Genomic DNA, 47,815 nt, shown 5'->3' on the forward strand with positions numbered 1-47,815 from the left:
GTCCAGGGCCGAGGGGGCGGGCACGCCCTCGGGGTCGGGGATCACCGCATGGTCCCGCATGCGGACGCCGACGATACGGTGCCTGACGATGCCCTCGGGGTCGTGGAGGCCCACGGTGACCACGCGGTCGACGGTGCCGTCCGGGTTGGTGACGTCGGCGAGCGGGGGCATCGGCCGGTACGCGGTGACGCGGCCGGAGGCGAGGACGGACCCGAACGTACCGTGGCCGCGCAGCGCCTCGACGGCCCGCGCGAACTCCTCGGCACCGGGCACGGGCCGGAACCGCACGAAGCGCGCCCGCGCGCCCGCCAGGTCGTCGAGTCGGCCGGTGACCTCCAGGGAGCGGTAGGCGTCCGGGTCGTGGACCAGGGCCCGGAAGGGGGAGCCGGGGGACGGCTCCTTCTCCAGGACCTGGAAGTCGGCGACGCCAAGCCGGGGGCCGGTGAGGTGTTCGCGGACGGCCGGCAGGCCGGTGAGGTCCCCGGCGAGGGACGCTGCCGCCCCTCTCCCGCCGTGGAAAGGTTCGATCTCGACGGTGACCGGATCTGGCACGGATGTCCCCCTTGAGCCGCCACCACGGGAGTGGTGAGCCCAGGGTGCACGGGGCCGGTCGGGCGGGACACCGCCCGGCGAGGGGCGCAGTGGGTATGTACGGGGCGCATCACGGCACAGGCCACCGGGTGTTCGGCCTTTCACGCGGGAGCTGCGATCCATGTGACCGGGGAGTCCTGGGCGGCTGTCCGGCAAGTCCCCGTCCGTTCGTGGCTTGTTCACGCTGTTTCCACGGAGGTGTGTGGGAGGAACTTCCGCCGGGCGGTTACCATCACGGCATGGTCACCGCCCGGTCGCCTTTCGGCATACGACGCGTCGCCCGTGCTCGCGGGTCCGTGTCGCGTCTGCTGTGGCTGGGGGCCCTTCTGTTCGCGTTGTTCTCCACGCACGGGCTCGGCATGGAAAGCGGTTCGGGACATGTCACCGCGAGCATGATGGTGTCATCCTCGGCTACGGCCGCGGCCGCGACGTCCGACGGCGACAGGGCCGAGGCCCCGCATGATGCCGACGCCTCCGGGTCGCATCCCGAGCAGGGCGACGACGCCCATCCCGGTGGCGAGTGTCTGTCCGGCAAGCCGCAGGACGATCCGCTGGTCGATGAGCCGACCGCTGTGGGGCACAGCGTCCTGACGGCGGATGTCGGGCAGTTCCCGGCCGCGCCGTGCTCGGCCGCCGCCACGGTGAACGCCCGTGCCACGGAGTATCCGCACCAGGCAGCGAATCTGCGGATCTAGAAACCGGCCGGTCTCCCCCGCCGGCCGCCGATACCCCCTGGTTCCGAGGGCACTTGCCCGCGTCTTCGCGCGCGTCCGTACCTCCGTAGCCTCCGTACCTCCGCGCGTCGGTACCTCCGCGCCTCCGTGCCGTACGCGCCTTCCCGGGGATTCTCGACGGCTTGTCTCTCCCGCCCGTTTCCGGTGACCGCTGCCGCGTGGCAGCCGAGCGGAGTTCGCCTTGCCGTCCTTCCTTGACCACCGCCCGTCCGGCCGGCTCGCCCACTGGAGCCTGTGGAGCGTCGTCCTCGTCCTGGGCGCCCTGCTCCTGCCGGTCCTGGGCTGCGCAGGGCATCCGGCCCCTGTCGCGTCCCCCGGTGCCGGCTCACCCATCGCGGCCGTGTCTTCGCAGATGCAGGACCTGCCGCAGGCCCCGCATCCCTGCCATGAGCGGAAGAGCGAGGCAGGTGCCAGTACCGCCCGCCCTTCCGCCCGTCACGTTCCGCAGGGACCGGGCCCGGAGCCGGTCCCGCGGACCGCGGCCGTGCGCCACCCGCGGGGTGACGTACAGCCCACCGGTGCGCGCATATCCGAGCCCAGGGCCGTGCTCTCCGTCAGCTGTCGGTGGCGTTTGTAGGAGCTCGCCTCCCCACGAGCCTCACATGCGCCAATCACCGACAGGAGTGACAGAGATGAACTCGTCGATCACCGACGACCACGCGATACCCGGCCGGTCCTCTCTCACAGGACTCACAGGGCTGGTCGGCAACACCCCCGTGCTGCGCGTCAGCGAACCGCTCACGCCCTCCGGCCGCGGCTTCTGGGCCAAGCTGGAGGGCTTCAACCCCGGCGGGATCAAGGACCGGCCCGGCCTGCACATGGTGGAACGGGCCCGTGCCCGGGGCGACCTGCGTCCCGGTGGCCGGATCGTCGAATCGACCAGCGGAACCCTCGGCCTGGGCCTGGCCCTCGCCGGCATGGTCTACGGACACCCCGTCACCCTGGTCACCGACCCCGGCCTCGAACCGTCGATGAACCGGCTGCTGGCCGCCTACGGCGCCCGGGTCGACATCGTCACCGACGCCCACCCCACGGGCGGGTGGCAGCAGGCCCGGCGCGACCGCGTGACCGAACTCCTCGCGCACCACGCGGACTCCTGGTGCCCGGACCAGTACGGCAACCCGGACAACATCACCGCGTACACCCCGCTCGCCCTCGAACTCGCCGCCCAGCTGGGCCACATCGACGTCCTGGTGTGCAGCGTCGGCACCGGAGGCCATTCCGCGGGCGTCTCGCGCGTCCTGCGCCAGCTCCACCCGCGGCTGCGGGTCGTGGGCGTGGACACCATCGGTTCGACGATCTTCGGCCAGCCCGCCCGCCCCCGTCTGATGCGCGGTCTCGGTTCGAGCATCCACCCCCGCAACGTGGCGTATGAAACGTTCGACGAGGTGCACTGGGTGGCCCCTGCCGAAGCGGTGTGGGCCTGCCGTCTGCTCGCGTCCTCCCACTACGCGACCGGCGGCTGGAGCGTCGGCGCGGTCGCGCTCGTCGCCGGCTGGCTGGCCCGTACGCTTCCGGCCGCCACCAGGATCGCGGCGGTCTTCCCCGACGGGCCGCAGCGCTACCTCGGCACGGTCTACGACGACGAGTACTGCGCGGCCCACGGCCTGCTGGAATCGCCTCCTGCCCAGGAGCCGGACGAGATCGCCCGCCCCGACGACAAGGAGGTGACGCGCTGGACGCGGTGCACCGAGGTCGTCGACCCGCTGGCCCTCGACGCGGAGCGTGCGCAGCGCGAGGTGACCGGGTGAAGGCCGCGCTCGCGCAGGTCCGTTCGTACGAACGGAGTGTCCAGCTGTTGATGGTGAACCAGTTCACCATCAACCTCGGCTTCTACATGCTGATGCCCTATCTGGCCGCACACCTGTCCGGGACGCTCGGCCTTGCGGGCTGGACGGTCGGGCTCGTCCTGGGCATACGCAACTTCAGCCAGCAGGGCATGTTCCTGGTCGGTGGCGCGCTCGCCGACCGCTTCGGCTACAAGCCTCTGATCGTCGCCGGGTGCGTCCTGCGCACCGTCGGCTTCGCCGCTCTCGGGCTCGTGGACTCGCTGCCCGCGCTCCTGGCCGCGTCCGCCGCGACGGGGCTGGCAGGAGCGCTGTTCAATCCGGCGGTGCGGGCCTACCTGGCCGCCGACGCGGGAGAGCGCCGGGTGGAGGCGTTCGCGCTCTTCAACGTCTTCTACCAGGCCGGTATCCTCACCGGTCCTCTGGTGGGCATGGTGCTCACCGGCGTGGACTTCCGTGTCACCTGCCTGGTGGCGGCCGGGATCTTCGCGCTGCTGAGCGCCGTGCAGATACGGGCGTTGCCCGCCCGCCGGGCCGAAGCCGCGGACGGGCACGGCCCGGACGGGCACGGCGCCGCGGGCGGGAACGGCGCGGACCGGCCCGAGCGGCGGCCGCGGGAACAGTGGCGCGGCATCGTGGCCAACCGGCCGTTCCTGCTCTTCTCCGCCGCCATGATCGGTTCGTATGTGCTGTCCTTCCAGGTCTATCTCGCCCTGCCTCTGGAGGTGCGGCGCCTGGGCGGTGACGGGAACTTCGGCACCGTGGCCGTGGCGGGGCTCTTCGCCGTCTCCGGGCTGGGCACCATCGTCCTGCAGACCAGGGTCACCGCTTGGTGCAAGGCCCGCATGGAACCGGGCCGGGCTCTCGGGCTGGGGCTGCTGACGATGGCGGTGGCGTTCGTCCCGCTGCTCGTCGCGACAGCCGTTCCGGTGCCGGGCGGTGGGATCGGGCTGTGGCTGCTGGCGGCCGTGCCGCCGACGCTGTCCGCGCTGCTGCTGGCCCTGGGCACGATGATCGCGTACCCCTTCGAGATGGACACCATCGTCCGGCTCTCCGGCAACCGCCTCGTCGCCACCCACTACGGCCTCTACAACACCATCTGCGGCATCGGTATCACCCTCGGCAACCTCCTCACAGGCGCAGCCCTCGACGCCTCCCGCGCCGCCGGGCTGTCCGCCCTGCCCTGGCTCGCCCTGCTCATGCTCGGGCTGGCCTGCGCGGCGGCTCTGTACGGGCTACACCGCACCGGCCGGCTCACCGCCGCGCCCGGGCCCCGTCCCGTCACCGCGTAGTCCATCGCGTCGCACGGCCGAGGGGCAGGCAGCCGCAAAGCCGCTGCCCCTCGGCCCGCCGCGCCCCCGCTCGCGCCGTTCTCCGGCGGACAGCGGCCCTGGTCGCGTGCGGCACGAGGCTTCTCGTCGTCGCGCGACCCCCTACGACCGTGACGGCCAGACCAGTGCCTGGGCGACGATGACGTTCTCACCGTTGAAGGTGGCGGCGGGGCCTTCATGCAGTTCGTAGCCAAGAGCAAGCGCTTCGCTCACACGCCGGCAGAACGTGGCGTTGTCCGGTCCGGTCAGGACTCGATAGACGGGCAGTCCGTCTGGTGGTGTGCTCATGGGGAGAAGGATTCCAGACGCACTCACTGACCGAGTCGGCGGGATCGGTGGGCCGAAGCCCATCGTTCTCAAGATCGTAAGCCGAACGGGTGGGCTCGCCCCGCAGGCAGGGGCACTGATCCAGCACGGCTGGGCGGAAGATGCCCGCGTCCTCCCGGAGCCGCCCTGCGAGCCGGCCGTGGTGGACAACCGTTGGGCCCTGCTGCCGCTGTCCGCCGACGCCAAGTTGCAGGGTGTCATGCTCATTCGCTCCTCCCTTTTGCCGGCACCCAGGCGGCGCGTGCGGGGCCGCTGTGCGGCGGGCGTGGCGACCGCGCATGCCGGGGGCGATGTGTCAGCCGCCCGGCACCATCCAGTCCAGGACCGGCGTGGACTGGAGCAGGGCGACGAGGCAGAGCACGACGAGCAGGCCGAGGCTCCAGCCGATGACCTTGCGGAGGATCTCCCCTTCGCGGCCGGAAAGGCCCAGCGCGCCGGCCGCGATGACGAGGTTCTGCATGGCGGCGGCCTTGCCCAGGACGCCCGCGCTGCTGTTCGTGGCTGCCATCAGCAGCGGGGAGAGTCCCGAGTGCCGGGCGGCGGAGACCTGCATGGCCCCGAAGAGCGCGTTGGAGGAGGTGTCCGAACCGGTCAGCGCCACACCGAACCAGCCGAGGAAACCGGAGAGCAGCGCGAACGCGCTCCCGATCCCGGCCAGCCAGGTGCCCAGGGAGACGGCCATCCCGGAGAGGTTCATGACGTAGGAGAGGGCGAGGACGCAGGCGATGGTGAGGGCCGCCGGGCGCAGTTGCCGCAGTGCCTGCCCGTAGCAGCGCACGGCCTGCCGGAGCGGCACGCGCAGCAGCCACGATGTCAGGACGCCGGTCGTCAGCAGCAGGGTGCCCGCCGCGCCGAGCCAGCCGAAGTCGAAGTCGGCGATGGACACCGGGCGGCCCGAGGCGCCGGCCACGTGCAGCCCGGGCCAGGCGAACCTCGTGTCGAAGGACCGGACGAACCGTTCGACGGGCCCGTGCAGCGACACGAGCGCGAAGAGCACGGTGAGGATGGCGTAAGGGGAGAAGGCCCGCACGGCCTCGGACCGCCCGTCCGGCCGCCATGCGGGGCCGGTGACCGTTCCGGCCACCGCTTCCGCGGCAGGAGCGGGTGCGGGTGCGGGCACGAGCGGCGCGCCCGCCGCGACAGCGGGCCCGCCCAAGGCGTTCACGGTGGCAGTCGGCACGGCAGAAGCGCTCACCCCGCCCCCTCCTTCGCCCTCGGCCGCCGTCCGGCGCCGTGGCGTCCACACGCGCAGGAGCAGCACGAGCGCGACGGTGGAGGCCACGGCGGCCCCGACGTCCGTGAGCTGGTAGACGAGGTAGTTCGCGCACAGGAACTGACCGGCGCCGAATCCCGCCCCTGCCACGGCCGCGGCGGGCCACACCTCGCGCAGCCCCCGCCGCCCGTCCAGCATCAGCAGCAGGGCGAAGGGGACGAGGAAGGCGACGACCGGGGACTGCCGCCCGACCATGGCCCCGAGGTCGTGGGTGGAGTAGGAGGTGACTTTGGCCAGTGCCTGGATGGGGTTGCCGACCGAACCGAAGGCCGCGGGCGCGGTGTTGGCGAAGGTGGCGACCGCGGCGGCCTTGAGCGGTTCGAGTCCGAGCGCGAGCAGCAGCAGCGAGGTGATCGCTATGGGGGTGCCGAAGCCCGAGAGCGACTCGATCATGGCGCCGAAGCAGTAGGCGATCAGGAGTGCCTGGACGCGGGTGTCGTCCGACAGGGAGGAGAAGACCTTCCCGATGGTGTCGAAGTGCCCGGACGCGCGCTGGAGTTTGTTGATCCATACGGCGTTGAGCACGATCCAGACGATGGGGAACAGTCCGAAGGCCGCCCCTTCGGCCGCGCCGTCCGCCACTTGGAGCACGGGCATGCGGTAGCAGGCGATGGCGACGAGGGCGGCGGTCGCGAGGCCGCCGAGGGCCGCGGTGTGGGACTTGGTCCGCACGACCCCGAGGAGGAACAGGAGGACCAGCAGGGGCAGGGCGGCGAGCAGCGCGGTGAGGGCGGGGTGCCCCAGCGGATCGGTCACCTGACGGTACACGGATGCGTCTCGCTTTCTCCGGCCGGTGGGGACCGGGAGGCCAAGCGCTCCATCCGTCCGCGACAGGACACGGCAGATCCCGCACCGGGCACGGCGAAGGCCATGCCGGACACGGCGAGGGGCTGTGCAGAAGCGGAACAGGCGGACGAGGCGGACCAGGCGGGCAAGGACACGCGACTTCCGCTATACGGAACTTCGCTCCCGAGTGCCGTCAGCATGGAGGCCCTCCCCCGCGCCGTCAAGGGGTCCGGTGCCGTGCCGTGTCACGGTCCGGCGCCCGGCGACGGGCGAGCACGTCGCCGAGCGTCTTCGCGGCGGCGGCGACCAGGGCGCCGAACGCCGAGCGTGACGCGTCGGTCATCCGGCTGGTCGGCACATTGACGCTGACGCTCGCCACGGGCAGGCCGTCACGGTCGGCGCCCCCGACGACGGCGGCCGCGACGGCGGAGACGTCCGCGCGCCATTCGCCCCGGTTGGCCGCGTAGCCCCGGGCCCGGATGCCGGCGAGTTCGGTACGCAGCCGCCCCGGGTCGGTGATGGTGGTGCCGGTGAAGCCGGGCAGCCCTTCGGCGATGTACCGCTCGACGACCTCGTCGGGGCTCGCGGCGAGCACGGCCTTGCCGTTCGAGGACGCGTGCAGGGGGAGGATCTGCCCCAGCGGCAGCACGATGCGCACCGGCTGCGCGGTCTCCAGCCGTTCTATCAGCACGACCTTGCCGCCCTCCGGCACCGCCAGATGGACCGTCTCGTCGGTGCGCCGGCGCAGCTCCTCCATCACCGGCACGGCGGCGTCGCGCAGCCCGAGTTCACCGGCGGCGCGGCGGCCCACGTGGAGCGCCTTGGTGGTGACGGCCCAGCGGGTGGGGGTGTCCCCGGCGGGCTGGATCCACTCGGCGGTGTGCAGGGTGACCAGGGCGCGTTGCACGGAGCTCTTGGGAAGTCCCATGGCACGCGCGAGGTCCGTGACGCCGACCGGCTGCCGGTCGGCGACCTCCTCCAGGACCCGAAGGGCGTTGAGAACGTTCTGCACGCATTGACTCCCTCCGCGAACAGAGCCTACGCTCCAGCGTGCCACCTCACGATACGCCGTGCCGTGAAACGGCACAAGGGTCAAGGGAGTTGATCGCATGACCTCCCGCACCGGACGCCATTTCCTCCAGATCCCCGGCCCCACCAACGTCCCCGACCGCGTGCTGCGCGCCATGTCCGCCCCGACGATCGACCACCGGGGACCGGAGTTCGCCGAGCTGACGCTCCGTCTGCTCGGCGCCCTCAAGCCGGTGTTCGACACCGAGGGGCCGGTCGTGATCTACCCGTCCTCCGGTACCGGCGCCTGGGAGGCCGCCCTGGTCAACACCCTCAGCCCGGGCGACCGCGTGCTCTGCTTCGAGACGGGGCACTTCGCCACGCTCTGGCAGCGCATGGCGCGGGACCTGGGGCTCCGGGTCACCCTCGTCCCGGGCGACTGGCGGCACGGCGTGGACCCCCACGACGTGCGCCGCGAACTCGACGCGGACCCGGGCGGGTCGATCAAGGCCGTATGCGTCGTGCACAACGAGACCTCGACGGGCGTCACCAGCCCGGTCCCGGAGGTCCGCCGGGCCATGGACGCCGCCGGGCACCCGGCCCTGCTGCTCGTGGATGTGATCTCCTCGCTCGGCTCGATCGACTACCACCACGACGCGTGGGGGGTCGACGTCACCGTGGCCGGCTCGCAGAAGGGTCTGATGCTGCCCCCGGGGCTGGGCTTCAACGCCCTCGGCGCCAAGGCCCTCGCGGCCTCCCGCACCGCCCGGCTGCCGAAGTCCTTCTGGCACTGGGGGCCGGTCGTCGAGGCCAACCGGCACGGCTTCTTCCCGTACACCCCGGCCACCAATCTGCTCCTCGGCCTGGACGAGGCCCTGCGCATGCTCGCCGAGGAAGGGCTCCCCCAGGTCTTCGCCCGGCACACCCGGCACGCCGCCGCCACCCGTGCCGCCGTGCGCGGCTGGGGACTCGACGTGCTGTGCGCCGACGAACGCGCGTACTCGTCCTCGCTCACGGGCGTCCTCCTGCCCGACGGACACGACGCCGACCGGGTCCGCCGGATCGTCCTGGACCGGTTCGACATGTCCCTTGGGGCGGGCCTGGGCAGGCTCGCGGGCCGGGTCCTGCGCATCGGCCACCTCGGACACCTCGGCGACCTCACGCTCGCCGGCACCCTCGCCGGTGTGAAGCTGGGCCTGACGCTCGCGGGCGTGCCCGTACGACCGGGCGGCCTGGACGCGGCCCTGGAACTGCTGCGCGCCCCGTGACCGGCGCCACCGCCCGCTTCCCCCCTCGTCTTCGCCCCCGGCATCAGGGAGACACGGACATGACGGCAACCGACCCGGGCGCTGACGCCCCTCAGGACTCCCCCGCCCCCGACCTGGCCGAACGCCTGCGGCGCGACCTCGGTGGCGAGGTCCGCTTCGACTCCTACACCCGCCATCTGTACGCGCGCGACGCGAGCATGTACGCGATCACCCCGCTGGGCGTGGCCTTCCCCCGCGACGCCGACGACGTCCAAGCGGCGGTCGCCGCCGCGGCCGAGCACGGCGTCTCCGTACTGCCGCGCGGCGCGGGGACCAGCCTCGCCGGCCAGACCGTGGGCCCCGGCCTCGTGCTGGACCTGTCCCGTCACATGGACCGCGTCGTCGCGCTCGACCCCGAGGCGCGTACGGCGGTGGTCGAGCCCGGGGTCGTGCAGGACCGGCTCAACCGGGCGGCGGCGGTGCACGGCCTGATGTTCGGCCCCGACACCTCCACCAGCAACCGGGCCACCATCGGCGGCATGGTCGGCAACAACTCGGCGGGCAGCGGATCGCTGCGGTACGGCATGACCATCGACCACGTACGGGCGCTCGACGTCGTGTTCTCCGACGCGACGCGGGCGCGGCTCGCGCCGGTCACCGAGGCCGAGCGCGCGCGCCGCGCCGCCCTGCCGACGCTGGAGGGCCGCGTCCACCGCACGCTGCCGGGCATCGTGCGCGCCAACGCGACGGCCATCGCCGAGGACTACCCCGCCCACTGGCGCCGTGCCGGGGGCTACCGCCTCGACCGCCTCGCGGCCGAGGGCGCCCCCTTCGACCCGGCGAAGTTCGTCGTCGGCTCCGAGGGCACCCTCGTCGTCGCCACCCTGGCCGAGGTCGGCCTGGTGCCCAGGCCCGCCCGTACCGTCCACGCCGTGGGGCACTTCGCCTCCGTCGCGCAGGCGGTGGCGGCCACCGAGGACGCCCTCTCCTGCGGCCCGGCCACCGTGGAGCTGCTGGACCGCACCATCCTCGAACTGTCCCGCCGCAAGCCCGCGTACGCCGCGCTCGGCAGCCGGCTCCACGGCGATCCCGGCGCGCTGCTCCTCGTCGGGTTCACCGGGGACGACGAGCGGGAACTGCTGGGGCGCCTGTCCACGCTCGGCGCGCTGTGGGACCGCCACGGCCACGGCTACCACACGCTGCACGCCGTCACCCCCGACCAGCAGTCCGCCCTGCTCACGGTGCGCAAGGCCGGTCTGGGGCTGCTGATGGCCGCGGGCGAGGGCACACGGCGTCCGCTGGCGTTCGTCGAGGACACCGCCGTCGACCCCGCCCACCTCGCCGAGTACACTCGGCGCTTCCAGGCTGTCCTCGACCGGCACGGGCTGACGGCCGGGTTCTACGGGCACTGCTCGGTCGGCTGCCTGCACATCCGCCCCTTCGTCGACCTCCGCGACCCCGGGCAGGTGCGCGCGATGCGGGCCGTCGCCGAGAAGGTCAAGGACCTCGTGACCGAGTACGGCGGCGTCAACTCCAGCGAGCACGGCGACGGTCTGGCACGCAGCGAGTTCAACCGGGAGCTCTTCGGGCCCCGGCTGTACGAGGCCATGCGCGAGGTCAAGCGCCTCTTCGACCCCGACGGCCGGCTGAACCCCGGCAAGATCGTGGACGCCCCGCCCATGACCGACCACCTGCGCGACCGGGACCTCGCCCCCGCGGTCCCGCTGCGCACCCGGCTGGACTTCGAGGTGGTCGGCGGCATGCGCGCGGCGGCCGACCGGTGCATGAACATCGGCCAGTGCCGCAAGAGCGCCACGGGCACCATGTGCCCGTCCTACATGGCCACCCGTGACGAGCAGGACTCCACGCGCGGCCGGGCGGGTGCCCTGGTCAAGGCGCTCTCCGAGCCGGACCCTCGGCGCGCCCTGGGCGACGAGCGCCTGCACGCGATCCTCGACCCGTGCCTGATGTGCAAGGCGTGCAAGAGCGAGTGCCCTCTCGGGGTGGACATGGCGGCGCTCAAGGCCGAGGCCCTCTCCCACCACCACGACCTGCACGGCGTCCCCGCCCGGTCCCGCGTCTTCGCCTCGGTCCGCGCGCTGAACCGGCTGGGGTCGGCGACCGCGCCGCTCTCGAATCTCCCCGGTCGCCTCCGCCCGGTGCGGCTGCTCATGGACCGTTTCCTGGGCATCACCGCGGCCCGGCCCCTGCCGGTCTTCGCCCGCGAGGACCTCGTGCGGTGGTTCCGCCGACGCGTGCCCGGGGCGCCGTCCGAGCCTCGTGGCACCGTGACGTTCCTCGCGGACTCCTTCACCACCTTCACGGAACCGGGCGTCGGCCGCGCGGCCGTGGAACTGCTGGAGCTGTGCGGCTGGCGGGTCCGGCTGGAGAGCGGTGGCTGCTGCGGCAGGGCCGCCCTGTCCAAGGGCCTGGTGGACGACGCCAAGGCCAGGAGTCTCGCCCTCGCCCGGTCCATCGCGCGCGCAGGCGAGCCCGGTTCACCGGTCGTCGGCTGCGAGCCCTCGTGCCTGATGACGCTGCGGGACGAGTTCCGGTCCCTGCACCCGGGCGACCCCGTGGTCGAGGACCTCGCCGGGCGGGTGCGCCAGATCGAGGAACTGCTCACGGAGGCCGTGGACGAGGGGCGGCTGCGGTTGCGCGAGGACTCCTGGCCGGCCGGGCGCAGGCTCCTCTTCCACGGCCACTGCCACCAGAAGGCGGAGGTCGGCACACAGGCCACGGTCGAGCTGCTGCGGCGCCTCCCCGGTGCCGAGGTCGTCGAGCTGGACGCCGGCTGCTGCGGCATGGCCGGGTCGTTCGGCTTCGAGTCCGAGCACTACGACCTGTCCATGACCGTGGGCGACGACCGCCTGTTCCCCGCGATCCGCGCCGAGGCCGACGAGACCGTGCTCGTCGCGACCGGCGTCTCCTGCCGCCAGCAGATCCGCCACGGAACGGGACGCAGGGCCTGGCACCCCGTCGAGCTCATCCGCGAGGCGCTGCGGCCGGGTCCCGCCGCCGACCGGACCGGCCTCAGCCCCGCGCACCCATAGCGCCGAGCAACAGCGGCAGCGAGCGGTGCAGTTCACGCTGCCAGTACGGCCATTCGTGCGTGCCGTGGCCGTAGAAGTCGGTGACCAGACGGTGGTTGCCGAGCGCGTGCAGCCGGTCGGCCACATGACGGCTCTCGGCCAGGAAGAGGGTCTCGTACGCGCTGGTCGCGCCCGGCGGATCGAACGGGCCCGCGGTGCCGTCCCCGCAGGACAGGAAGACCGGCAGCCGCCGCAACGCCCCGGCCAGCACGTACGGATCGTGCTCCGCCCAGATCCTCCGGTCGGCCACCGGATCGCCCCACAGCGCGTACGGGTCGGCGCCCTGGCCGCGCACGATGGCCAGCACGTTGGCCGGACCGCCCTGCTGGTAGAGCGGATCGGCGACCCCGCTGTAGGAGGCGGCGGCGCGGAACATGCCCGGGTGCCGGGCGGCGTAGGACAGTGCCCCGAAACCGCCCATCGACAGCCCGGCGACCGCCCGGCCGGGCCCCGCGCCGTAGGAACGCTCCAGCAGCCGCCGCAGCTCGGTGAGATGGAAGGTCTCCCAGCGCGGCGCGCCGCGGGCTCCGTGGTTCCGCCAGTCGCTGTAGAAGCCGGCCGTGCCCCCTTCGGGCATCACCACCAGCACCCGGCGCAGCTCCGGGATGCCCGCCAGGTCGGTGTTCGCGGTCCAGCTGGTGTAGTCGTCGCAGCATCCGTGCAGCAGCCACAGTACGGGCCAGCTGCGGTGCGGCCGGGACCGCCAGCCGTCGGGGGTGAGCAGCCGGACCCCGGCGGTGCGGCCGAGCGCGGGAGAGGAGACGGTCAGATCGAGCTGCCGTGCGGTGACCCGCCGCTCGGCCACCACCCGGGCCGCATCGCCCTGGGCCCGCGCGGGCACGGCGGACAGTGCGAGTACGGCGATGACGCCCAGCAGCGGCAGTGCTGGAAGCAGTCGTCTCATCGTCGGCATCCGCCCCCCGACCCGAAGCCCACCGGTTCTCCGCCACTCGACGGATGATGGTAGTACCGGTCGCCGCGCTCCGGCGTGACTTCGGTCAGCCGGCACGCCCGGCTCCCCGCCTCCCGGTGTCCGAGTCCGGGTGGTCCGAGTCGGCTTCGACCGTCGGCAGCGGGAGTGGCAACCGCTCGCCGAGCCTCCGTCCAGGAGTGTGGTGGCGGTGCGCGGCGTGTGAGGAGCCACGCGCACCTGCGGTGCGCAACCGCACCACCGGCCCGAGCCCGCAGACAATCACCAAGCTGGCTGGATATCGTCATTGGTGGCCGGTAATCGCCGGTGCGACGGGGACTCCCGGGGTACGGCGCCGACGCTCCGGGACACCGCCCGGGGCTCGCCGTACCCGCCTGCAGGAGTTCGACGGAGAGGTGCCATGTCCCTTGCGAGGAGCGGGAAGCGGACCACGGGCTCCCCCACGGCCCGAGCCACCGACCGGAGCGGGGGATTCCGTGCGGACGTTCTCGGCTGCTTCGCCCAGGACGCGTCCGGCCTGCCGTCCCCCGACCGGCTGCTGGCGGTGTTACGTGAAGCGGGCATCCTGCCCGACGACCCCCGGATCGCCGGAACCATCGCCCACCTGGAGCGAACCCGGCCCACGCGGCCGACGACCGGTCCGTTGCTGCTGACCGAGGAGGAGTTCGCCACCGCGATCCGGCACAACCGGGGCATCATCGAGCGGGCTGCCTGCGGGGAGCTCGCGGTTCCCGACTTCCCCTCGCTGGTGGGCGACCTCCGACGCATCCATCAGGAGGTCCGTGCCGACCGGAGCGGCACCGCCGCCACGTACATCCCCCAGCTCGCGCGGGTGGACGCGGACCAGTTCGCGATCTCGGTCTGCACGGTGGACGGACAGCGCTTCTCCGTCGGCGACGCGGAGGTGAACTTCTGCCTGCAGTCGGTTTCCAAGCCCGTCAATTACTGCCTCACCCTGGAGGAACACGGCCCCGACACCGTCCACCGGCATGTGGGAAGGGAACCCAGCGGCCAGGTCTTCAACGAACTGACCTTCAACAAAGCGGGCCTGCCGCACAACCCGATGATAAACGCCGGTGCCATCATGAGCTGCGCGCTCATCCAACGCGGCCTCGACGCCGCGGACCGTTTCGACTTCGTGGCCGGTACCTGGAAACGACTCGCCGGCGGGCGCGGCGTGGGGTTCAACAACTCCGTCTACCTGTCCGAGCGCAGCACCGCGGACCGTAATTTCGCGCTCGGCTACTCGATGCGGGAACGCGGCGCCTTCCCGCCCGGCACCGATCTGCTGGCGACCCTGGAGTTCTATTTCCAGTGCTGTTCCATCGAGGTCACCGCACGGCAACTGGCCATTGCGGCGGCTTCTTTGGCGAACGGCGGCGTGTGCCCCCTGACGGAGGACCCGGTGTTCTCCGCCCAGACGGTGCGCCATTGTCTGTCGCTGATGTCCTCGTGCGGGATGTACGACTTCTCCGGCGAGTTCGCCTTCACCATCGGGTTGCCTGCCAAGAGCGGGGTTTCCGGCGCCCTGATGCTGGTCGTCCCCCAGTTGATGGGCATCGCCATCTGGTCACCCCGTCTGGACGGCCATGGGAATTCGGTACGGGGGATCGAGGTCTGCCGACGTCTGGTCGACTGTTACAACGTGCACACCTACGATGTGCTCACGGGCACCGGAGCCGAGACCGGCAAACGCGACCCCCGCCTCAAGCGCCACCAGAGTGCCACCGAAGGCATTGTGGGCCTGTGTTTCGCCGCCAGCAGGGGCGACCTCAACGAGATCCGCCGCCTGGCCGCCTGCAACGTCCCCCTCGACGCCGCCGATTACGACGGACGTACCGCCCTGCACCTGGCCGCGGCCGAGGGGCACCGCAGCACCGTGGAATTCCTCCTGTCCAGAGGAGTCGCCCCGCATCCGGTGGACCGCTGGGGCGGGACGCCTCTGGACGACGCCCGCCGGTCCGGACACCAGGAACTGGCCCGGCTGCTGGCCGAGGCCGGCGAGACGGCGGATTCCCCGGCATCCCCGGCGCCCCCGGCACACTGTCACCGGACCCCTTTCAGCCTGAGTTCCCGTAGGTCACGGGGGAGTCGACGCCGGTGATGACAGCGCATGAGGTCGAACGCCAGGCGAGAGCGAAGCGGGCAAGGCGGGGCGAAAGGTCCCTGTCCGGGTGGCCGCACGGCCCCGGAACCGGCATCGGACGCGGGACCAACGGTCCGGAAGCGGGCACCGCTCGGCCGCCGCCCGCGGACAGCCCGACGCGGCATGCTGGGCGGCAACCGATACGGAGGTTCCCGTGTACGACCGCAGGCAGCGCCAACCCGGCCACTCCCCCTCACTCACGGCCGGGCGGGCGGCACACACGGCACCTCCCGTCGGTCACCGGCCGGTCCGCCCGGGGCATCCGTATTCCCGGGCGGCCGGTCGCGGCCGGTGGCAGCGATGAGCACCCCTCGTCCGGTGCGCGGCGCGCGGCACGACGTGACGGACCGGCCGTGCATCGTCATCTGGGAGTCCACCCGGGCCTGCCCGCTCGCCTGCCGCCACTGCCGGGCCGCAGCGGTCCCCGACCGGGACCCTCGTGAACTCGGCACCGACGCCGCCAAGGAACTGCTCGACCAGGTCGCCGCGTTCGGCCGCCCCGCGCCCCTGTTCGTGATCACCGGCGGCGACCCCTTCCTGCGGCCCGACCTCCTGGAACTGATCGCCTACGGCACCCTCTCCGGGCTGCGCGTGGCTGTCGCCCCCTCCGGCACGCCCACGCTCACGCCCGGGAACCTGCGCGCCCTGCACGACGCGGGGGCGGTCGGGCTCTCGCTGAGCCTGGACGGGTCCACCGAGTCGCTGCACGACAGTTTCCGGGGCGTGCCCGGCGTGTACCGCTGGACGCTGGACGCCTGGGACACGGCCCGCCGGCTGGGGCTCAAGGTGCAGATCAACACCACGGTCACCCGCCACAACCTGCTCGACCTCCCGAACCTCGTCGCCCTGGTGCGCGAGCACGGGGCGACGGTGTGGAGCGCCTTCTTCCTGGTGCCCACCGGACGCGGCCGACTGCTGGACCGGCTCACGCCCGGCGAGGCCGAGGACGTCCTGAACTTCGTCCACGACGTGGGGGCGGCGGTGCCCGCCAAGGCCGCCGAGGCGCACCACTTCCGCCGCGTCGCCCTGCAGCGCGTGGTGCTGGCGGCCAGGAACGAGGACCACGTCGCGGCACTGGGGCTCGGCCCCCTGTACGAGCGGCTGCGCGAGCGTGCCGCCGAACTCGGACTGGACGTCGCGGCGCGGCGCACTCGGCGTCCCCCGCTGGACATCGACGCGGGCCGGGGATTCGCCTTCGTCTCCCACACCGGCTCGGTGCACCCGAGCGGCTTCCTGCCCCTCGCCGCGGGCAACGTGCGCGCCCGGGCGCTGACCGAGATCTACCGCACCTCCGCCCTGTTCACGGGTCTGCGCGACCCCGACCGGCTCGGCGGCCGGTGCGGCCGGTGCGAATTCCGCACGGTCTGCGGGGGTTCGCGCTCGCGCGCCTACAGCGCGACCGGTGACCCGTACGCCCAGGAGCCCTGGTGCGGATACCGTCCGGGCTCCTTCCCCCACCAGCGGGAAGTGGCACAGCTGCTGCTCGCCGCGAGGTGAGCGGAGACCACGCGCCATGACGCTCTGAACGCTGGTGCGCTTCGTGTGGTGCCGGCGGCAGCCGCCGCCCACGGCCAGGCGTACTCCCGCGGCCGGACGGGGATCGCCCGGGCGCTCGTGGTCGCCTCCCTGCCCGGCTCCCTGGGAGTGGTCCTCCTCGCCACCGGCCTGCCGGGCACCTGACGCACCTGACGCCCCGTCATCGACACCCTGACACCCGACCCCGACCGGCCAGGAGGCCCTCGTGCAATCAGTAGTCATCATCGGCGGCGGCGTCAGCGGCCTGACCGCGGCGTGGCACCTCAGGTCCGAGGCCGAGGTCACCGTCGTGGAGGCCGGCCCGCGGCCGGGCGGCATCCTGCGCTCCGGCACCGTCGCGGGCGTCCCCGTCGACGACGGCGCGGAGGCGATGCTTGCCCTGCGCCCGGAGGCGGTGGACCTCGCGAAGGCCGTCGGGCTCGGCGACGACCTCGTCACGCCCACGCGAGCCCCCGTCACCATGTGGACGCGGGGCACTCTGCGCGCCCTGCCCGCGGGCCACGTCATGGGGATACCCACGGACCTCGCGGCGCTGCGGGACACCGGCCTGCTGTCGCCCGAGGGCCTGGCCCGGCTCGCGCGCGAGGAAGAGCTTCCCGCCGCGCCCCTGGACGGCGACACGAGCGTCGGGGCGTATCTCACGGACCGGCTCGGCTGGGAGGCGGTGGACCGGCTCGTCGAGCCGTTGCTCGGCGGGGTCTACGCGGGGCGGGCGGACCGGATCTCGCTGCGCGCCGCACTGCCCGGGGTCGCGGACATCGCCGCCCGGGGCGGTTCACTGCTCGCCGCCCTGCGATCCCGTAAGCCGTCCGGGGCAGGGGCGCCGCCCGCCGTGATGCAGGGGCTGCGCGGCGGACTGGCACGCCTGCCCCACGCCCTGGCCGACACCTGCGGGGTGCGGGTGCTCACCGGGACCCGGGTGCGGGAACTGCGCCGCACCGCCACCGGCTGGCAGGTGGCCCTCTCCGGCTCCTCCCGCCGCGGGCTGGAGGCCGACGCCGTGATCCTGGCCGCCCCGGCCTACGCCGCCGCCCCGCTGCTGCGGCCGCACGCGCCCGCGGCGGCCCGCGAGCTGAGCGCGATCGAGCACGCGAGCATGGCACTGGTGACCCTGGCCTTCGAGCGCGCGCAGCTGCCGGGGGTGCCCCGAGGCAACGGATTCCTCGTCCCGCCCGTCGAGGGCAAGGCCGTCAAGGCCGCCACCTTCCTCACCAACAAGTGGCAGTGGCTCGCCGAGGCCGCCCCCGGGACGTTCATCCTGCGCGCCTCCGTCGGGCGGCTGGGCGAGGAGTCCCTGCTCGGCCGGGAGGACGGCGAGCTGGCGGCCGTCTGCCTCGCGGAACTGTCGGAGATCCTGGGTCCCTTGGGCCGGCCGCTCGACTTCCATGTCTCACGGTGGGCGCGGGGGCTGCCGCAGTACTCCGTGGGACATCTCGACAGGGTGCGCACGATCCGCGACGCCGTGGCCGGGCTGCCCGGTCTGGAGGTGTGCGGGGCCGCGTACGAGGGCGTGGGCATCGCCGCCTGTGTCGCCGGGGCGCGCGACGCCGCCCTGCGCACGCTGGGGCGGACCGCCGGGAGCGGCCTGTGAACGCGCGGACCGCTGTCACGCGGCGCGCGAAGACCCGCCGGTACGCGCTGACCGGCCTCGCCGCCGCCACCGCCCTGGGGCTGGCGGCGGGTGCCGGCTGGTACCTGGGCGCGCCCGCCGGGAGGTCCGGGGCCGCGGAACGGCCCGCCACCGCACCCGCGCACACCTCGGGCGAGGGCGGCACCGTCATCCCCTACGGCACGGCCGACGCCGGGCACACGCTGTCCGTCTGGCTCGACCCGCGCTGTCCGTACTGCGCCGTTGTCGAGAAGGGGCTCGGAAGGACCTTCGGGGAACTCGCCGACAGGAAGGTGTTCAGGATCGAGTACCACTTCGCGACCTTCCTGGACGGCGCCCTCGGCGGCAAGGGCTCGAAGCGCGCCCTCAACGCGCTCGGCGCGGCGGCGGACGAGAGCCCCGGGAAGTTCATGGCGTACGCCGAAGCCCTGTTCACCCACCAGCCGGACGACGAGAAGGACGACAAGTTCGGCTCGACCGCGACCCTGCTGGACCTGGCCGACCGGATCGACGGGCTGCGCACGCCCGCCTTCAACAAGGCGGTCAAGGAACTCACGTACATGCCGTGGGTGGAGAAGGTGTCATCGGCCTTCTACACGAGCGGTGAGAAGGGCACCCCCGTCGTCAAGCTCGACGGCCGGCCCCTGAACGTGCTCTCCGGCGACGGCACTTCCTCCGTGACGCCCGCCGAGTTCACGGAGCTGGTCGGCAGAGCCGCGTCGTGAGCGATCGTCGCGCGTACGCGTACGGCCCGCGGGTGGTGAACCCGCGGGCCGTACGCGCAGCCGTGCGCTCCTGTCACATGACGACCGCGCCGAGGACCATGAAGCCGGACACCGCGACGAGCAGGATGCCCATCAGCGGCCCCATGAAGCGCAGGTACCGGTCGTAGCGCACCTTGGACAGGGCCAGGCCGCCCATCACGACCGCGGATGTCGGGGTGACGAGGTTGACCCACCCGGAGGCCGACTGGTACGCGGTGACGACCAGGGAACGGCTCACTCCGGCGAAGTCGGCGAGCGGGGCGAGGATCGGCATGGCCAGGGCCGCGTGCCCCGAGGAGGAGGGGACCAGGAAAGCCAGCGGCATGTTCACCAGGAACATCAGCACGGCGAAGAAGCCCGACGAGGTGCCCGAGACCACGCCGTGCAGCGCGTCGAGGATGGAGTCGGTGACGCTGGCGTTGTTCATGATGACGGTGACACCGCGCGCCAGCATGATGATGAGGGCCGCGCCGATGAAGTCCCCGGCACCCGCGACGATCGCGTTCGCGGTGCCCTTCTCGCCGAGCCCGGCGATGAGGCCGACGGCGACGGCGGCCACGATGAACAGGGCGGCGAGCTCGGGGAAGTACCAGCCCAGGGTGGGCAGGAAGGTGACGTGGAGGTCCGCCCAGGGGATCACCGCGAAGATCATGAAGAGGAACGTGGCCGCGAAGACCGCGAGCACGAGCCGCTGCCGCGCCGGGAGGCGGCCCTCGGCGCCGCCCGCCGCCTTGAGTTCCTCGTCCTCGGGTAGGGGTGCGACCAGGGAGCGCGTCGGGTCCCCGAGCACGCGGTTGGCATAGCGCACGAGGTACACCGCGGCCACGGCGGTCAGGACGGCCCACATCAGCAGGCGCAGCACGATGCCGTCCCCGGTGCCGATGCCGGCGCTGTCGGACGCGACGCCGGTGGCGAAGGGGTTCACGGTGGAGGCGAGTGTGCCCACTCCGGCGCCGACCATGATGACGGTCGCGCCGACCATCCTGTCGTAGCCGAGTTTGAGCATGAGCGGCACCATCAGCCCGTAGAAGCCGAGCGTCTCCTCGGCCATGCCGTAGGTGGTGCCGCCGAGCGAGAAGAGGGCGAGCAGCACCACCAGCAGCAGGGTCCGGTGGCGGCGGAGCCGCTCGGCGAGCCGGGCGACCCCGCTGGTGAGGGCGCCGGTCCGCAGGGTGACGGTGATGAAGGCGCCGACGGCGAGGACGAACAGGAACACCCCCGCCGCGCCGAAGAACTGGCCGCTGCCGCCCGGCGCGGTGAGTCCGGAGTGCGCGTCGGTGACGCCGTACAGGCCGTTCACGGGCGAGAGGAAGAGGTCCTTGAGCCGGCTCCCGAAGCCCTGGGTCAGCGTCACGGAGTGGTAGGTGCCGGGGACCGGCGCGCCGTTCTTGGTGTCGTAGCGGCCCGGGGGGATGACGAAGGTCAGGCCCCAGACCACGACGGTGACCGCGGCCAGGACGGTGTAGGCGGAGGGGAAGCGGAGGCCGCGCCGTGGCGGGCCGGGTTCGGGTTCCCTGTCCGGGCCCGCGGGGACCGGTGCGGACGCGGTGGTGGTCACGGCCGGGCCTCCGCATCGTCGTTGCCGTCCTCGGGGTAGCGGCCGCTGGGGGTGACGAGGGTGCCCGCGGTGCCGTCGAGCATGGCCGCCGCGTCGGCCAGGGCCCCGATGGCGGCGAAACCGCCGGTGAGCTCCACGAACCGGCACACGGCCTCCACCTTGGGGCCCATGGACCCGGCCGGGAACCGCTCCGCGCGCAGCCGGGCGGGGGTCGTGCGGCCGATGGGTTCCGCGTCGGGGGTGCCGTAGCCGCGGACGACCCGGGGCACGTCGGTCAGCAGCAGCAGCGCGTCGGCGTCCAGCGCCTCCGCCAGCAGGGAGGCGGTGAGGTCCTTGTCGACCACGGCCTCGACCCCGGTCAGCCGCCCCTGCTCGTCGCGGATCACGGGGACGCCTCCGCCGCCGGCGCAGACGGCCACGGCTCCGGAGGTGAGCAGGAGGCGGATCAGCCGTGTCTCGACGACGCGCTGCGGGTCGGGGGACGGTACGACCCGGCGCCAGTGCGGGCCGTCGGCCTTCACCGTCCAGCCGCGTTCGGCGGCGAGGCGTTCGGCCTCCTCGCGCGCGTAGACGGGGCCGACGAACTTGGCGGGGTCGGCGAAGGCGGGGTCGGCGGCCGAGACGAGAGTCTGGTTGAGCAGGGCGCACACCTGGCGGCCGGGGAGGGCGTTCTGCAGGGACTGCAGCAGCCAGTAGCCGATCATGCCCTGGGTCTCGGCGCCGAGGACGTCGAAGGGGTAGGGGGAGGTGAGGGAGCGGTCGGCCGCGCTCTGGAGGGCGAGCAGGCCGACCTGGGGGCCGTTGCCGTGGGTGATGACGAGTTCGTGCTGCCCGGCCAGGGGGGCCAGGGCGGCCACGGCCGCCCTGACGTTGGCCTGCTGCACGGCCGCGTCCGGGCGGTCTCCCCTGCGGAGCAGGGCATTGCCGCCGAGGGCGACGACGACGCGCATGGTTCTCTCCTGTTGGACGATCAGTCGTGAAGGCTCGGTCGGGAAGGCTCAGTCGCCGAGGGTGGCGACGAGGACGGCCTTGATGGTGTGCACGCGGTTCTCGGCCTGGTCGAAGACGATGGAGTGCGAGGACTCGAAGACCTCGTCGGTGACTTCGAGGGCCTTCATGCCGGTGCGGGCCAGGACTTCGGCGCCCACGGTGGTCTCCGCGTCGTGGAAGGCGGGGAGGCAGTGCAGGAACTTCACCCGGGGGTTGCCGGTCGCGGCGAGCACCTTCGAGGTCACCTGGTAGGGCTTGAGCAGGGCGATGCGCTCGTCCCAGATCTCCTTGGGCTCGCCCATGGACACCCACACGTCGGTGTAGAGGAAGTCCGCTCCGGCGACGCCCTCTTCGAGGTCCTCGGTGAGGGTGATCCGGGCCCCGGTGTCCTCCGCGACGCGCTGGGCCTCCTTGACCACGTCGGGCGCGTTGCGCAGGCTCCCGGGGCCGACCATGCGGACGTCCATGCCGAACATGGCTCCCGCGACCAGCAGGGAGTTGCCGACGTTGTTGCGGGCGTCGCCGAGGTAGGCGAAGGAGACGTCGTGCAGGGGCTTGTCGGTGTGCTCCCACATGGTGAGGACGTCGGCCAGGGACTGGGTGGGGTGCCACTCGTCCGTCAGGCCGTTCCACACGGGCACGCCCGAGTAGTCGGCCAGTTGCTCCACGATGTCCTGGCTGCTGCCGCGGTACTCGATGCCGTCGTACATCCGGCCGAGGACGCGCGCGGTGTCCTTGATGGACTCCTTGTGCCCGATCTGCGAGCCCGCCGGCTCCAGGTAGGTGACGTGGGCACCCTGCTGGTGGGCCGCGGTCTCGAAGGCGCAGCGGGTGCGGGTGGAGGTCTTCTCGAAGATCAGGGCGATGTTCCTGCCCCGCAGCCGCTGCTGCTCGGTGCCCGCGTGGCGGGCGGTCTTCAGCCTGGCGGACAGGTCGAGCAGGAAGCGGAGTTCGGCCGGCGTGAAGTCGGTCTCCTTGAGGAAGCTGCGGTGGCGCAGGTTGAGAGCCATGTCGGTGTCTCCTTGGATCGGTGAGGGGCCGGGCGGTCAGACGGCTTCGCGCTCGATGGGGCAGCTCATGCAGCGCGGCCCGCCGCGGCCGCGGCCGAGTTCGCTGCCGCGGATGGTGATGACCTCGATGCCGTTCTTGCGCAGGTGGGTGTTGGAGGTGACGTTGCGCTCGTAGGCGACGACGACGCCGGGTTCCACGGCGAGGACGTTGCAGCCGTCGTCCCACTGCTCGCGCTCGGCGGAGTGGATGTCCTGGGTCGCCGTGTGCACGGTGACCGAGGACAGGCCGAGCGCGTCGGCGATGGCGTGGTGCATGTCCCGCGGGTCGTGGTCGGTGATGTTCAGCCTGGCGCCGTCCGTGCCGGGTTCGATCGTGCAGGAGGGCAGCATGCCCAGGCCGGCGTACTGGGTGAAGGTGTCGCCGCTGACCATGGTCAGCACGGTGTCGAGGTGCATGAAGCTGCGCTTCTTGGGCATTTCCAGGGCCACGACGCGCTGTGCCGAGCCCGCGGCGAACATCCGCAGGGCCAGTGCCTCGACGGCCTGCGGAGTGGTGCGTTCGCTCATGCCGACCAGGACCGCGCCGTTGCCGATGACCAGGACGTCGCCGCCCTCGATCGTGGACGGGTGGTCGGCCTGGCCGCCGGACCACAGGCGGTGTTCCTGCTTCTCGAAGAGCGGGTGGTACCGGTAGATCGCCTCGAAGTGCACGGTCTCGCGGCGGCGGGCGCGCTTCTTCATGGGGTTCACGCTCACGCCGTCGTACACCCAGCAGGAGGTGTCGCGGGTGAAGAGGTGGTTGGGCAGCGGGGCGAGGACGAAGTCGTCCGGCGCCAGGGTGTGCAGCCGTACGCTGCGGACGGCGCCGAGGCGCTGCACGGATTCGCGCTTGGTCATCCCGCCGATGAGGTGCGCCGCCATCTCGGCCGGTGCGAGGGTGCCGAAGGTGTCCCGCAGGCGGTCCGTCGCCAGCGGTCCGAAGTCCCGCTCGTCGAAGACGCGGTCGAGGACCAGGCCGCGTGCGGCGGGTACGGCCAGGGCCTCGGTGAGCAGGTCGGCCAGGTAGTGCACCTGCACGCCGCGGTCCCGCAGGGTGTCGGCGAACGCGTCGTGCTCCTCGCGGGCTCGCTTGACCCACAGCACGTCGTCGAAGAGGAGGTCGTCCTTGTTCGTGGGGGTCAGACGCTTCAGTTCCAGGTCGGGCCGGTGCAGGATCACCTGGCGCAGCCGGCCGGTCTCGGAATCGACGTGGAAGTTCATGGCTCTCCTGAAACGGGAGCGACGGGCGTCGGCTCCGGTGCGTCGGATGCGCTCGCCCTCCGGAAGTCCGGAATCCGCCTGTGAGGGCGCTTCCGGCTGTCACTTGAACCGTGTCACAGCCGCACCATGCGAACCGAGCGACAGACGGGCCCCAGTGGGGGCCTGCCCGGTACCCATCCGGGGGCCTGTTCAGCCATGCGGCCGGGTCTCACCGGCCCATTCCCCGGCCACCGGCAAGTGGAGCTGACGCTCCGTCATTTCGGGCGGCGCGCAGAGGCGCGCACCGCCTGCCCCGTCACCGGCCCGCGGTCCTGGGCCGATGGGCCCCCGCGTCCGGTCCGGACCGCCTTCGTCCGCCTCCCCTCGCAGATCAGGGCCGGTCTCCCGGCATCCGAGGCCCGCCGGCCCCTGGCCGGGCCCGCGTCGGCGGCGAAGGCTTGGAGCAGCACCCGTACCGGCCGTCACGGCTCAGGATGGAAGGAAGGATCGCGATGCGTGTCCCCGACATCGACGCCACCGCCATCGAAACGCTCATCTCCGCCGCGGTGGCCGCGCCATCGATCCACAACTCCCAGCCATGGCGGTTCCGGCTGGACCCGGACACTCCCGCGGTGGAGGTCTGCGCCGCGCGACGGCGCTCGCTGCCGCTGGCGGACCCGGTGCGCCGGGCCCTGCACCTCTCCGTGGGGGCCGCGGTGTTCAACCTCCGGGTGGCGGCCGCGCACCTGGGCTGGGAACCGGACGTGCGCCTGCTGCCGGAGGGGGACGACCCCGACCTCCTCGCCACCGTGCGCCTCACCGCTCCCCGGGACGACCGCCTGGCGCATCCGGCCCTGTACGACGCCATCGCGCGGCGGCACACCAGCCGGCTGCCCTTCACGGGCCGTCCCGTGCCGGAGTCGGTGGTGGCGGAGATGGCCTCCGCCGTACGCGTCGAGGGCGCCCAGGTGCACTTCCCGGGCATCGTGGAGACCAAGGCCCTGCTGGGCCTGACCGCAGAGGCCGAGCGGCGCAACCACGCCGACCGGTGGCGCGTCGCGGAGAGCCGGGCCTGGGTCGTCCCGGCCGGTGCGGGGCCCTACGGGGTCCCGGTCACGGCGCTCGGCCCCCGCGACACCGCGCGGCGGATGCCGATGCGCGACTTCACGGGCACCGCCGACACCCCCCGCACGCCCGCCCTGCGCTTCGAGCGCCACGCGCAGCTGGCGCTGCTGTGGACGCGCGACGACCGGCCGCTGGACTGGCTCCGGACCGGGCAGGCCCTGGAGCGCATGCTCCTGCTCGCCACCGCGCGCGGGGTGCGGACCTCGGCACTGCACCAGGCCCTGGAGTGGCCCGATCTCCGGGAGGAGCTGATGCGACGGTCCCGGCACCCCCAGTTCCTGGTCCGCTTCGGCTACGGGCCCGAGGGCGGGCGGACGCCGCGCGCGGGGGCCGGAAGGCGGTCCGGCAGCGCCCCGAAGGGGCGCGAGGAACTGCGCGACCAGCCACGACGCACCCGCGGTTGACCCCCGGCCGGTCCACGACCACCGCTCCGGCGACGGCCAGCGCGCGAGTGGCCGGTGGTGTCCGTCGCCGAGTGCGCGACGGCGGACACCACCGGCCGGTCGAGGGGGACGGTCACACCCTCCCGGGGCCTCCGTAGTAGGCGGTCCGCATGATCTCCTGCATGTCGTCGAGCATCGGCATACGGGGGTTGGCGGGGGCGCACTGGTCCTCGAAGGCGTTCAGGGCCTGGCGCGGCAGCGCGTCGACGAAGACGGTCTCGTCGATGCCGACCGCGCGGAAGGAGGGTTCGATACCGACCGCGTCCCGCAGCCTTTCGACCGCGGCGGCGTAGGAGGCCACCCCCTCCTCCGGGGTGTCCGCCGGGAGGCCCAGCGTCCGGGCGATCTCCTGGAACCGCTGCGGGGCCCGGTAGTTCTCGTACTTCGGCCAGCCGGTGAGCTTGCCGGGCACGGTGCCGTTGTAGCGGATGACGTGCGGCAGCAGGATCGCGTTGGTGCGCCCGTGCGCGACGTGGAAGGTGGCGCCGAGCGTGTGGGCCATGGCGTGGACGATGCCGAGGAAGGCGTTGCCGAAGGCCATGCCGGCGACGGTGCTCGCGTTGTGGACCTTCTCGCACGCCTTGGGCTGTGCCGCCCGGTCGTTCACGGCCCGCTCCAGGTTCTCGAAGACGAGCCGGATGGCGTGCAGGGCGAGGCCGTCGGTGAAGTCGTTGGCGTAGACGGACACATACGCCTCGGTGGCGTGGGTGAGGGCGTCGAATCCGCTGTCCGCGGCCAGGGCCGGGGGCAGGTCCTTGGTCAGCAGCGGGTCGACGATCGCCACGCTCGGGGTGAGCGCGTAGTCGGCCAGCGGGTACTTGCGGCCCGTGGCCGGGTCGGAGATGACCGCGAACGGGGTGACCTCCGCGCCGGTGCCGGACGTGGTGGGGATGCACACCAGCCGTGCCCGCTTGCCGAGTTCGGGGAAGCGGAAGGCACGCTTGCGGATGTCGGAGAACTTCTGCCGCATGTCGGAGAAGTCGATGTCCGGCTGCTCGTACAGGAGCCACATGACCTTGGCCGCGTCCATGGGCGAGCCACCGCCCAGGGCGATGATGGTGTCCGGGCGGAACTCCCGCATCAGGCGGGCACCGCGCCGCACGGAGTCGATGCTCGGCTCCGGCTCGACGTTGTCGATGATCTGCACGGTCACCGGATCCGGCCGGTGCTGCAGGACGCGGGTGATGCGGTCCACGTAGCCGAGGCGGGTCATGGTGGCGTCGGTGACCACGGTGACCCGGTGGACGCCGGCCATGGCCGCCAGATAGCGGACCGCCTGCGGCTCGAAGTAGATCTTCGGCGGCACCTTGAACCACTGGAGGTTGTTCTGCCGGGTGCTGACCCGCTTGATATTCAGCAGGTTTGCGGCAGAGACGTTGTTGGAGACCGACGTGTGCCCCCATGACCCGCAGCCCAGGGTCAGCGACGGGAGCAGCTGGTTGTAGACGCCGCCGATGGCACCTTGCGACGAGGGGGCGTTGACGATGACGCGTACCGTCTTCATGCGGCGGCCGTACTCCTCCGCCAGCGCCGGGTCGCCGGTGTGGATGACCGCGCTGTGGCCCTGCCCGTGGAAGGCGACCATGTCCGCGGCCAGGTCGAAGCCCTCCCGCTGCGAACCCGCGCGCAGCACGGTCAGCACCGGGCACAGCTTTTCGCGGGTGAGGGGCTCGCCGGGGCCGACGCGCTCGGCCTCGGCGAGGATGACGGAGGTGTCCGCGGGCACGGTGAAGCCCGCCTGTTCGGCGATCCACGCCGGGCTCTGTCCCACGGCGGCGGGGTTGACGCGGGTGCCGTCGGCTCCGTCCGGCGAGCCGGGGAAGAGGAAGGCCTCCAGCTTGCGCTTCTCGTCCGCGGTGGCCACGTGGGCGTGCAGCGTCCGGAATTCCGCGAGCGCCTCGTCGTAGATCTCCGCGTCCAGGATGACGGCCTGTTCGGAGGCACAGATCATGCCGTTGTCGAAGGACTTCGACAGCACCAGGTCGTTCACGGCGCGGCGCAGGTCGGCGCTGCGGTGCACGTAGGCGGGGACGTTGCCGGCGCCGACGCCGATGGCGGGCTTGCCCGCCGAGTAGGCGGCCTTGACCATGCTGTTGCCTCCGGTGGCCAGGATCAGCGCGACGCCGGGGTGGTTCATGAGCGCGCCGGTCGTCTCGAGGGAGGGGGTCTCGATCCACTGCACGCAGTGTTCGGGCGCGCCCGCCGCGACGGCCGCGTCCCGCACGACGCGGGCCGCTTCCGCGCTGCAGCGCTGGGCGGAGGGGTGGAAGGCGAAGACCACGGGGTTGCGGGTCTTCAGTGCCAGGAGGGCCTTGAAGACCGTGGTGGAGGTGGGGTTGGTGACCGGGGTCACGGCGCATACGACGCCTACCGGTTCGGCGATCTCGATCATGCCGTCGGTGTCGTCGCGGGCGATGACGCCCACGGTCTTCATCCGGGACATGCTGTCGGTGACGTGCTCACAGGCGAACATGTTCTTGGCGGCCTTGTCCTCGAAGACGCCCCGGCCGGTCTCCTCGACCGCCAGCCGGGCCAGACCGGTGTGCTGGTCGAGGGCCGCGACCGAGGCCTTCGCGACGATGCGGTCCACCTGTTCCTGGGTGAAGGACTCGTAGTCCGCCAGGGCCTTGAGCCCGTTGGTGACCAGGCGGTCCACGGCGATGGCGGTGTCGGAGGGCGTGTCGCTGGCGGCTCGTCGTCCGGCGTCCTGTCGTTTCATGGGGCCTCTCCGTCGTCGGAAGTGCGCGGCCGGAGACGTCCGGCGCGGCTGTTCCGGGCGGTGCTTCCGTGCGGTCACCGCCCTCGCTCCCAGCCTTGCGCGCCCCCGCCCCGTACCCGGTGGTCCGAAGGTCCCCGGTCGCGGTCCGGTGGTCCGTGGCCGGGGGCCGTTCGCGGACCACCCGGCCCTGCGTTTCGGTCCGCCGATCAGGGACGCTCGGCCCCTGCGCCCGCCGAGCCCACGCGCGAGGATGGAAGGACGCCGCAGGGCCGCGGCGCACGAGGATCGCCGAGCGCCGGAAGGAAGGTCTGCCGTGAAGCCCCGGACAGTCGGTGAGGTGATGACACGCGAGGTCGCCCACACGTGCCGCGACACCACCTTCGCGGACCTGATGCTCCTGCTCGACCGGCGGCGCGTCAGCGGTGTGCCGGTGGTGGACGACGACGACAAGGTGCTCGGCGTCGTCTCCGAGGCCGACCTGATCCGCCATCAGGCCGCGGGGGTGCGCGCGAGCCGCCGGTCCGGTACGGGCACGGTGGCGAAGCTGATGTCCACCCCCGCCGTCACCGTCCACCCCGAGCAGCGGGTCTCGGACGCCGCGCGCGTCATGGAGCGCCACCACGTCAACCGTCTTCCCGTGGTGGACGAGGAGGACCGGCTCATCGGCATCATCACCCGGCACGACCTGCTGCGGGTCTTCCTGCGGACGGACGAGGAGATCCGTGCGGAAGTGGCGGAGGAGGTGCTGGGCCGCGCCCTCGGCCTGCCGCCCGGAGCCGTGTCCGTCTCCGTCGTGGACGGGGTGGTCACGCTCGACGGACGCGTGAGCCGTGGCCTGGACGTCTGGGCCGCGGTCCGGCTCGCCTGGCGGGTGGACGGCGTCATCGGTGTGGTGAACCAGCTGGTTGCCACCGATGGCGTCGCGGGCTGAGTGCCGGTGCCCGCGGGGGCACGTCAGTCCGCCCTGAGCCCGTGCGCCCGGAACTGCCCGCGCACCCGCTCCACCAGGGCCGGGCACGGCGCCGGGGTGTCGCGCAGGGGGAAGGGCCTGCCCAGTGCCGCGTACTTGGCGGCGCCCAGCTTGTGGAACGGCAGCACGTCGACGCGCTCGACGACGGACAGCCCCGCCACGAACGCGGCCAGGCCGTCGACGTCGGCTTCGTCGTCGGTCCAGCCGGGGACGAGCACGTACCGCACCCACACCGGCACCCCGAGCGCGTCCAGCCGCCGTGCGAAGCGCAGGGTCGGCGCCAGATCGCCGCCGGTGAGCCCGCGGTAGCGGGCGCGGTCGAAGGACTTGATGTCGAGCAGCACCAGGGCGGTGCGGGCGAGCAGGGCGTCGTCGGCACGGTTCCCCAGGTTGCCGGAGGTGTCCAGGGCCGTGTGCAGGCCGGCCTCCTTGCAGCGGCGCAGGATCTCGCCGGTGAAGGCGGGCTGGAGCAGGGGTTCGCCACCGCTGAGGGTCACTCCCCCGCCCGAGGCGGTCAGGAAGGCGCGGCACGTGTCGATCCTCGCCATCACCTCGTCCACGGTCGTGGGACGGCCGTCGCGCATGTGCCAGGTGTCGGGGTTCTGGCAGTACAGGCAGCGCAGCGGGCAGCCGCTGGTGAACAGCACGAAGCGCGTACCGGGTCCGTCGACGCCCGTGGACAGGTCCCAGGAGTGGACCCTGCCCACGGGCCGGCCGACCGCGATGTCGCTCACGCGGCACCGTGGAAGGTACGGCTGATGACGTCCTGCTGCTGCTCACGGGTGAGCCGGACGAAGTTCACCGCGTATCCGGACACCCGGATGGTCAGGTCCGGGTACTTCTCCGGGTGTTCCATGGCGTCCTCCAGGGTGGCGCGGTCCAGGACGTTGACGTTCATGTGGAAGCCCCCGGAGGCCATGTAGCCGTCGAGCAGCCCCACCAGGTTCGTCACCCGGTCCTCGGGGCTGTTCCCGAGCCCGGCGGGGGTGATGGTGGAGGTCAGCGAGATGCCGTCCCGGGCCGCCTCGTACGGGAGCTTGGCCACCGACAGGGCGGAGGCCGCCATGCCGTGCCGGTCCCGGCCGTTCATGGGGTTGGCGCCCGGGGCGAACGGCTGCCCGGCCCGGCGCCCGTCGGGGGTGTTGCCGGTGTGCTTGCCGTAGACGACGTTGGAGGTGATGGTGAGGACGGACTGGGTGTGCTCGGCGTCCCGGTAGGTGGGGTGCCGGCGGATCTTCTCCATGAAGGAGCGGACGAGTCCGACGGCGAGTTCGTCGGCGCGGTCGTCGTTGTTGCCGTACGCCGGGTACTCGCCCTCCACCGCGTAGTCGACCGCGAGCCCGGTGGCGTCGCGGATCACCCTCACGCGCGCGTACCTGACCGCCGAGAGGCTGTCGGCCGCCACCGAGAGCCCGGCGATGCCGCAGGCCATGGTCCGCCGCACCGGGTGGTCGTGCAGCGCCATCTCGACGCGTTCGTAGGCGTACTTGTCGTGCATGAAGTGGATGACGTTGAGGGCGTCGACGTAGGTGCCCGCGAGCCAGTCGAGCACACGGCCGTACGCCTCCGTGAGCTCCTCGAAGTCCAGGTACTCCCCCGTCAGCGGGGGCATGGGAGGGGCGACCTGTTCGCCGGAGATCTCGTCGCGGCCGCCGTTGACCGCGTACAGCAGTGCCTTGGCGAGGTTGACGCGGGCACCGAAGAACTGCATCTGCTTGCCCACGGCCATCGCCGACACACAGCAGGCGATGGCGGTGTCGTCGCCGGTGCACGGCCGCATCAGCTCGTCGGACTCGTACTGGATGGAGCTGGTGTCGATGGAGACCTGGGCGCAGTAGCGCTTGAAGCCGTCGGGCAGGTGCGGCGACCACAGCACGGTGAGGTTCGGCTCGGGTGCCGGTCCCAGGTTGTAGAGGGTCCGCAGGAAGCGGAAGGAGGTGCGGGTGACCAGGGGGCGGCCGTCGGTCCCGATGCCGCCGATGGACTCCGTCACCCAGGTGGGATCGCCGGAGAACAGCTCGTCGTACTCGGGGGTGCGCAGGAAGCGCACGATGCGCAGCTTGATGACGAAGTCGTCGACGAGTTCCTGGGCGCGCTCCTCGTCGATCCGGCCTTCGGCCAGGTCGCGTTCGAGGTAGACGTCGAGGAAGGTCGAGGTGCGGCCGAGCGACATGGCGGCGCCGTTCTGTTCCTTGACCGCCGCCAGGTAGCCCAGGTACAGCCACTGCACGGCCTCGTGGGCGGTGGTGGCCGGGCGGGAGACGTCGCAGCCGTAGCCGGCCGCCATCCGCTTGAGCTCGTCCAGGGCGCGCAGCTGCTCGGCCAGTTCCTCCCGGTCGCGGATCACGTGCTCGGTGGAGGGCTGTCCGTCGAGCAGCGCCCGTTCGGCCTGCTTGGCCTCGATGAGCCGGTCCACGCCGTACAGCGCGACGCGGCGGTAGTCGCCGATGATCCGGCCGCGGCCGTAGGCGTCGGGCAGTCCGGTGATGATGTGTGCCTTGCGGGCCCGGCGCATCCCGGGGGTGTAGGCGTCGAAGACGCCGTCGTTGTGGGTCTTGCGGTAGGTGCCGAAGACCCTGGCGACGAACGGGTCGGGCTCGTACCCGAAGGCGCGCAGGCCGTTCTCCACCATGCGCAGGCCGCCGTTGGGCATGATGGCGCGCTTGAGCGGGGCGTCGGTCTGCAGGCCGACGACGAGTTCGCGGTCGCGGTCGATGTATCCGGGGGCGTGCGCGGTGATGGTGGAGGGGGTGGCGGCGTCGACGTCGAGAATGCCCTTGCGGCGTTCCTCGGGGAACAGCGCGGTCACCTTGCCCCACACCGCCCGGGTGCGCTCGGTCGGTCCGGCCAGGAAGGCGGAGTCGCCTTCGTAGGGCGTGTAGTTGGCCTGGATGAAGCCGCGCACGTCGATGTGCTTGCGCCAGCGCTGTCCGGCGAAGCCGCGCCAGGGCTGTGCGGGGGCGGGGGTGTCCACGGCAGGTTCGGCCACTGCGGTCATCTGTGTCTCCGTAATCCTCGGTGACGCCGGGCGCGGCGCTCGTGACGGCGCCCGCACAGCCGATGCTTGTCGCCCGCCCCGGCCGCGCACAGGGCCGCCGGGGTCAGGCACCCCGCCGACTGGTCCCTCTTCCGGGCGCCGGTGGCAGGACGCAGGTCCTGTGAAGGCGAGGACTTCCGGCCCCGGGGCCGGTCGCGCCACCCAATCCGGCGCGGCCGTGGTCGGCGTCCGTGGGCCCGCCCCTTGTGGCGCAGGGGCAGGACGCGGGCCGGACGCGGGCCGGTGGAGGGGCCGACCGGCCCATGGCCGCCCGTACCGTTGTGGCCCATCCTCGGAAGCACGAGGTGTGCGAGGCACACGGAACGAGGCAAGAGGGAGCCGGGAGCTTTGAACGAGTCAAGGACGTTCTCGCCGGAGCGGCCGATCCGGGTGTTCCTGCTGGACGACCACGAGGTCGTCCGGCGGGGCATCCACGATCTGCTGGACGCCGAGGAGGACATCACGGTCGTCGGTGACGCGGGCACCATCGCTCAGGCGCTCACCCGGGGCCCTGCCCTCCGGCCGGACGTCGCAGTACTGGACGTGCGGCTGCCGGACGGCGACGGCATCACGGTCTGCCGGGAGCTGCGGTCGAGCATGCCCGGTCTGGCCTGTCTGATGCTCACCTCCTTCGACGACGACGATGCGCTGCTCGACGCGATCATGGCCGGGGCGGCCGGCTACGTCCTCAAGCAGATCAAGGGCTCCGATTTCGTGACCGCCGTCCGCACGGTCGCCGCCGGGCACTCCATGCTCGACCCCGCCACCACCGCCCGTCTGATGACCACGCTGCGCGGGGAACAGACCGCCGGGAGCGAGCCGGAGGACGAGCGGCTGGCCGACCTCTCCCCGCGGGAGCGTGACATCCTCACGCTGATCGGCGACGGGCTGACGAACCGTCAGATCGGCGAACGGCTCTTCCTGTCGGAGAAGACGGTCAAGAACCACATCTCCCGGCTGCTCGCCAAGCTGGGCGTGGAACGCCGCATCCAGGCCGCCGTGATCGCCACGGAAGCGGCCAGGGAGACGGCCGGGGCCGACGAGCACCGGCGGAGCCGCCTCTAGGACTCCGGCAGGAACTCCGGCGGGACTCCGACGGGACTCCGACGGGACTCCGACGGGACTCCGGCGGGACTCCGGCGGGACTCCGGCGGGCGGCGGCCCGTCCCCAGGGGGCCGGGAGCCACCGGCCCGCCGCGCCGGTCAGCCGGTGAGCGGGACCCGCCAGGTGAGGACCGTACCGCCGCGCTCCGGGGTGGTGAGCCCGAGCGCGCCGCCGTGCTGTTCGGCGCGCTCGGCGAGGTTGCGCAGCCCGCTGCGCCGCCCGGTGCCGGATATCCCGACGCCGTTGTCGGCGACGGTCAGCACCAGCTGCTCGCCGGTGTTGACGACGGACACGTCCACGAAGGTCGCGTGCGCGTGCCGGGCCACGTTGGCCAGGGCCTCCTCCAGCACGGCGGTCGCGTCCTCGGCGACCGCGCGGGGCACCTGCGTGTCCAGCAGCCCCTCCATCCGCAGACTCGGGGCGAAACCCAGCACCCGGCCGGCCTCGCCCGTCTTCTGCACGACCCGGGTGCGCAGGCCGTGCTGGGGGACGGTGTCCCGGGACCGCAGCCCGAAGATCGCCGACCTGATGATCTTGATGGTCTCGTCCAGGTCGTCGACGGCCCTCCGGACCCGTTCCGACGCCTCGGCGTGGGCGATGAACCGGTCGGCGCTCTGCAGCGTCATCCCCGTGGCGAACAGCCGCTGAATGGCCAGGTCGTGCAGGTCACGGGCGATGCGGTCGCGGTCCTCCAGCAGGGCGAGCTGCTCGGCGTCCGCACGCCGCTCGGCCAGCTCCAGGGCCAGGGCCGCCTGCCCGGCGAACGTGAGCAGCGACCCGGTCTCCTGCTCGGAGAACTCCGGCCGGCCGCTGTCGCGGAGCAGGAAGAGCACCCCTCGCACCGCTTCCCCCGCCGTGACCGGCACCGCCACCGCGGGACCGGACCGGGCCGGGCCCCGTGACGCCGCGGCGTCACGCGCGTCCGCACCGACGTCACGGCCGCGGACCGGCTCTCCTCCGTCGTACGCGGCGCCCACCAGCGAGCCGTCGGCCGGCAGCACCAGACCGCGCAGTTCGTCGGCCCCGGTCCCCACGGCGACCTCGACGGTCAGCGCGGAGCCCCCGTCCAGCGGCAGGGCGAACGTCGCCAGCTCCGCCCCCGTGATGTCCCTGGCCAGCTCGGCGATCAGGACCATGACGTCAGCCGGGGGGCTGCCCGACATCAGGCTCGTGGTCACCTGGGCGCTCGCCCGCAGCCACCGCTCGCGCCGCGTGGACTCCTCGTACAGCCGGGCGTTGTCGATCGCCACACCGGCGGCCACGGCGAGTGTCGAGAGCACCGACTCGTCCTCGTCGGTGAACTCCGCGCCACCGTGCTTCTCCGTGAGGTAGAGATTGCCGAAGACCTCGTCGCGCACCCGGATCGGCACGCCCAGGAAGCCGTTCATCGGCGGGTGGTTCGGCGGGAACCCGTACGAGGCGGGGTGCTCGGAGAGCTTGGTCAGACGCAGCGGCTCCGGGTGCCGGATGAGCTCGCCGAGGATGCCGTGGCCCTCCGGGTACGGGCCGATGGCCTCGATCTGCTCGTCGCCGAGGCCCACGGTCAGGAACTGCGACAGCGTGCGTCCGTCGGGGCCGATCACGCCCAGTGCCCCGTACCGGGCGTCCACCAGTACGGTGGCGGCTTCGACGATACGCCGCAGCACGTGCTCCAGGTCCAGCTCGCGCCCTACCGAGAGCACGGCCTCCAGCAGGCTGTGCACCCGGTCCCTGGTGCCGCGTGCCGCGTTCAGCCGCGCCTGCAGCTCCTCCAGCAGCTCGTCCAGCTTGAGCTGTGGGAGCCGCACGGGCTCTTCCCCGGCGTTCCTCAACGCGCCTCCTCCGACCCGTGTCCGGAATCTGTACAGCCCCCCTGGTGCAACCGTACCGAGCCCCGGCACCGGGAACGTCCTCGTATGCCCAAGATCTCCGGCCGGGGCCGTTCGCCCTCCGCGCCGTGCCCGGTCGGCCCGCCTGCTGGCCCATGTCGCCGCCGCCGTCGGGCGCCGTCTCCGGGCGGCCCGCACACGGCTGCTCGACCGCTGAGGCACGCGTCCCGCGCTCCCCCGGGACCGACTGGCACCGGAGGACGGCCGACAGGCCCTCGGGACAAGGCCCCATCGCCCCTGGCGTCCCCGTGCGGCAGCGGCCGATCGTGGGAGCGAACCGGCGCGCAAAACCTGCACGTTCTGAAGGCGGTGGCAGCGATGGACCTTCCCGTCATCGTGGGAACCGATGGCTCCCGCGCGAGTCTGGAAGCGGTGGACTGGGCGGCGGACGCGGCCGTCCTCCGCGGCTCGCCCCTGTGGATCGTCCACGCGGGCCCGGACGGTCCGGGCCCCGGCCGTTCCTCGGCGTGGGCCAGTCTCTCCCCGGCACGGGCCGAGGAGGTCTGTGCCCTCGCGGCCGACCGCGCCGCGCTGCGCTCCTCCCGGCTCAAGGTGACGGCCGAATCCGTGGGGGGCGGAGCCACCATGGCCCTGCTGGAGGCCTCGCACCACGCCTGCCTCGTCGTCGTCGGACACCGTGGGCAGGGCGGAGGACACTCGCCGTTCCTGGGCCCGGTGGCCACCGCGGTCGTGGCGCACGCGCACTGTCCGGCCGTGGTCGTCCGCGGTCGCCCGGACAACGTCCTTGGCCGGAAACACCGGGTCAGCGTGGGTGTCGGCAGGCGGCACCCGGAGGAGACGGCCGTGTCCTTCGCTTTCGCCGAGGCGGCGCTGCGACGGTGCGAGGTGGAGACGGTGTTCGCCTGGTCCGACGCCGACAGCGCCCCCCGGGACGGCCACCGGGCGCGGTACGGGCACGCGGTCGACGGGGCGCTGCGGTCGGCGACGCGGGCCCACCCCGAGGTGCCTCTGCTGACCTACCCCGTCGGGGGGCCGACGCACACGGCCCTGCTCCGGGCGGCCGCGGAATCGGACCTGCTCGTGCTGGGCGCGCGTCCGCACGGCTCCCCGGGGCCCCGGCTGGGCATGGTGAACGGCACGGTGCTGCAGTACGCGCAGTGCCCTGTGGCCGTCGTGCCCCGGTGACGGGTCCGTCACACGATGCGACACCCCGTGACCATGTCGAGGCTGATGCTGATCACGTGGTCCATCGCATCGCCGATCCAGGGTTCGAGTGCCGCCTGATAGCGCTGCTGGGCAGCGGGATCCCGCACCAGGTGCGCCTCGCCGGTGACCACGACACTCCACCCGGTGCACGTCTCCGTGTCGAACTCGTCGGCCTCGTAGGCCACCACGGCCCCGTCCCGGGCCGGGCCGAGCATCGCGGCGCCGGTGTGGGTCCTGATGATGATCTGGTCGTCCAGGAGGACGTGGTTGACCGGGCGGACGGCGGGCAGGGCCTGGTGACTGAAGACCAGGCGTCCGATCCGTGCGCCCTGGAGAAGCCTCAGTGCCTCCTGCCGGGACAGCTCCGCCATGGTCGGCGAACCCGGCCGGGAGCCGTGCTCGATGCGGTTCCGTGCCATGACGCCAGTCATTCACGATCCGCTCCGTCCGGCTAGGGCTGAACGGCCCCGTTCTTCGTACCGGACGGGCGCGGCGCCGGTCTGCCGCGCCCGGGCGCGACGGCCCCGGGAAACGCGGCGGACGAGGGCCCGACGGCCCTGGGAAAGGGCCGCTCGGCCGCAGTCCGGGCGGGGCCCGGCACGGCATGCTGGCCATGACCGGCCCGGAGTTCTCCGCTCACGGCCGCAACCGGCGCCCGCCCGGCCGATCCCCGGCCTCCCGACCGCGCGGGCACACGGTGTGCGGCTCCTCCAGCCGGTCGGCGTCCGGCCGCCTGTCATGGCTCCCCCGTCTCACCGGCGGCCGGACGCGAAAGGCGTTTCCTCTGCGGCCGGATGTGAAAGAGGCGCTGACCGGATCTCCGCGTCCGGGCACCGGGCGGGCACCGCGGTGGCCACGTCGTGGTCAGGGACGGGGCCGTTCGGTCCCCGGCCACAGTCCGTGCGGCCCCGCCGCAGACCCTTCGGCCTCATGTCCGCGCTCCCCCGGGCGGCCGACCATGAAGGGCACAGGCCGGACCGGACAGCTCGCCTCTCGGGAGCACACGATGAACGTACGAGGCACATCCCGCACACGGGGGTTGTTCCCGCACCGCTTCCGCCCGCTGGCGGACAACCCACTGCGGCGGCGTTCCGACCGGTGCCAGTCCTGGCTCGGCGCGTGTCTCCTGCTGCTTCTGTTCCCCGCCCTGCTGGGGGTGCCGCTCCTGGTCGCCCAGGACGTCTACGCGTCGCAGATGCGCACGCTCCACACCCAGTCGGCGCAGCGGCAGAGGATCACCGTGCGCGTCACCGCGGACGCGGTGACGGACACCTCCGCCGGGCTCAGCTCGCAACGCGCGCCCGTCCGCTGGACGGACGCGGAAGGCACCGTACGGACGGGCACGGCCGACGTCCCCGCGGGATCGGTCAAGGGCGCGACGGTACCGGTGTGGGTGGACGACAAGGGGAGGCCGGTGAAACCGCCGATGACGCGCGACGACGCGCTGGCGGTCAGCTGGTCCGCCGCGTGCATGACGGCCGCGGGACTGGCCGCGGCGTACTGCGGCATGCGCGCGGCCCTCGTCGCGGTGCTGAACCGTCAGCGGTACGCCCAGTGGGAGGCGGAGTGGGAAGCGGTGGAGCCGCGGTGGTCGGGACGGTCGCGTGGGTGACCCGCCCGGGGCGGGGGCGCGCACGGCGTCGGCCTGTCAGTCGCGGACCGGAGTGACGGTGATCGGCGGAAGGCCGCTCAGGCAGGACGTGTCGCCCGGCTCGCCGGTGCGGATGAAGTGCGAGGAGACACCGGTGACGCAGCGGCTCGGTTCCAGCTCGGGCACGTGTCCCATGTTGCGGGCCGTGCGGAACCGGCTGTCGCGGAACTGCCGGGCGGCCTTCTCCCCGCTCGCGACGGGCGTGTTGGCGTCGAGGTCGCCGGAGAGCACGAGGACCGGGACGTCGGGCAGCCCGATCTTCGTGGGCTGCGGGTCGGGAGTGTTCCTGCGCGGCCAGCCGATGCACACGTCACCGCCGTCCGTGGTGCCCTCGGTGAAGCCCTTGGCGCTGAACGCCCCGTGCTCACCGGGGCGTACGGAGGCCAGCGCGGCGTTGTACTGGCGCCACCGCTCGGACAGCGGCGCGTCCTTCGACCAGGCCTTCTGGTAGTCGTTGCAGGTGACCGCGATGTACGGCGCCTGGTCCACCGTGCTGCCCGACTTCCCCTCCTCCTGGACGAGCTTCCGCAGCGGTGCGGTGTCGCCCTTCACGAAGCGGTGGAGGGCATGGGGCAACCGACCGAGCAGCGAAGGCTGGTCGGGCTCGAGGCCGACTTCGCTGCTGGCCGCCTCGAACAGGAGGTTGGCGAGCTTGTCCTCGGTGACCTTCTTCTCGTGGGTACCGGCGCCGTCGGTGGTGATCGTCACCGTCATGGGCTCGGCGCGCAGCCGCGCGGCCGTGGTGGCCAGGTCCTTCACGGCCTGTTCCCCGTCGCATGCCACGGGGGCGCTGCGCTCGCATATCCGCCGCAGGTTCGACGAGACCGCCTGGGCGCTGGGCCGGGCCAGCGGGTCGTGCGCGAGGGGGTAGGCGCCGGACAGGACCATGGAGCGCACGCGCTCGGGGTGGCGGGAGGCGTACACCGGCATCAGATACGTGCCGTAGGAGAGCCCGTACAGGCTGAGCTGCGGTACGCCGAGGCGGTCGCGGATCGCGTCGATGTCGTCGGCGGTGGCGGCCGAGGTGTAACCGGCGACCCTGGGCCCGAGGTTCCTGGCGCACCGTGCGACCGCGGCCCGCTGCTGGGCCCGCGTGCCGAAGCGGTACTCCGCGTCGGTGACCCCGCAGGGGACGCGCTGCGACTCCCCGGTGCCCCGCGGGTCGACGAGCAGGAGGTCATGGTCCTCCAGCAGGCCCTCCAGGCCCCAGGCGAACGCCTCGGCCTTGCCGATCGCGGCCTCGCCCGGGCCTCCCGGGTTGACGGCGACGGTGCCCTTGGCGGGGCCGGGCGCGCTGTGGCGTACGACCGCGTAGCTCACCTCGACCTCGCCGAGTTCCGGCTTTCCCGCGACGAGCGGGCGGTCCAGCCGGCCGCAGTCGACCCGGTGCCCTTCCACGGCCGGGCACCAGGCGGGTGCCGCGGCGGCCGGGCCGGTCACGGGCGTGGAGGCGGTGGCGGTCGCTGCCGGCAGCACCGAGGCCATCACCGCCATCATGCTCACAGCCAGGCCCACGTGCCGGGCCGCGCTCTTGTACGTCATCGCCCTCTCCTCTGCCCCGGGCTTCCCGGACTCCCCGGTTCCCGGTCTTCCTCAAGTACGGGCACCACGTTGCCCGGCACACTGCACAGGCACGGCAGAACAACGGCAAAAACGTGTAAGAAACGCACGGGACCCGGTCCGACGGCGGTGGAGTGCGCCGACTGGTGCGGCGAGATCGACGGCTACGTCGTGGCCCTCTTCAAGACGGACTGCGCCGCCCTGGCTGTTCCGGCCGCCACCGCCCTGCGATCAACGACGGCAGCAGCGCCGCGGACCAGCTGAAATTGGGCGAGTTCAGGGGGGATCCGGTCAGCGGGTCGTAGTTCTCCATGAACGGTGCGCGTCCGGACAGGTCCGCCGCCTTGTCGATCAGTCTCTCGGTCAGGGCGTACGCGTCGCGGTCGAACCCGTAACGGCGCATCCCGGCGATCGCGAAGTACGCCTGGTCGAGCCAGACGGGGCCGCGCCAGTACTGGCGCGGGGCGAAGTACGGCGAGCTCCTGGAGACCGACGGCAGGGGCACCGGGGTGGCGAACTCGGCCGGGTCGAGGAGCCGTTCGCGCAGGGCGGCGGCCTGCGCGCGGGTCGCGACACCGGCCCACAACGGGATCGCGCCCTCGATGCCTCTGCCCCGCCGGGTCAGCCGGGCGCCGGTGCCGAGCGCGGTGTCGTAGAACCAGCCGGTCGCCGGGTCGTACATCCTCTGCCGCACGAGCTTCGTGGTGGCGGCGGCCCTGGCGCGCCAGGCGGCGGCATCCGCCCGCAGGCCCAGTTCCTCGGCGATGAGGCCCAGGTTCTCCTGGTCGGCGGCGAGGTAGGCGTTGAGGTCCACGGACTCCTGGTCGAGCGAGTAGCCGACGACCTTCCCGGAACCGTCCCGGTTCGGCACGACCGAGGTGCCCGACGCCGCGTCGAACCGGGGGGCGTTGTCCATGCCGCTCTCCCAGGCCGCGGCCTGCCGCTGCTGCCCGGCCGAGCCGTTGGCGGGGTCCACGGTCGCGCCGTACTCCGCGAGCCCGTTGTGGTCGTGGTCCCGGTTGCGGTACCACCACGCCTCGTACGCGGCCAGCTTCGGGTACACCTCCCGCAGGAATCCCTTGTCCCTGCTCCGCTGGTAGACCTGCCGGACCGACCACGCGCCCAGGGGCGGCTTGCTGTTCCGCTCGTTCCAGTTGGTTCCGCCGTGCCGCGGGTCGTTGTAGAACACGGCGTCCGGGATCATCCCCGCGTCCTGCGGCCGGGTCGTGGATCCGGGCCGTATCTGGTGGTCGAGCACCGAGCGGATCTGGGACTCGGCGAGCCCCGCGTCGAAGCGCACCGTGCCGGCCGCCTGCTTCCAGGTGTCCCACGCCCAGAAACCGCCCGCGAACCACTTGTACGAGAGGGACGGTGTGATCCCGTCGTGGGCGAGGCTCCCGGCGGCGCCGCGCCAGTTGGTCACCAGCGTCTCCAGTGCCTTGACGGCGAGCCGCCGCCGGCCGGCCGGCACCCCCGCGGTCACACCGCCGACGTACCGCCGCCAGCGGGTCTCGACGGCCCGCACGGTCCGTTCCGGGTCGGTGAGCACCCGCCGCGCGCCGTCGGCCTCCGCGCGGCGCTCGGCCTGGGTGAACGTGTAGCTCTCGGTCCAGGCCAGGGAGTGTTCCGCGCCGGGCGCGAGCGTGAAGGGCGCGGCCAGTTCCGTACGGTAGGAGTCCCCCGTCACGGCCGTACGCACCGGATCCGCGTGCCGGACCTCGAACCGTTCGGTGCCGTCGGTGAGGAAGTCGTCCGCCGCACGCACCCTGGCGAAGTCGACGGCGACGCCCCGGGACGCGACGGCCAGCGAGGGCGCCTGCCGCATGGGCGCCTCGGCGGGCCGCAGCAGACGTCCGCTCCAGTCGGCGCCGAGGGTGCGCGGGGTGCGGCCGGTGTTGCGCACCACGGCCCGTACCAGCGCGGTGCGGTGCGTGGCGTACCGGAGATCGAGCGTGAGCCGGAGGCCGTCACCGAGGTCGTACGTCTGGACCAGGGCGCCGGGCCGGGAGGTAAAGCGCGGCTCGCCGCCGCCGGTGAGGTCGAGCGCGCGGCCGTGCTCGCTCAGTCCGACGCGGGTGAACGAGGAGCTCAGCCACCAGGGGTACTCCTGGGCGACGTAGAGCGGTCCGGTGAATCCGCCGTAGCCTCCCGGGGCGTGCGGCGCCGGGAGGGCGTAGGCGTGCCAGGCCCCCTGGTCGGAGAAGACGTTGACCGGATTGATGTCCTTGCCGTCGCCGGGAAGCGCCGCCGTCGGGCTGCCGCGCAGGTCGAGCACGTCGTCGTAGTCGGGACTGGTGTTGGTGCTGTTGCGGTCGTGGTCGTGGGCGTCGTTCGGGGAAGCCGTCTGCCGGGGCGGGGCGGCAGCCGTGGGCTGCACGCCGGTGACGGCCATGGTCAGGGCCAAGGCGAGGGCTGCCAGGGCGTGGGGATACGGTCGCAAAGACACGTCCGTCCTTCCGAGGGCAGGGGCCGGGATCCGGAGGGGCGTTCGGCAGCATGGAACGGACCCGGAGCATCCGGTAGGCGATTCCCTGACTCAGGCCGGAAGTGATCCCGCCGACGAGCCGACCCCCTGACCGACCCCTGAGAACCCCTGACTTGAGCCACCGTATATGCCGCTGTCCCTTGAAAGTTCTAGGATCGGACCTTCGTGTGTACGACCCACCCTGTTTCCGAACCCTGTGGAGAGCCCACGATGGAGAACCAATGAGCGCTGCCCCGCCGGCCTCCGGCACAGGCCGGGCGCGGCTGGTCGAGGTGGCCACAGCCGATCTATCACGTCTCGCCTCTCTCTTCGACCCCGGCCATCCCAATCTGGCCTTCGTCCACGCAGTCATCGACGGAGCCATCCCGGGCAGGGCCTGGGCGCATTTCCGGAACGGCGCGCCCGTGACCTGCCTGGTCGCCACCACCGCGCCGTTCTGCCTTGCCGCCGGGGCCATGACCCCCGCCCTCTTCACCGAGGCCAGAACGCTGCTCGCCGGGCACGGCGAGGTACAGCTCGTCCATCCGCCGGGCCCTGAGACCGACGCCTGGGCGAAGCAGGCGGGCTTCACCGCGGGGCGGCGGCTCCACTTCACCCACCCCGAATCCGGTTTCGTCGCCCCCTCGCCGGCCGTCCCCGACGGCTATGCGTTGGTGCGGATCGACGCGGAGACCTTCTCCGGCCTCGATTCCCCGATGGCACGGAGTATTTTCGGCACGAGCGCGCAATACGCCGCACACGCGGTCGGCTTCGCCCTGGTCAAGGACGGCCGGGTGGCGGCGGACGCACACGGCGTCATCGGCGGCGGGCTGATCGAGCTCGGTATCCACACCCACCCCGACCACCGCCGCAAGGGCCTGGCGTCCGTGGTCCTCGCCGCGGTCGGCCACTGGGCCGGCGAGCAGGGACTGCGCTCCGTCATGACGTGTCACGCGGACAAGGCGCCGAGTATCGCGCTGGCCCGGAAGCTCGGTCTGACCGAGGAATTTTCCTACCCGATAGCGAAAGCCACATGCTGAAATCCCCGTTATCCGAGGTGATTTCGCCCGCCTCGGTACGACGCGTGCGCGAACTCATCGACCCGCACATCCGCCGTACGCCGCTGCTGCGGGCGAAGGCGCCGAGCCCGGTGGACATTCATCTGAAGTGCGAGAACCTTCAGATCACCAATTCGTTCAAGGCCCGGGGCGCGCTCAGCGCGCTGCACGCGTACCGGCGGTCCCGTCCGGAGGTGTGGTCCCGGATCGTCCGCGAGGGCGTCGTGACAGGCAGTTCGGGCAATTTCGCGCAGGGCCTGGCGCACGTGACGTCGCAGCTGGATCTGGCGTACACGGTGGTGGTGCCGGATTCGATTCCGGAGGCGAAACGGTCGCAGATCCTGGCGTACAACCCCAGGACCCGGATCGTCCAGGTCCCGTACCCGGTCTGGCGCCGCACCATGATCTCCTCCTCCTTCCCCGACCTGCCGGGGTTCTTCCTCTCCTCGGAGAGTGATCCGTACGTCTCGCTGGGCATCGCCACGATCGGAATGGAGATCCAGGACGATCTCCCGGACGTGGACGCGGTGCTGGTGCCGTACGGCGGCGGGAACCTCGCCTACAGCCTGGCGACCTACCTGAAGGTCCCCGTCTACGCCGTGGAGATCAGCACCGGAGCCCCGCTGTCCGCGTCGCTGCGCGCGGGCCGCCCCACGGATGTGGAGTACGAGCGCTCGTTCGTGGACGGCATCGGCGCGAGTTTCGTCATTCCGGCTCAGTTCGAGCGGCTGAAGGACAAGTTGGCCGGAGTGTTCACGGTGACTCCGCAGGAGGTCGCGGAGGCGCTGTCGTCGCTGGCGTTCGCCGACAAGATCGTCTGCGAGGGCGCGGGAGCCGCGGCGTACGCGGCCGCGCTGAAGCACTCCTCCTCGTACGGCTGGCGCAACCCGGTGGCCGTCGTCAGCGGTGGCGTCATCGATCCCGACGTCCTGCTGCACACCCTGACCACCATCGGCCAGCCGCTCACCACACCCATTTCCTAGCCTGAGGGGAGCAGTATCCACATGAGTGACACCCTGCCCGTCATCGAGCCGGTCAGCCCCGCCATCGGGGCCCGGGTCACGGGCCTCGATCTGTCGCAGGACGTCTCGGACGAGGCCTGGAAGACCGTCCAGGACGCCTTCCACCAGCACAACGTGCTGGTCTTCCCGGGACAGGACATCTCGGTCGAGCAGCAGAAGGCGTTCACCGCGCGCTTCGGGCCGCTGCTGACGCACAGCCACCTGCTGCCGATGACCATCGAGGGCCACCCCGAGGTGATGGTGCTCCACAACAACGAGCAGAAGCCACCGGGGCTCAACGACTGGCACACCGACAACAGCGGCTGGGCCGAGCCCCCGCTCGGCACCTCCCTCTACGCCAAGATCACGCCCAAGGTCGGCGGGGACACCCTCTACGGCAACATGTACCTGGCGTACGAGACGCTGTCGGCGCCCATGCAGGAGCTGCTGCTCCAGCTGACCGCGACGCACGACGTGCGCAAGGCGTTCGGCCCGGACTACGGCAACCTGCAGAAGTCGCTGCGCAAGAAGGGCATCGACCCGGACCAGCAGTTCGCGGACCAGGACCCTGTGGAGCACCCCCTGATCCGTACGCACCCCGAGACGGGGCGCCGGGCGCTGTACATCTCCAACCCGTACGTGACGCGGATCAACGGCGTGACCGAGTCCGAGAGCCAGGCACTGCTGGCCTTCCTCCGCCGCCACATCGAGACCAACGAGCTGATCTACCGGCACCGTTGGGCCCAGGGCGACCTGGTGATCTGGGACAACCGCTGCACCCAGCACCTCGCGGTCGCGGACTACTTCCCGCACGAGCGCCTGATGCACCGCCTCAACATCGCGGGAGAGAAGCCCTTCCTGAAGCTCTGAGCACCTCTCCCCACCCGCCACGTCGTGCCCCTGCCCGGACCCCGGGCAGGGGCACGACGCACGGCCCTGAGCCGCCCCTCCCCTGCCGGTGACGACTCGGCGGCACACCTTGTCGGAAGCCCTCGGGGCCACTCGTCGCCGTCGGGCTCACGCAACCTCACAGCCGGGCTCTCAGCACGTCGACCTCGCAGCCCGGCGAGGCCGGGTCGAAGCCGTGCTCGACCAGCCAGCGGACCGTCAGCAGGCTTCGCAGCGACCACCACGCGCGGATCACGTCGAGGTCGACATCGGTGCCGTAGCCGGCGACGACGTCGCCGAGGTGCTCCTCGTGTCCCAGCGTCAGGACGGCGAGGTCGTACAGGGCATCGCCCCGGCCCGCCTCGGACCAGTCGACCACGCCGGTGATCTCGTCACCGTCGACGAACACGTGAGCGACCTGCAAGTCGCCGTGCGTGAACACCGGTGTCCACGGCCGCAGCGCCCCCTCGGCGACGCGGCGGTTGCGCGTGACCAGGCCGACGGGAAGAACGTCGTTCGCCACGAGCCAGGCGCACTCGGCGTCGAGGGCCGATGCGAGCGCGTCGAGGCTCCGGCCGGGCCATGGCGGCAGCGGCGCGTCGTGCAGCCTCCGTACGGCGGCACCCGCCGCGGCCCACGCCGCAGGCGACGCGGTCGACGGCTCGCCGAGGCGGCCGAGTGCCGTGCCCGGGAGGGCGGCGAGCGCGAGCACGGGCGGCTTCCGCCACAGGACCTCCGGGGTCGGGACCGGTGCCATGGCCATCGCCCGGACCTCGACGTCGGTGCGCGTCCGATCGGCGTCGATCTTCAGGAACACGTCGCCGACGCGCAGGGTCGCGCGCTCGGAATGGGCGACGACGACCTCGACCTCGTTCATGGCGGCCAGTATCGCGGGACGACCGCCGATGTCGCCGGGGTTTATCCGCAGCGACTCCGGGAGCGCGTCCGAGGTCGTCGACGGCTCAAGGGCCCCCGATCCCGCCGCCATCGGCCGTGAGCCGTGTGCCGAGCCATGTCGCGATGGCCTCTGCCGTCGTGGGTGCGTGTTCCTCGGTCATGCTCCAGTGGTCGCCGGGGACGTCCACGGTGGTGTGCGGCACCGGCCAGGACGCTCGCCGCTCCCCGAACCCCGTCCCGGGCCCGCCGTGGGCCGGTGGCTGCGGCAGCGGTTCGGTGGCGCGGATCAGCAGTGTGGGGACGTCCGTCGGTTCCGGATGCCAGCCGCGGGCGATACGGGTGTAGGCGCCGAGCGCGGCCACGGCCATGTCGTCCACGGCCGTGTCGAACCGCTCGCCCAGCTGCCAGGGGATACGGGCGGGCAGGGCGAGCAGCCACGGCGCGTTCTCGAGGTCCGGGGTGACGTGGTAGGTGTCGAGGAGGACGAGGCCGAGCGGTGGTGTGCCGGTCGCCGCGAGGCGTGCGGCCACCGAGTGCGCGGGGCAGCCTCCCGCCGAGGAGCCGAGGACGGCGTACGGACGGCCTCCGAGGCGCTTGCGCACGGTATCGGCGTGCAGGTCCACGAGGGTCTGCCAGTCCCGGGGAACGGCTCCCCCTTCCGAAACGCCGGGGTGCTGTATCTCCAGGACGTCCCGGTCGCCGCCGAAGGCGGAGGCCAGCGTGGCGTGCCAGGGTCTGCCGAGTGCGGGAGAGAAACCGGGGAAGCACACGAGCGCGGGACCGGCGGTGCCTTCCGCGAGTCCGAGGGGCGCGAGTTCGTGCCGGGCGCCGTCGCCGCGGTCGAAGACGGGCAGGGCGAGCGAGGCGGTCACCAGCAAGTGCATCGCCGACACGACGTCGCCCGACTCGCACACGCGCCGGTAGAGGGAGGCGAGGGTCTGTGGCGGCCGTGCCGTTCCCCGCGGCGCGGCGGGCTCAGCGGCGGTGTGCTCGTGACCGCCCCTGCCCAGCTCCTCGTCGAGGTGACCGGCCAGCTCCGCGGCGCTGGGCCGGTCGAAGACGACGGTGGCGGGCAGGAACAGGCCGGTGAGCGCACTGAGCCGGTTGCGCAGCAGCACCCCGGTCAGGGAGTCGAAGCCCAGCTCGGTGAAGGGGCGTCCGGGCGCCACGGCGGACGCGTCGGCATGGCCGAGCACGGTGGCGGCTTCCTCGCGGACGAGACCGAGCAGGACCCGTGCCCGGTCGGATCCGGGCAGCGCGGCGAGCCGTTCCCGCCGGGCTCCGGCCTCTGTCTCGCCCGCCTCGCCTGCTTCTCCCGCCGCATCGGTCGCGGCTGCCGGGCGGCGGGCCGTGCGCAACAGCCCGCGCAGGGGCGGCGGCAGCGGCTGCCCGGCAGTGCCCGCGCCCGCAGCGTCCGCAGTGCCCGCATCACCCGCCCGCAGGGAACGGGCCGGCAGCAGCGGAGCCAGCACCGGTTCGCGGCTGCCCAGGGCGGCGTCGAACATCGCCAGGCCCTGCGCCGGGGAAACGGCGCGGAGCACGCCGTGCATGGCCCGGTCGGGGGCGGCGGTGCGTGCCGCCATTCCTTCCCCGCCCGCCCACGGGCCCCAGGCGAGGGAGAGCGCCGGCAGGCCGAGGGCGGCGCGGTGGTGTGCGAGCGCGTCCAGGAAGGTGTTGGCGGCGGCGTAGTTGGCCTGGCCCGCGGTGCCCAGCACTCCGGCCGCCGAGGAGAACAGGATGAAGCGCGACAAGGGCAGGCGCTCCGTCAGCTCGTGGAGGTTCCAGGCGGCGTCCGCCTTCGGCCGCAGCACCGTGGTCAGTCGCCCGGGCGTCAGGGCCTCGAGCACGCCGTCGTCCAGGAGTCCGGCGGCATGCACGACGGTGCTCAGTACCGGCCCGTACG

Annotated in this window: 36 protein-coding genes; 18 read left to right on the forward strand and 18 right to left on the reverse strand. The window is 72.6% G+C overall.

Going from position 1 to position 47,815, the window contains the following annotated elements; all coding sequences use genetic code 11:
* On the reverse strand, positions 1-552 hold a 552-nt coding region (locus K6I34_RS00845), incomplete at its 3' end, for a hypothetical protein (protein WP_229322033.1).
* Between the two features lie 278 nt (positions 553-830).
* Here K6I34_RS00845 and K6I34_RS00850 point away from each other — a divergent pair.
* From K6I34_RS00850 to K6I34_RS00860, 3 genes are all read left to right on the forward strand, one after another.
* Positions 831-1,286, forward strand: coding sequence for a hypothetical protein (locus tag K6I34_RS00850; RefSeq protein ID WP_229322034.1), 456 nt, complete (start codon positions 831-833; stop codon positions 1,284-1,286).
* Positions 1,287-1,957: 671 nt separating this feature from the next.
* On the forward strand, positions 1,958-3,076 hold the full coding sequence (locus K6I34_RS00855) for a PLP-dependent cysteine synthase family protein (protein ID WP_229322035.1): 1,119 nt from the start codon (positions 1,958-1,960) through the stop codon (positions 3,074-3,076).
* A complete protein-coding gene (locus tag K6I34_RS00860; protein WP_229322036.1) occupies positions 3,073-4,404 on the forward strand; it encodes an MFS transporter in 1,332 nt (443 codons plus the stop codon). Before K6I34_RS00855 ends, K6I34_RS00860 begins: the two co-directional genes overlap by 4 nt.
* 141 nt (positions 4,405-4,545) lie before the next feature.
* Here the strand turns inward: K6I34_RS00860 and K6I34_RS00865 are convergent, their stop codons facing one another.
* The 3 genes from K6I34_RS00865 to K6I34_RS00875 form a co-directional block, all read right to left on the reverse strand.
* A complete protein-coding gene (locus tag K6I34_RS00865) occupies positions 4,546-4,731 on the reverse strand; it encodes a DUF1737 domain-containing protein (RefSeq protein WP_229322037.1) in 186 nt (61 codons plus the stop codon).
* A 334-nt stretch (positions 4,732-5,065) separates the two neighbouring features.
* Positions 5,066-6,811 (reverse strand): L-lactate permease, encoded by a 1,746-nt coding sequence (locus K6I34_RS00870; protein ID WP_229322038.1) that lies wholly within the window; start codon positions 6,809-6,811, stop codon positions 5,066-5,068.
* A 238-nt stretch (positions 6,812-7,049) separates the two neighbouring features.
* Positions 7,050-7,841, reverse strand: a complete 792-nt coding sequence (locus K6I34_RS00875) for an IclR family transcriptional regulator (protein WP_229322039.1) — start codon at positions 7,839-7,841, stop codon at positions 7,050-7,052.
* A 97-nt stretch (positions 7,842-7,938) separates the two neighbouring features.
* Here K6I34_RS00875 and K6I34_RS00880 point away from each other — a divergent pair, with 97 nt between their 5' ends.
* Positions 7,939-9,105 carry an alanine--glyoxylate aminotransferase family protein gene (locus K6I34_RS00880; RefSeq protein WP_229322040.1) on the forward strand — a complete coding sequence of 389 codons (1,167 nt, stop codon included), beginning with the start codon at positions 7,939-7,941 and terminating at the stop codon, positions 9,103-9,105.
* 59 nt (positions 9,106-9,164) lie between these two features.
* Positions 9,165-12,137, forward strand: a complete 2,973-nt coding sequence (locus tag K6I34_RS00885; protein WP_229322041.1) for an FAD-binding and (Fe-S)-binding domain-containing protein — start codon at positions 9,165-9,167, stop codon at positions 12,135-12,137.
* On the opposite strand, the gene K6I34_RS00890 is transcribed toward K6I34_RS00885, so the two are convergent.
* Positions 12,118-13,080: an alpha/beta hydrolase family protein gene (locus tag K6I34_RS00890; protein WP_229322042.1), complete on the reverse strand. Its 963-nt coding sequence runs from the start codon at positions 13,078-13,080 to the stop codon at positions 12,118-12,120. The two genes, K6I34_RS00885 and K6I34_RS00890, sit on opposite strands and share 20 nt — an antisense overlap.
* A 427-nt stretch (positions 13,081-13,507) precedes the next feature.
* Between K6I34_RS00890 and glsA the strand changes: the two genes are divergently transcribed.
* The 5 genes from glsA to K6I34_RS00910 all read left to right on the forward strand — a co-directional run bounded on the left by glsA (position 13,508) and on the right by K6I34_RS00910 (position 19,123).
* Entirely contained in the window at positions 13,508-15,211 is a 1,704-nt protein-coding gene (glsA, locus tag K6I34_RS00895; RefSeq protein ID WP_229322043.1) for a glutaminase A, read from the forward strand.
* Positions 15,212-15,553: 342 nt separating this feature from the next.
* The gene (locus tag K6I34_RS00900; protein WP_229322044.1) at positions 15,554-16,750 is read left to right on the forward strand and encodes a TIGR04053 family radical SAM/SPASM domain-containing protein; all 1,197 of its coding nucleotides are present in this window, start codon (positions 15,554-15,556) and stop codon (positions 16,748-16,750) included.
* Positions 16,751-16,798: 48 nt separating this feature from the next.
* Complete coding sequence (locus K6I34_RS38155) at positions 16,799-16,933, forward strand: hypothetical protein (protein ID WP_275126942.1); 135 nt, start codon at positions 16,799-16,801, stop codon at positions 16,931-16,933.
* Positions 16,934-16,994: 61 nt separating this feature from the next.
* Positions 16,995-18,380: a protoporphyrinogen oxidase gene (gene hemG, locus K6I34_RS00905; RefSeq protein WP_229322045.1), complete on the forward strand. Its 1,386-nt coding sequence runs from the start codon at positions 16,995-16,997 to the stop codon at positions 18,378-18,380.
* Positions 18,377-19,123, forward strand: coding sequence for a thioredoxin domain-containing protein (locus K6I34_RS00910; protein ID WP_229322046.1), 747 nt, complete (start codon positions 18,377-18,379; stop codon positions 19,121-19,123). Before hemG ends, K6I34_RS00910 begins: the two co-directional genes overlap by 4 nt.
* 73 nt (positions 19,124-19,196) lie before the next feature.
* Here the strand turns inward: K6I34_RS00910 and K6I34_RS00915 are convergent, their stop codons facing one another.
* Genes K6I34_RS00915 through K6I34_RS00930 form a run of 4 tightly spaced genes read right to left on the reverse strand, consistent with a single transcriptional unit; the run spans position 19,197 to position 23,980 of the window.
* On the reverse strand, positions 19,197-20,720 hold the full coding sequence (locus tag K6I34_RS00915; protein WP_374230763.1) for a YfcC family protein: 1,524 nt from the start codon (positions 20,718-20,720) through the stop codon (positions 19,197-19,199).
* On the reverse strand, positions 20,717-21,670 hold the full coding sequence (locus K6I34_RS00920) for a carbamate kinase (RefSeq protein ID WP_229322047.1): 954 nt from the start codon (positions 21,668-21,670) through the stop codon (positions 20,717-20,719). Before K6I34_RS00920 ends, K6I34_RS00915 begins: the two co-directional genes overlap by 4 nt.
* Before the next feature lie 48 nt (positions 21,671-21,718).
* The gene (gene argF, locus K6I34_RS00925) at positions 21,719-22,720 is read right to left on the reverse strand and encodes an ornithine carbamoyltransferase (RefSeq protein WP_229322048.1); all 1,002 of its coding nucleotides are present in this window, start codon (positions 22,718-22,720) and stop codon (positions 21,719-21,721) included.
* Between the two features lie 36 nt (positions 22,721-22,756).
* Entirely contained in the window at positions 22,757-23,980 is a 1,224-nt protein-coding gene (locus K6I34_RS00930) for an arginine deiminase (protein ID WP_229322049.1), read from the reverse strand.
* Positions 23,981-24,471: 491 nt separating this feature from the next.
* On the opposite strand from K6I34_RS00930, the gene K6I34_RS00935 reads away from it, so the two are divergent.
* On the forward strand, positions 24,472-25,488 hold the full coding sequence (locus tag K6I34_RS00935) for a hypothetical protein (protein WP_229322050.1): 1,017 nt from the start codon (positions 24,472-24,474) through the stop codon (positions 25,486-25,488).
* A 112-nt stretch (positions 25,489-25,600) separates the two neighbouring features.
* On the opposite strand, the gene adhE is transcribed toward K6I34_RS00935, so the two are convergent.
* Entirely contained in the window at positions 25,601-28,246 is a 2,646-nt protein-coding gene (adhE, locus tag K6I34_RS00940) for a bifunctional acetaldehyde-CoA/alcohol dehydrogenase (RefSeq protein ID WP_229322051.1), read from the reverse strand.
* A gap of 313 nt (positions 28,247-28,559) precedes the next feature.
* Here adhE and K6I34_RS00945 point away from each other — a divergent pair, with 313 nt between their 5' ends.
* Positions 28,560-29,177 carry a CBS domain-containing protein gene (locus K6I34_RS00945; RefSeq protein WP_229322052.1) on the forward strand — a complete coding sequence of 206 codons (618 nt, stop codon included), beginning with the start codon at positions 28,560-28,562 and terminating at the stop codon, positions 29,175-29,177.
* 23 nt (positions 29,178-29,200) lie between these two features.
* On the opposite strand, the gene pflA is transcribed toward K6I34_RS00945, so the two are convergent.
* A complete protein-coding gene (gene pflA, locus K6I34_RS00950) occupies positions 29,201-29,950 on the reverse strand; it encodes a pyruvate formate-lyase-activating protein (RefSeq protein WP_229322053.1) in 750 nt (249 codons plus the stop codon).
* Positions 29,947-32,214, reverse strand: coding sequence for a formate C-acetyltransferase (gene pflB, locus K6I34_RS00955; protein ID WP_229322054.1), 2,268 nt, complete (start codon positions 32,212-32,214; stop codon positions 29,947-29,949). The genes pflA and pflB overlap by 4 nt, the downstream gene beginning before the upstream one ends.
* Before the next feature lie 387 nt (positions 32,215-32,601).
* On the opposite strand from pflB, the gene K6I34_RS00960 reads away from it, so the two are divergent.
* Complete coding sequence (locus K6I34_RS00960) at positions 32,602-33,318, forward strand: response regulator transcription factor (protein ID WP_229322055.1); 717 nt, start codon at positions 32,602-32,604, stop codon at positions 33,316-33,318.
* 138 nt (positions 33,319-33,456) lie between these two features.
* Here the strand turns inward: K6I34_RS00960 and K6I34_RS00965 are convergent, their stop codons facing one another.
* Positions 33,457-35,169, reverse strand: a complete 1,713-nt coding sequence (locus K6I34_RS00965) for a GAF domain-containing protein (protein WP_229322056.1) — start codon at positions 35,167-35,169, stop codon at positions 33,457-33,459.
* A 375-nt stretch (positions 35,170-35,544) separates the two neighbouring features.
* Here K6I34_RS00965 and K6I34_RS00970 point away from each other — a divergent pair, with 375 nt between their 5' ends.
* Entirely contained in the window at positions 35,545-36,372 is an 828-nt protein-coding gene (locus K6I34_RS00970) for a universal stress protein (protein WP_229322057.1), read from the forward strand.
* Between the two features lie 8 nt (positions 36,373-36,380).
* Here the strand turns inward: K6I34_RS00970 and K6I34_RS00975 are convergent, their stop codons facing one another.
* Positions 36,381-36,812 carry a pyridoxamine 5'-phosphate oxidase family protein gene (locus K6I34_RS00975; RefSeq protein ID WP_229322058.1) on the reverse strand — a complete coding sequence of 144 codons (432 nt, stop codon included), beginning with the start codon at positions 36,810-36,812 and terminating at the stop codon, positions 36,381-36,383.
* A gap of 587 nt (positions 36,813-37,399) precedes the next feature.
* Here K6I34_RS00975 and K6I34_RS00980 point away from each other — a divergent pair.
* Positions 37,400-38,005, forward strand: coding sequence for a hypothetical protein (locus K6I34_RS00980; RefSeq protein WP_229322059.1), 606 nt, complete (start codon positions 37,400-37,402; stop codon positions 38,003-38,005).
* Between the two features lie 36 nt (positions 38,006-38,041).
* On the opposite strand, the gene K6I34_RS00985 is transcribed toward K6I34_RS00980, so the two are convergent.
* Both K6I34_RS00985 and K6I34_RS00990 read right to left on the reverse strand, forming a co-directional pair.
* Positions 38,042-39,586, reverse strand: a complete 1,545-nt coding sequence (locus K6I34_RS00985; RefSeq protein ID WP_229322060.1) for an alpha/beta fold hydrolase — start codon at positions 39,584-39,586, stop codon at positions 38,042-38,044.
* A 199-nt stretch (positions 39,587-39,785) separates the two neighbouring features.
* Positions 39,786-42,050 carry a trehalase family glycosidase gene (locus K6I34_RS00990; protein WP_229322061.1) on the reverse strand — a complete coding sequence of 755 codons (2,265 nt, stop codon included), beginning with the start codon at positions 42,048-42,050 and terminating at the stop codon, positions 39,786-39,788.
* 260 nt (positions 42,051-42,310) lie between these two features.
* On the opposite strand from K6I34_RS00990, the gene K6I34_RS00995 reads away from it, so the two are divergent.
* From K6I34_RS00995 to K6I34_RS01005, 3 genes are read left to right on the forward strand one after another with little or no spacing between them, the layout of a single operon-like run.
* Positions 42,311-43,108 (forward strand): GNAT family N-acetyltransferase, encoded by a 798-nt coding sequence (locus K6I34_RS00995; RefSeq protein ID WP_229322062.1) that lies wholly within the window; start codon positions 42,311-42,313, stop codon positions 43,106-43,108.
* 44 nt (positions 43,109-43,152) lie between these two features.
* Positions 43,153-44,109, forward strand: a complete 957-nt coding sequence (locus K6I34_RS01000) for a threonine/serine dehydratase (protein ID WP_229322063.1) — start codon at positions 43,153-43,155, stop codon at positions 44,107-44,109.
* A gap of 21 nt (positions 44,110-44,130) precedes the next feature.
* Positions 44,131-44,997, forward strand: coding sequence for a TauD/TfdA family dioxygenase (locus K6I34_RS01005; RefSeq protein WP_229322064.1), 867 nt, complete (start codon positions 44,131-44,133; stop codon positions 44,995-44,997).
* 157 nt (positions 44,998-45,154) lie between these two features.
* Here the strand turns inward: K6I34_RS01005 and K6I34_RS01010 are convergent, their stop codons facing one another.
* Positions 45,155-45,892 (reverse strand): phosphotransferase family protein, encoded by a 738-nt coding sequence (locus tag K6I34_RS01010; RefSeq protein WP_229322065.1) that lies wholly within the window; start codon positions 45,890-45,892, stop codon positions 45,155-45,157.
* A gap of 85 nt (positions 45,893-45,977) precedes the next feature.
* Positions 45,978-47,815 (reverse strand): KR domain-containing protein (locus K6I34_RS01015; RefSeq protein ID WP_229322066.1); only part of this gene is annotated, 1,838 nt, incomplete at its 5' end.

It is taken from the genome of Streptomyces sp. UNOC14_S4 (genome assembly GCF_020740835.1).
In the GTDB taxonomy this organism is placed as follows: domain Bacteria; phylum Actinomycetota; class Actinomycetes; order Streptomycetales; family Streptomycetaceae; genus Streptomyces.

Excerpts from the sequence above, each read along its gene's own strand:
- K6I34_RS00995 (WP_229322062.1), top strand. The coding sequence starts at position 42,311 with ATGAGCGCTGCCCCGCCGGCCTCCGGCACAGGCCGGGCGCGGCTGGTC.
- K6I34_RS00980 (WP_229322059.1), top strand. The coding sequence starts at position 37,400 with ATGAACGTACGAGGCACATCCCGCACACGGGGGTTGTTCCCGCACCGC.
- K6I34_RS00850 (WP_229322034.1), top strand. The coding sequence starts at position 831 with ATGGTCACCGCCCGGTCGCCTTTCGGCATACGACGCGTCGCCCGTGCT.
- K6I34_RS00920 (WP_229322047.1), bottom strand. The coding sequence starts at position 21,670 with ATGCGCGTCGTCGTCGCCCTCGGCGGCAATGCCCTGCTCCGCAGGGGA.
- glsA (WP_229322043.1), top strand. The coding sequence starts at position 13,508 with ATGTCCCTTGCGAGGAGCGGGAAGCGGACCACGGGCTCCCCCACGGCC.
- K6I34_RS00855 (WP_229322035.1), top strand. The coding sequence starts at position 1,958 with ATGAACTCGTCGATCACCGACGACCACGCGATACCCGGCCGGTCCTCT.
- pflB (WP_229322054.1), bottom strand. The coding sequence starts at position 32,214 with ATGACCGCAGTGGCCGAACCTGCCGTGGACACCCCCGCCCCCGCACAG.
- K6I34_RS00900 (WP_229322044.1), top strand. The coding sequence starts at position 15,554 with ATGAGCACCCCTCGTCCGGTGCGCGGCGCGCGGCACGACGTGACGGAC.
- K6I34_RS00970 (WP_229322057.1), top strand. The coding sequence starts at position 35,545 with ATGGACCTTCCCGTCATCGTGGGAACCGATGGCTCCCGCGCGAGTCTG.
- K6I34_RS00985 (WP_229322060.1), bottom strand. The coding sequence starts at position 39,586 with ATGACGTACAAGAGCGCGGCCCGGCACGTGGGCCTGGCTGTGAGCATG.
- adhE (WP_229322051.1), bottom strand. The coding sequence starts at position 28,246 with ATGAAACGACAGGACGCCGGACGACGAGCCGCCAGCGACACGCCCTCC.
- argF (WP_229322048.1), bottom strand. The coding sequence starts at position 22,720 with ATGGCTCTCAACCTGCGCCACCGCAGCTTCCTCAAGGAGACCGACTTC.
- K6I34_RS01010 (WP_229322065.1), bottom strand. The coding sequence starts at position 45,892 with ATGAACGAGGTCGAGGTCGTCGTCGCCCATTCCGAGCGCGCGACCCTG.
- K6I34_RS01005 (WP_229322064.1), top strand. The coding sequence starts at position 44,131 with ATGAGTGACACCCTGCCCGTCATCGAGCCGGTCAGCCCCGCCATCGGG.
- K6I34_RS00880 (WP_229322040.1), top strand. The coding sequence starts at position 7,939 with ATGACCTCCCGCACCGGACGCCATTTCCTCCAGATCCCCGGCCCCACC.
- K6I34_RS00885 (WP_229322041.1), top strand. The coding sequence starts at position 9,165 with ATGACGGCAACCGACCCGGGCGCTGACGCCCCTCAGGACTCCCCCGCC.
- K6I34_RS00890 (WP_229322042.1), bottom strand. The coding sequence starts at position 13,080 with ATGAGACGACTGCTTCCAGCACTGCCGCTGCTGGGCGTCATCGCCGTA.
- K6I34_RS00975 (WP_229322058.1), bottom strand. The coding sequence starts at position 36,812 with ATGGCACGGAACCGCATCGAGCACGGCTCCCGGCCGGGTTCGCCGACC.
- K6I34_RS00935 (WP_229322050.1), top strand. The coding sequence starts at position 24,472 with ATGCGTGTCCCCGACATCGACGCCACCGCCATCGAAACGCTCATCTCC.
- K6I34_RS00930 (WP_229322049.1), bottom strand. The coding sequence starts at position 23,980 with ATGAACTTCCACGTCGATTCCGAGACCGGCCGGCTGCGCCAGGTGATC.
- K6I34_RS00865 (WP_229322037.1), bottom strand. The coding sequence starts at position 4,731 with ATGAGCACACCACCAGACGGACTGCCCGTCTATCGAGTCCTGACCGGA.